Source organism: Paenibacillus sp. sgz302115 (assembly GCF_056120445.1).
In genome coordinates, this window is record NZ_JBVYOK010000007.1 from 1 (window position 1) to 57,671 (window position 57,671).

At 52.8% G+C, this 57,671-nt stretch carries 49 protein-coding genes and 1 riboswitch (1 of these 50 running past the window's edge); of the genes, 14 read left to right on the forward strand and 35 right to left on the reverse strand.

What is annotated here, in order from left to right; all coding sequences use genetic code 11:
* Positions 1-246 precede the first annotated feature (246 nt).
* The 6 genes from AC0LWN_RS15115 (at position 247) to AC0LWN_RS15140 (ending at position 5,639) form a co-directional block, all read left to right on the forward strand.
* Positions 247-1,272 (forward strand): RluA family pseudouridine synthase, encoded by a 1,026-nt coding sequence (locus AC0LWN_RS15115; protein WP_474666639.1) that lies wholly within the window; start codon positions 247-249, stop codon positions 1,270-1,272.
* 128 nt (positions 1,273-1,400) lie between these two features.
* Entirely contained in the window at positions 1,401-1,814 is a 414-nt protein-coding gene (locus AC0LWN_RS15120) for a GNAT family N-acetyltransferase (RefSeq protein WP_474666641.1), read from the forward strand.
* A 382-nt stretch (positions 1,815-2,196) separates the two neighbouring features.
* The gene (locus tag AC0LWN_RS15125; protein WP_474666643.1) at positions 2,197-2,712 is read left to right on the forward strand and encodes a hypothetical protein; all 516 of its coding nucleotides are present in this window, start codon (positions 2,197-2,199) and stop codon (positions 2,710-2,712) included.
* Between the two features lie 23 nt (positions 2,713-2,735).
* Complete coding sequence (locus AC0LWN_RS15130; protein WP_474666645.1) at positions 2,736-3,134, forward strand: hypothetical protein; 399 nt, start codon at positions 2,736-2,738, stop codon at positions 3,132-3,134.
* A gap of 58 nt (positions 3,135-3,192) precedes the next feature.
* Positions 3,193-3,762: a dihydroxyacetone kinase transcriptional activator DhaS gene (gene dhaS / locus AC0LWN_RS15135; protein ID WP_474666647.1), complete on the forward strand. Its 570-nt coding sequence runs from the start codon at positions 3,193-3,195 to the stop codon at positions 3,760-3,762.
* A gap of 296 nt (positions 3,763-4,058) precedes the next feature.
* Entirely contained in the window at positions 4,059-5,639 is a 1,581-nt protein-coding gene (locus AC0LWN_RS15140; RefSeq protein ID WP_474666649.1) for an oleate hydratase, read from the forward strand.
* 91 nt (positions 5,640-5,730) lie between these two features.
* Here the strand turns inward: AC0LWN_RS15140 and AC0LWN_RS15145 are convergent, their stop codons facing one another.
* Together AC0LWN_RS15145 and AC0LWN_RS15150 are read right to left on the reverse strand one after the other, a co-directional pair.
* Positions 5,731-6,453 carry a DsbA family oxidoreductase gene (locus AC0LWN_RS15145; RefSeq protein ID WP_474666651.1) on the reverse strand — a complete coding sequence of 241 codons (723 nt, stop codon included), beginning with the start codon at positions 6,451-6,453 and terminating at the stop codon, positions 5,731-5,733.
* A 386-nt stretch (positions 6,454-6,839) separates the two neighbouring features.
* Positions 6,840-8,126, reverse strand: coding sequence for a glycosyltransferase family 4 protein (locus tag AC0LWN_RS15150; RefSeq protein WP_474666653.1), 1,287 nt, complete (start codon positions 8,124-8,126; stop codon positions 6,840-6,842).
* Positions 8,127-8,414: 288 nt separating this feature from the next.
* Here AC0LWN_RS15150 and AC0LWN_RS15155 point away from each other — a divergent pair, with 288 nt between their 5' ends.
* Positions 8,415-9,347, forward strand: a complete 933-nt coding sequence (locus tag AC0LWN_RS15155) for a glycosyltransferase family 2 protein (protein ID WP_474666655.1) — start codon at positions 8,415-8,417, stop codon at positions 9,345-9,347.
* A gap of 98 nt (positions 9,348-9,445) precedes the next feature.
* Here the strand turns inward: AC0LWN_RS15155 and AC0LWN_RS15160 are convergent, their stop codons facing one another.
* Both AC0LWN_RS15160 and AC0LWN_RS15165 read right to left on the reverse strand, forming a co-directional pair.
* Positions 9,446-11,539 (reverse strand): YhgE/Pip family protein, encoded by a 2,094-nt coding sequence (locus tag AC0LWN_RS15160; RefSeq protein ID WP_474666657.1) that lies wholly within the window; start codon positions 11,537-11,539, stop codon positions 9,446-9,448.
* Positions 11,540-11,806: 267 nt separating this feature from the next.
* Entirely contained in the window at positions 11,807-12,379 is a 573-nt protein-coding gene (locus AC0LWN_RS15165; protein WP_474666659.1) for a TetR/AcrR family transcriptional regulator, read from the reverse strand.
* 239 nt (positions 12,380-12,618) lie between these two features.
* Between AC0LWN_RS15165 and AC0LWN_RS15170 the strand changes: the two genes are divergently transcribed.
* Positions 12,619-13,728 (forward strand): FAD:protein FMN transferase, encoded by a 1,110-nt coding sequence (locus tag AC0LWN_RS15170; protein ID WP_474666661.1) that lies wholly within the window; start codon positions 12,619-12,621, stop codon positions 13,726-13,728.
* A gap of 73 nt (positions 13,729-13,801) precedes the next feature.
* On the opposite strand, the gene AC0LWN_RS15175 is transcribed toward AC0LWN_RS15170, so the two are convergent.
* The 6 genes from AC0LWN_RS15175 to AC0LWN_RS15200 form a co-directional block, all read right to left on the reverse strand.
* Positions 13,802-14,503 carry an HAD family hydrolase gene (locus AC0LWN_RS15175; RefSeq protein ID WP_474666663.1) on the reverse strand — a complete coding sequence of 234 codons (702 nt, stop codon included), beginning with the start codon at positions 14,501-14,503 and terminating at the stop codon, positions 13,802-13,804.
* Positions 14,504-14,527: 24 nt separating this feature from the next.
* Entirely contained in the window at positions 14,528-14,995 is a 468-nt protein-coding gene (locus AC0LWN_RS15180; protein WP_474666665.1) for a GNAT family N-acetyltransferase, read from the reverse strand.
* Positions 14,996-15,108: 113 nt separating this feature from the next.
* Positions 15,109-15,615 (reverse strand): metallophosphoesterase family protein, encoded by a 507-nt coding sequence (locus AC0LWN_RS15185; protein WP_474666668.1) that lies wholly within the window; start codon positions 15,613-15,615, stop codon positions 15,109-15,111.
* Positions 15,616-16,140: 525 nt separating this feature from the next.
* Positions 16,141-17,427, reverse strand: coding sequence for an ATP-binding protein (locus AC0LWN_RS15190; protein ID WP_474666670.1), 1,287 nt, complete (start codon positions 17,425-17,427; stop codon positions 16,141-16,143).
* A 2-nt stretch (positions 17,428-17,429) separates the two neighbouring features.
* Positions 17,430-18,875 carry an RtcB family protein gene (locus AC0LWN_RS15195; RefSeq protein WP_474666672.1) on the reverse strand — a complete coding sequence of 482 codons (1,446 nt, stop codon included), beginning with the start codon at positions 18,873-18,875 and terminating at the stop codon, positions 17,430-17,432.
* 358 nt (positions 18,876-19,233) lie between these two features.
* On the reverse strand, positions 19,234-19,494 hold the full coding sequence (locus tag AC0LWN_RS15200) for a YqkE family protein (protein WP_458964454.1): 261 nt from the start codon (positions 19,492-19,494) through the stop codon (positions 19,234-19,236).
* A gap of 369 nt (positions 19,495-19,863) precedes the next feature.
* Here AC0LWN_RS15200 and AC0LWN_RS15205 point away from each other — a divergent pair, with 369 nt between their 5' ends.
* Entirely contained in the window at positions 19,864-20,220 is a 357-nt protein-coding gene (locus tag AC0LWN_RS15205; RefSeq protein WP_474666675.1) for a winged helix-turn-helix transcriptional regulator, read from the forward strand.
* A gap of 34 nt (positions 20,221-20,254) precedes the next feature.
* On the opposite strand, the gene AC0LWN_RS15210 is transcribed toward AC0LWN_RS15205, so the two are convergent.
* Together AC0LWN_RS15210 and AC0LWN_RS15215 are read right to left on the reverse strand one after the other, a co-directional pair.
* Positions 20,255-20,758 carry a GNAT family N-acetyltransferase gene (locus AC0LWN_RS15210; RefSeq protein ID WP_474666677.1) on the reverse strand — a complete coding sequence of 168 codons (504 nt, stop codon included), beginning with the start codon at positions 20,756-20,758 and terminating at the stop codon, positions 20,255-20,257.
* A 162-nt stretch (positions 20,759-20,920) separates the two neighbouring features.
* On the reverse strand, positions 20,921-26,164 hold the full coding sequence (locus AC0LWN_RS15215) for an S-layer homology domain-containing protein (RefSeq protein WP_474666679.1): 5,244 nt from the start codon (positions 26,162-26,164) through the stop codon (positions 20,921-20,923).
* 395 nt (positions 26,165-26,559) lie between these two features.
* Here AC0LWN_RS15215 and AC0LWN_RS15220 point away from each other — a divergent pair, with 395 nt between their 5' ends.
* Entirely contained in the window at positions 26,560-27,654 is a 1,095-nt protein-coding gene (locus AC0LWN_RS15220; protein ID WP_474666681.1) for a M24 family metallopeptidase, read from the forward strand.
* A gap of 147 nt (positions 27,655-27,801) precedes the next feature.
* Here AC0LWN_RS15220 and AC0LWN_RS15225 read toward each other — a convergent pair whose 3' ends face one another.
* The gene (locus AC0LWN_RS15225; RefSeq protein WP_474666683.1) at positions 27,802-28,506 is read right to left on the reverse strand and encodes a queuosine precursor transporter; all 705 of its coding nucleotides are present in this window, start codon (positions 28,504-28,506) and stop codon (positions 27,802-27,804) included.
* Between the two features lie 10 nt (positions 28,507-28,516).
* Positions 28,517-28,562, reverse strand: a riboswitch (PreQ1 riboswitch).
* A 329-nt stretch (positions 28,563-28,891) separates the two neighbouring features.
* Between AC0LWN_RS15225 and AC0LWN_RS15230 the strand changes: the two genes are divergently transcribed.
* Positions 28,892-30,580, forward strand: coding sequence for a methyl-accepting chemotaxis protein (locus AC0LWN_RS15230; protein ID WP_474666685.1), 1,689 nt, complete (start codon positions 28,892-28,894; stop codon positions 30,578-30,580).
* A gap of 165 nt (positions 30,581-30,745) precedes the next feature.
* On the opposite strand, the gene AC0LWN_RS15235 is transcribed toward AC0LWN_RS15230, so the two are convergent.
* From AC0LWN_RS15235 to cobD, 12 genes are all read right to left on the reverse strand, one after another.
* On the reverse strand, positions 30,746-31,072 hold the full coding sequence (locus tag AC0LWN_RS15235; protein WP_458964461.1) for a YnfA family protein: 327 nt from the start codon (positions 31,070-31,072) through the stop codon (positions 30,746-30,748).
* Positions 31,073-31,074: 2 nt separating this feature from the next.
* A complete protein-coding gene (locus tag AC0LWN_RS15240) occupies positions 31,075-32,682 on the reverse strand; it encodes a cobyric acid synthase (protein WP_474666688.1) in 1,608 nt (535 codons plus the stop codon).
* Positions 32,683-33,024: 342 nt separating this feature from the next.
* Positions 33,025-33,831 (reverse strand): adenosylcobinamide-GDP ribazoletransferase, encoded by an 807-nt coding sequence (gene cobS, locus AC0LWN_RS15245; RefSeq protein WP_474666690.1) that lies wholly within the window; start codon positions 33,829-33,831, stop codon positions 33,025-33,027.
* The gene (gene cobU / locus AC0LWN_RS15250) at positions 33,828-34,376 is read right to left on the reverse strand and encodes a bifunctional adenosylcobinamide kinase/adenosylcobinamide-phosphate guanylyltransferase (protein ID WP_474666692.1); all 549 of its coding nucleotides are present in this window, start codon (positions 34,374-34,376) and stop codon (positions 33,828-33,830) included. Before cobU ends, cobS begins: the two co-directional genes overlap by 4 nt.
* Positions 34,373-35,434 carry a nicotinate-nucleotide--dimethylbenzimidazole phosphoribosyltransferase gene (cobT, locus tag AC0LWN_RS15255; protein WP_474666694.1) on the reverse strand — a complete coding sequence of 354 codons (1,062 nt, stop codon included), beginning with the start codon at positions 35,432-35,434 and terminating at the stop codon, positions 34,373-34,375. The genes cobU and cobT overlap by 4 nt, the downstream gene beginning before the upstream one ends.
* A 168-nt stretch (positions 35,435-35,602) precedes the next feature.
* Positions 35,603-36,784, reverse strand: coding sequence for an aminotransferase class I/II-fold pyridoxal phosphate-dependent enzyme (locus AC0LWN_RS15260; RefSeq protein WP_474667112.1), 1,182 nt, complete (start codon positions 36,782-36,784; stop codon positions 35,603-35,605).
* A gap of 16 nt (positions 36,785-36,800) precedes the next feature.
* Entirely contained in the window at positions 36,801-37,751 is a 951-nt protein-coding gene (locus AC0LWN_RS15265) for a D-alanine--D-alanine ligase (protein WP_474666696.1), read from the reverse strand.
* Between the two features lie 15 nt (positions 37,752-37,766).
* Complete coding sequence (locus AC0LWN_RS15270; RefSeq protein WP_474666698.1) at positions 37,767-39,221, reverse strand: aminotransferase-like domain-containing protein; 1,455 nt, start codon at positions 39,219-39,221, stop codon at positions 37,767-37,769.
* 201 nt (positions 39,222-39,422) lie between these two features.
* On the reverse strand, positions 39,423-40,166 hold the full coding sequence (locus tag AC0LWN_RS15275) for a histidine phosphatase family protein (RefSeq protein ID WP_474666700.1): 744 nt from the start codon (positions 40,164-40,166) through the stop codon (positions 39,423-39,425).
* 9 nt (positions 40,167-40,175) lie between these two features.
* Positions 40,176-41,141 (reverse strand): adenosylcobinamide-phosphate synthase CbiB, encoded by a 966-nt coding sequence (cbiB, locus tag AC0LWN_RS15280; RefSeq protein WP_474666702.1) that lies wholly within the window; start codon positions 41,139-41,141, stop codon positions 40,176-40,178.
* 37 nt (positions 41,142-41,178) lie between these two features.
* The gene (locus tag AC0LWN_RS15285; RefSeq protein ID WP_474666704.1) at positions 41,179-42,153 is read right to left on the reverse strand and encodes an adenosylcobinamide amidohydrolase; all 975 of its coding nucleotides are present in this window, start codon (positions 42,151-42,153) and stop codon (positions 41,179-41,181) included.
* A 332-nt stretch (positions 42,154-42,485) separates the two neighbouring features.
* The gene (cobD, locus tag AC0LWN_RS15290) at positions 42,486-43,580 is read right to left on the reverse strand and encodes a threonine-phosphate decarboxylase CobD (RefSeq protein ID WP_474666706.1); all 1,095 of its coding nucleotides are present in this window, start codon (positions 43,578-43,580) and stop codon (positions 42,486-42,488) included.
* Positions 43,581-43,808: 228 nt separating this feature from the next.
* Between cobD and lplA the strand changes: the two genes are divergently transcribed.
* On the forward strand, positions 43,809-44,810 hold the full coding sequence (gene lplA / locus AC0LWN_RS15295; protein WP_474666708.1) for a lipoate--protein ligase: 1,002 nt from the start codon (positions 43,809-43,811) through the stop codon (positions 44,808-44,810).
* A gap of 83 nt (positions 44,811-44,893) precedes the next feature.
* Here lplA and AC0LWN_RS15300 read toward each other — a convergent pair whose 3' ends face one another.
* From AC0LWN_RS15300 to AC0LWN_RS15325, 6 genes are all read right to left on the reverse strand, one after another.
* The gene (locus AC0LWN_RS15300) at positions 44,894-45,778 is read right to left on the reverse strand and encodes an AraC family transcriptional regulator (protein ID WP_474666711.1); all 885 of its coding nucleotides are present in this window, start codon (positions 45,776-45,778) and stop codon (positions 44,894-44,896) included.
* Positions 45,779-45,882: 104 nt separating this feature from the next.
* A complete protein-coding gene (locus AC0LWN_RS15305) occupies positions 45,883-47,025 on the reverse strand; it encodes an ABC transporter permease (RefSeq protein WP_474666713.1) in 1,143 nt (380 codons plus the stop codon).
* Entirely contained in the window at positions 47,022-47,792 is a 771-nt protein-coding gene (locus tag AC0LWN_RS15310) for an ABC transporter ATP-binding protein (RefSeq protein WP_474666715.1), read from the reverse strand. Before AC0LWN_RS15310 ends, AC0LWN_RS15305 begins: the two co-directional genes overlap by 4 nt.
* 20 nt (positions 47,793-47,812) lie before the next feature.
* On the reverse strand, positions 47,813-48,388 hold the full coding sequence (locus tag AC0LWN_RS15315) for a TetR/AcrR family transcriptional regulator (protein WP_474666717.1): 576 nt from the start codon (positions 48,386-48,388) through the stop codon (positions 47,813-47,815).
* Between the two features lie 125 nt (positions 48,389-48,513).
* On the reverse strand, positions 48,514-48,996 hold the full coding sequence (locus AC0LWN_RS15320) for a hypothetical protein (RefSeq protein WP_474666719.1): 483 nt from the start codon (positions 48,994-48,996) through the stop codon (positions 48,514-48,516).
* 211 nt (positions 48,997-49,207) lie between these two features.
* Positions 49,208-49,921 (reverse strand): metal-dependent hydrolase, encoded by a 714-nt coding sequence (locus tag AC0LWN_RS15325; RefSeq protein ID WP_474666721.1) that lies wholly within the window; start codon positions 49,919-49,921, stop codon positions 49,208-49,210.
* A gap of 245 nt (positions 49,922-50,166) precedes the next feature.
* Between AC0LWN_RS15325 and AC0LWN_RS15330 the strand changes: the two genes are divergently transcribed.
* Both AC0LWN_RS15330 and AC0LWN_RS15335 read left to right on the forward strand, forming a co-directional pair.
* The gene (locus AC0LWN_RS15330) at positions 50,167-51,078 is read left to right on the forward strand and encodes a DMT family transporter (RefSeq protein WP_474666723.1); all 912 of its coding nucleotides are present in this window, start codon (positions 50,167-50,169) and stop codon (positions 51,076-51,078) included.
* Between the two features lie 56 nt (positions 51,079-51,134).
* Positions 51,135-51,947 carry a Cof-type HAD-IIB family hydrolase gene (locus tag AC0LWN_RS15335; RefSeq protein ID WP_474666725.1) on the forward strand — a complete coding sequence of 271 codons (813 nt, stop codon included), beginning with the start codon at positions 51,135-51,137 and terminating at the stop codon, positions 51,945-51,947.
* Positions 51,948-52,287: 340 nt separating this feature from the next.
* On the opposite strand, the gene hydF (AC0LWN_RS15340) is transcribed toward AC0LWN_RS15335, so the two are convergent.
* The 4 genes from hydF (AC0LWN_RS15340) to hydG form a co-directional block, all read right to left on the reverse strand.
* Entirely contained in the window at positions 52,288-53,556 is a 1,269-nt protein-coding gene (gene hydF, locus AC0LWN_RS15340; protein WP_474666727.1) for a [FeFe] hydrogenase H-cluster maturation GTPase HydF, read from the reverse strand.
* Between the two features lie 42 nt (positions 53,557-53,598).
* Entirely contained in the window at positions 53,599-55,011 is a 1,413-nt protein-coding gene (locus AC0LWN_RS15345) for an aspartate ammonia-lyase (protein WP_474666729.1), read from the reverse strand.
* Positions 55,012-55,228: 217 nt separating this feature from the next.
* The gene (hydF, locus tag AC0LWN_RS15350) at positions 55,229-56,419 is read right to left on the reverse strand and encodes a [FeFe] hydrogenase H-cluster maturation GTPase HydF (RefSeq protein ID WP_474666731.1); all 1,191 of its coding nucleotides are present in this window, start codon (positions 56,417-56,419) and stop codon (positions 55,229-55,231) included.
* A gap of 26 nt (positions 56,420-56,445) precedes the next feature.
* Positions 56,446-57,671, reverse strand: the 3' portion of a protein-coding gene (hydG, locus tag AC0LWN_RS15355; protein WP_474666733.1) for a [FeFe] hydrogenase H-cluster radical SAM maturase HydG. The gene runs 199 nt beyond the window's last position; the window shows 1,226 of its 1,425 coding nt (coding positions 200-1,425); its start codon lies off the right edge, out of view; its stop codon occupies positions 56,446-56,448.

A 57,671-nucleotide genomic window follows, 5' to 3' on the forward strand; every position in this document is an offset into this window, starting at 1 on the left:
TATTTCCCGCTATTCCCTTGATCCTTTTCGTTTAACATGAGACACCGCACTTTCCTACAAAATTACCTATATTATACCAAATCAAATGAATGCGGTGTCGTATTGAAATATTGGGTTTCTCAACAGTCTGAGAAATTCCACCTCAGTTATAAGCGATTGCCCTACCCCCGTAATGGCTTCCGTGGTATTTCATCACCGCTCATGGTATATTGAGGAGTACATTATTAGAGGACGGAGAATGCTTCCATGAACACAAGACGAAATTCCAAAGACGGCTCCAAACGCGGCACAAAGCCCGGAATGAGCTCCAAGGCCCAGCCTAAACCAGGAACAAGAAAACCTAATCATAGATCAGCCGGCAAACCGGGAACATCCGCCAAGACTCCGGCACCCTCCAAAACCTATACGGTTGCTGAGCCCGCTGAGCTGCTGGCTTTTTTGCTGAAGACTCTCGCTAACCGGGGCCGCAATGCAGTCAAATCCATTCTCTCCCGGGGGCAGGTATCCGTGAACGGCAAAGTGGTGACCCAGCATAATTTTCCGCTCCAGCCGGGACAGACCGTAACCATTGACCAGGAGAAGCCGGTCCAGGCCAAAGAAATGATCGGATTGACCATCGTACATGAGGATGATGACCTGATCGTCATTCAGAAGGACGCCGGATTATTATCCATCGCAACAGGGGAAGACAATGAACTGACAGCCTACCGCCAGCTTATGGAGCATGTCCGCTTGAGTAATCCGAAGAGCCGCGTTTTTGTAGTGCATCGTTTGGACCGTGACACGTCCGGCGTGATGATGTTCGCCAAGAGTGAACAGATTCAGCAGAAGCTGCAAAATTCATGGAAAGACACTGTTAAGGAACGAACCTACGTGGCACTCGTGGAAGGCGCAGTCAAAAAATCCGAAGGCACGATCAGCTCCTGGCTGAAGGAAACCTCGACACTCAAAATGTACTCCAGCCCCCATGAAGGGGACGGACTGCATGCCGTAACTCATTATAAGCTGATCCAGGCCAACCGCCATTTTTCTCTGCTAGAGGTACAACTGGAAACCGGCCGCAAAAATCAAATCCGTGTGCACATGGCAGATATCGGACATCCGATTGCCGGAGACAAGAAATATGGTGCGGCTACAAAAGCGGTGGGCCGGCTCGGCCTGCATGCCCGTGTGCTCTCTTTCATTCATCCGACAACCGGAGAGCTGCTGAGCTTTGAGAGTGCCATTCCCAAGACCTTTCTGAAATACACCGCACCTGCACCGACCAACTGAGCCTTATTGATTATAGACCATCCCCCGAAAAGGAGGCCGATTCACGTGGAGCTTACTGCACAGCAATCGCCGAAATAACCGGCGGTGATCTTTATGAGAGCCGCCGCAAGGAGAAAGGGCGGAACATAATGACAGCAATTATTGAGCTTATCGAAAGACTTCCCACAGTGGAGGAGCACTCCATGCTATGGGAGGCCGTCGGCTGGGGCAAGGTGAATACGGAGATGACAGCGGCTTCGCTGAATGGCTCTGTATATGGACTGGTCCTCTGCCATGAGCAGAACGCCATCGGCATGGGCCGGATCGTCGGAGATGGAAGCATGTATTTCTACATTCAGGATGTTGCAGTCCTGCCGGAATATCAGGGCCAGGGGCTCGGAAATCGTATCATCGGGCAATTGCTCGAATATATCCAAGCCCATTGCTGGCCGGGTGCATTCGTCGGTCTGTTCGCCTCTCATGGCAACGATACCTTCTATGAGCGGTACGGCTTCCAGAATCATGCCCCGGGTATGACCGGCATGTTTAAGGTGATGGAATAAGCTGAGGCAAGAGGATAAATGTATTTCGTACAGTTAAAATCGCCTTTTTCCGCCGCACAAAGAAGATAATTGCATTTCATACAGCTATTATTTGGATTTTTCGCCGTATACGCCATTTCACACAAATATAACTGCACGAAGTACAACTAAAGGTCAGCTAGGCGGCGGGAAGGCCGAAATAAGTGTACAAAGTGCAGTTCGAGACCTCCTGTTGCAGCAGGCAACAGAACCGGGTGCGACAAAACTAAGGGTACCTTTCAGCCAACTGAATAGGTACCTTTTTTTGCGCAAAATAAGTGTAGGGGGCTGCGGCAGGCGGCAACATTTTCTCTCCATTTCGCGTCATGATACAATAAAGAGAAACTTAAGAAGGTGACTCTTGATGTTCCATCCTACTGTCTTTGACAACATTAAAATTGCTTTTGAGAACCAAATCTACGACTACGATAATCTGGATGGGATTCTTGTTGTGACGGACCGTTCCGATGTACTGGACCTTGCGCTGATGTCCCGTGAATTCAGCTTGTCCTTCAAGCTGGTTAACGGCAGAAATGTGACGTCCGAGGTAGTTCTGTTGTCATCGGTAAAAGAGCTGAGCGACGAAATACTGGAGACTCCGGGCAGCGATCCCGGCTGTAATCTCCTGCTGCGCTTTTATATGGAGATTGAAGATGCTGAGGTGCAGTGTCCGGCCATTGAGCGCATCCTCGCCGCAATCTGGGGACCAGAGCTGCTGCCGGTGCAATCGCTGAGCTTTCTGTATGGCCAGGAGACAGATACGTATAATAACTGCATTGAGCTGCGGTTCAAACGGCAAATCAACGAAGAGCAAATGGAAGATATTCCGAACCTTCTGAACTTTCTGCTGCAGAGCGCCGAGGAGCTGGAGGAAATATAACCTAAAGACGAGGTGAAGGGATCATGAGCTTCCTGCCATCAGCCAAAAGCAAGCGCTGGACAATCTGGTACCTCCTTTACGCATTGATTCTGTGGCTGCTGCTCGTGCTGGACCGGTTTGTTCTGCTTGATAATGAGTTCAGCCTTTCGGTTATGGTACGATTTGCTGCACTTGCCCTGGCGGTATCCGTCATTGTGAACAGCTTCGGCTGGTTCGGTGCAAAGCTCGTATGGCTGATTACCACGGCAGGCCTCCTTATCGGGCTGGCTCTCATGTTCACCTACACCTACCGGGACATGTCGGGCTGGGAGGATCTGGCGGGATTCCTCGCTTTTGCAATATTCACGGTGGGCGGCTTTGCGGCCGGGTTAATCGTGGAGGGCATCTATCTGCTGATCAGACAACAGCGCAAGCAAGGTTAGCTTACCCGCGACAGATCAGGTACACCATTCCCAGGATTACATGTTGAGGTGATTGCCTATGTCCAATTCCTTTCTGACCAAAAAAGCACTCGCTCATTCGTTAAAAACGCTGATGGAGCATGCCCCGCTGAACAAAATCTCCGTCAAGCATCTGGTGGATGATTGCGGGCTGAACCGTCAGACGTTCTATTATCACTTTCAGGATATTTTTGACCTGCTGGGCTGGATTTACCGGACCGAAGCCGTGGAGAGCGTTGCCCAGTACCGCAGCTACAGCACGTGGACGGATGGCTTTTACCGGATTTTCTGCTACATTGAGTCCAATAAAGCCTTTTGCTATAACACGCTGAACTCACTTGGGCGGACCCATCTTGATGCCTATCTTTACGAAGTTACCAATGAGCTGATTATGGGGGTTATTCAAGAGCTTGCGGCCGGCATGGAGGTTAGCTCCGAGGACAAGCGGTTCATCGCCAATTTTTATACACTGGCTTTCACCGGCCTTATCATCCAGTGGATGCGGGACGGGATGAAGGAGCAGCCCAAGCATATCATTGAGCAGCTCAATGTGCTGATTGAAGGGAATTTCGCGAAAGCGCTGCATAAATACGAGAAAAAGCTGTCGTGAAAACAGCAAGAAGGCCTGCAGATTTCTGCAGGTTTTTTTGAAATATAAGAAAGTATAAGTTTCACGCTATAAATTATCCTTATATTTCTCGCTGAAACGGATACCGTCCTTTTTAAGGACGGCGTAGCCGTTTCTACTTGGCGTTCAAAGAAAAAGCTTGTCAAAAAACCATACACATTGCCTCAAGTGACCAATTTCCTTACATTCCCGGACTTTTGATCATACCTTCTGTGCAAGCCTTGGATTACATTAGGGACAGCAACAGTTATCATTAACCCTATATGGAGGCGACAGTTGTGAAAAAAGAGTACGGTAACAGCCAGGTATATTTTGTCGGCGGCGGAATTGCATCCCTTGCGGGAGCAGCATACCTCGTCAGAGACTGTGACTTTCCCGGACAGAACATTCACATTATTGAAGAGATGAAAATTCTCGGCGGCAGCAACGACGGCGCAGGCAGCAGCGAGCACGGTTATGTGATCCGCGGCGGACGGATGCTGAACGACGAAACCTATGAGAATTTATGGGAGCTTCTCAGCACTATCCCTTCTATCGACCATCCGGGGAAATCCGTGCGGGAAGAGATTACAGAATTCGACAATGCCAATCCCACACACTCCAATGCCCGCCTGATCAACCGCAATGGCGAAGTCGAAGATGTGCTGTCGATGGGCTTCGATATGGCGGACCGTCTGGCGATGGGCAAGCTGATCATCACACCTGAAGAAGCAATGGGCAAAGAGCGGATCAACGACTGGTTCAGCCCGCATTTTTTCCAGACCAATTTCTGGTACATGTGGGCAACGACCTTTGCCTTCCAGCCTTGGCATAGTGCGGTTGAATTCAAAAGATACATGCTCCGCTTCATGCATGAATTCCCGCGAATCCAGACGCTTGAGGGCGTAACCCGCACGCCGTATAACCAATACGACTCGATTATCTTGCCATTGCATAAGTATCTGGAGCCGTTCGGCGTAGATTTCAGCTTGAAATGCACCGTCACCGATTTGGACTTCAAGGACGGAGACGGTATTACTGTCACGAAGATGCATGTACTGCGCGAAGGTGTCCCGGATGTCATTGAAATTGGTGAAGCGGACCGCGTTATCGTTACGAACGGCTCCATGACCGAAGGCTCCAGCCTCGGCTCCATGACAACCGCTCCGCGTCTGAACGGCAAAGGCAGCTCATGGAAGCTGTGGGAGAACATTGCCGCTAAAAAGCCAGGCCTCGGCAATCCTTCTTCCTTCGACGATCATGTGGATGAGTCCAAATGGGAATCGTTCACCGTTACTTTTCAGGATTCGACATTCTTTGAGCTGATGGAGAAATTCACACGCAACCGTGCCGGTACAGGCGCGCTTGTAACCTTTAAAGATTCAAGCTGGGTCATGTCCGTTGTGCTGGCCTTCCAGCCGCATTTCCGGAATCAGCCGGAGCATGTAAGGGTCTTCTGGGGCTACGGGCTGTATCCCGACAAGGTCGGCGATTTCGTGAAGAAGAGAATGTGCGACTGTACCGGTGAAGAAATCATGCAGGAGCTGATCGGACACCTTCATTTTGAAGAGCATAAGGAAGAGATTATGGCTACCGCCAACTGTATCCCTTGCATGATGCCGTACATCACCTCCCAGTTCATGCCAAGACTGAACAGCGATAGACCGCAGGTCGTTCCGGCGGGCTCCACCAATCTGGCTTTTATCAGCCAATACTGCGAAATCCCGGACGATGTCGTCTTCACTGAAGAATATTCCGTAAGAGCGGCCCGAATCGCCGTATATACGCTGTTTGGTATTGGCCTTCCAATTGAGCCGATCAAGCAATATCAATACGACGTGCGGACGCTGTTCTCCAGCTTTGTGACTTCGTTCCGTTAATATAGATAACTGTAAAAACAAAGCCGCTCTCGCTTGAACTACTCAAGGAGAGCGGCTTTGCTATATGCGGCAAGGCGCTAATTATGCTTGGTTAGATACTGCAGGACCCGTCATCGCAGCCCTCGGCATCTGCTGCCTTGGCCTTTGGCTGGCCGATGGTTTGAAGCACGGGCTCACTCTGCTCTTCAGCCCACACTGTATCCAGTACCTCAGAGAATACCGGACCAGGCTGTGCGCCGGACACAGCATATTTATTGTTGAAGACGAAGAACGGCACGCCGGTAATATTCAGACGCTCACCTTGGGCAATATCGGCTTTCACTTTATCCGCGTAGGCGTCTGTTTCCAGCATCGCCGCTACATCAGCCGCATCCAGCCCAACCTCAGCAGCCATAGAAGCCAGCTCTTTGTGGTCGGCCAAATTATGCCCATCGGTGAAATAGGCACGCAGCAGCCGTTCGGACATCTCGGGGCCTTTACCTTTGGCGGCTGCATAGTGACTCAGACGGTGGCTGTCAAAGGTGTTCGTATTCTGTACGCTGTCAAAGTTGAACTCCAGATCGACCCCTTTGGCTTGCTCCGTCAGCTGAGCATTCATCTGGACCGCTTTTTCACGGGTCATTCCGTACTTGGCTGCCAGCATATCATGGACATCCTGGGTTGCATGCGCCGGGGCATTCGGATCGAGCTGGAAGCTGCGGAATACCACCTCCACCTTGTCGCGGCCTTCGAACTGGCTCAGCGCGTTCTCCAGCCGTCTTTTGCCGATATAACAGAACGGACAAGCATTATCGGACCATACATCTATTCTCATGGATTAACCTCCTAAAATTAAGTAACTATTTATATCTCACTTACGATTATATAGTTAAAAACCGAAAATTACAAACACATTCTCTCCGGACATGCAAAGTGCCGCCAACCCTCATTTAAAAAGCGGAGGAAATTGGCGGCAAGCGGACGGTTAAGTGAGTAAGCTGTCTCATTCTGCTTGGAATTCAGAGACTGGAAGCGCTGAATAGCAGGTTACTGTCAAGCGCAGCCTTGTACAGCATCAGTTCTAAATCTGTGGCTCGGGACGGAGCCTTTGTGGTTCGGGGAGAGAGGGATTCGTCATATCCATCCTCCTGATGCTGCTCCGTCCGTTACAAACGGCTAGACTCCTCCGGTCAGGAGATGATTCTGTTCGTGGACGATCTGCTAGTGCGGTGTGCTCAGCTTCTTGGCGAAGCCGTCACCGACAAATGGCGTTGCCAAAGGCTCCAGCCCCAAGCTCTCCTGCAGCAGATTGTACAGCCTGGCACCGATAATTTCCTCCGAATAATTCGAGCGGACGATCTGCAAGGCGGCTTCTCCCATCTCTGCGCGTAAAGCCGGATTACCCAGCACCGTCTCCATTGAGGAGGCAAGAGCAGCCGGGTCCAGCCCTTCCGCGAGCAGACCGTTAACCCCATGCTTCACCAGCCCCCGTACTCCCATTACATTAAAAGCAACCGTCGGCAGGCCGCAGGCTCCTGCCTCCAGGATGACAAGCGGCAAGCCTTCATAACGTGAAGGCAGAACAAAAAACTCGGATACACTATAATAGCTGGCTAATACATCCTTGTTGCGGATGGTACCGAGCAGAATCACTCGTTCCTCCAGACCCTTTTCCGCGATTAGTGCCTTGAGACTCTGCTCATCCGGCCCGCCGCCGGCGATCAGAATCTTGAGCTTCGGAATATGCTTCAGCTGTTCGGCAGCCTGAACCAGCAAGGAATGGCCTTTCTGGTGCTCGAACAACCGCCCGACGGTGATGACATAACGGCTGTCCGGGTCAAGACCAAGTGCGGCCAGCGCCTCCTCCTTATCCCGCCGGTAGAACACCCCGGAATTCACAAAGTTGGGCAGCAGCCGGATTCGCTCCGCGATATGCGGGAAATGACCGACCATGCTATTCTGCTCATCCTCATTAAGCGTGGTAAGGAAAGCCGCCTTGTGCAGCGTATGCTTTTTAATCGGCAATATCCATTTATGAATGCTGCCTCCATGATACGCGGCAATAATGGGGATGTTCAGTTGCTTGGCGGTTGAAGCCAGGCGTTCAAAACGGCCGGAGGCATATTCCTGGGCATAGATCAGGCTGATGCCATCCCCGCGCAGAATCTCACCCAGGTTCTTTTGAATGGTGGATACATATTGGGAGATAAATTTACCGATGGGCGTACGGTGGGACAGCGGGATGAGACAATACGATTTGTATAGTCTCCCCACAGGAATAAATTTTATTGTACAATCTACAATTCCATGCTGGTAGGTACGGACCTCACTACCGACCCGGGTGAAATTATAAATGGTAGTGCGGATGCCTTTGGTATGTAAGAGACGCGCATAGTCAAATGAGAAATCATTATGATACGAGCTTACATATTCCTCTTCACTGAGACCCAGCCCTTTTACGAAGAAATCTTCAAAGTAATTGGTATGCATAAAGATCCCGACATGCATAACGTCTCCTCCTAAAAGTTTTTTAGCGTTTACTTCCTGTATCAGCTTCGTAAAAAACTGACCTCGGAAACATAGGCTTAAAGTTTTGTCCGAATAGTTCATATTACTTAAAATCAAATACAACTAATTTCCTAATCATTATAATTGCAAACGCTATAAAAAAAAGTAAACGAAAGTGGTATATACGGCCTACCTGAAGGGGGGGTAAACTTAGAGCAACAAGAACTTTCGGTGCATTATATTCTCGTTAAGCGGACGCTTGGGGCGTCCCGGAAGGAGTCAGCAGGCATGCATGATGTGTCTATCGTAATTCCCACCCGCAACCGGATCAAGGATCTTAAGCTGTGCATTGAGTCTATCGGCAGACAGACGGAGCTTGAGGACGTCTCGATTGAGCTGCTGATTGTTGACGATGGTGAAATTGAGAATAATGTGCTGGATTATTTCCGCAGGGTGCTGGCGCAGATGCCACAAGCAGAACTGCGGTATTACCGTAAAACCAAACCCGGTGTCTGGCTCTCCCGATATGAAGCGCTGGGACTTATTGACGGAGACATTCTGCTCACCTTTGACGATGATGCCGAGCTGGATGATCCGCTGTACATCCGCCGGATGCTCGACACCTATGCTGAGGACAAGTCTATTGTCGGTGTTGGCGGCATTGCCAGAGGCCTCTCCAGCAGCAGATCCGGCAAATGGCTTGGGATGCTGACCTTTCAAATGTCGGGTTCCCCCGGCAAGCTGTCAGCCAGCACACTGGCAGGCTCCTCCCTGCTCTGGGGCGAGACAGAGAACACGTTCGAAACAGATTTTTTTCACGGCTGCAACATGTCTTTCCGGGCTTCCGCGCTGAGGGATATGAAGCCTTATCCGTGGATGACCAGCTATGCTGTGGCTGACGATATCTATATGTGCCATTTGGCCAGCAAATATGGCAAGCTCGTCATCAATCCCGATATGAAGATTACCCACCATGAATCTCCAAGCTCGCGCGACAAGGCGGGCCGGGTGGCGCGGGCAACCGCGGTCAATCATTATTACCTGCTGAATTTGCGCAAAGCACCGGTGAAGAATTACGCCGCCCTGCTGTGGACGCTGACCTATCTAACGGGCAAAGCCACACTTAAACGCAATTTCAATGCGGTCTCGGGCTACATCAGCGGCATCCTCTTTGTGCTGAATCCCCGCAAGGACAAATACCGCGAATTTATGCTGGACTAACCTCGCCGTGTTGCTTTAAGACAAGCCAAAAACCCGCTCCCCGGAAGGGGAAGCGGGTTTTGCTTGTATAACTGGGCTCCTGCATATGAAGTATAAAATTATGCCGTTACCTCTTGGGTCACGTTAGCCGTGCGTTTGTTCTGGCGCAGGAAATACAGTGTAGTCAGTGCCAGGAAAACCACTGCATAGCTGAGCAAATAAACGATTTGCTCCCTCATTAAGGCGTAGTCGCCGCTGGCGACAATCGCTTTATAGCCGACGATGCTGTGCGTCATGGGAAGCCAAGGATTCACCTTCTGCATCCATTGCGGCAACAGCTCCAGCGGGAATGTGCCCGCACTTGAGGTCAGTTGGAAGATCATCAGCACAATCGCCAGGAAACGTCCCGGGTTATCCAGCCAGGTTACCAGCGCCTGGACAATCATCGTGAAGGTGAAGCTGACAATCAGAGTGAATACATAGAAAAGCGGTACACTCTGCACCTCAAGCTTAAGGCCATACAACAATATCAGATCGGCAAGAACTGATTGAAGGACACTCACCAGCACAAAAGTCAGTGTACGGCTGACAAATCTGCCCATCGGCGTCGCCCCCGGCACACTGGATTCACGCAAGGAGAACACTGTTGTAAATACGAGTGCGCCCATAAATAGTGCAAGCGACAGGAAATACGGCGCAATCCCACGCCCGTAATGATCCAGCTTATAATCGGTTTTCTCCGTCAGCTTCACCGGCTCGGCGAACATATTCACCGTGTCATCGCCCGACTTCACCTCAGAGGTTTTAGCTGCGGCATCGGTCAGCTTCTGCGCCAATTCGCCGCTGCCGCTGGTCAGCTTGTCCGCGCCGTCTTTCAATTCACCTGCGCCATCCGTGAGCTTGCCTGCCCCTTGCGACAGGCCGTCCACACCGCCGGACAGCTTGCTTAGCCCTTGCTCAAGCTTCTCGGCGCCTTTGTTCAGCGCCGTTGCGCCATCCGCCAGCTTGCTGCCGCCCGCAGTGGCATCGTTCAGCTTCTGGCCGAAGGCCGTCAGCCCTGCGGCCAGCTCCTCGCCGCCATCCGACAGCTTCGCGGCGCCTAGAGCCAATTGCTGCTGTCCCTGGTCCAGCTTCGTGCTGCCGGCCAGCAGCTGCTCCTGGCCTGCGTGCAACTGCTGGCTGCCTGCGGCAACCTGCTGGCTTGCCGCCAGCAACTGCTTGAACTGCTCATTCTCCTGCAGTCCGGGGGTTACCGCCATCATCTGCTCCAGCCCTTTGGCCACCTGCTCCGCTCCAGTGGCCAACTGACCGCTGGCCGCTTCGGAAGCCGTTAGTCCATCCTTGAGCTGGCTGCTGCCCGCCTTTGAGGACTGCAAGCCCTGCTTAAGCTGCGCAGCGCCGCTCTGCGACTTCACAGCGCCGTCCTGGAGCTGCTGCTCCGCCTTGGACAGCTTGCTTAAGCCGCCCGCCAGGTCTGTCGCCCCTTGCGCTAATGTGCCCGAACCCTGATTCAGGCTGCCCGCCCCACTGTGCAGCAGCTTCAGCCCGCTTTTCAGCTCGTTCGTACCGCTGGCAAGCTTGTTCAGGTTGCTTTTCAGCGTAGACAGGCCGTCGTTCAGCTTGCCTGCTCCGTCACTCAGCTTCGTTGCGCCGCTGCCCGCGTCGCCGAGGCCTTCGGAGATCGTATCCACCTGCTCGAACATGCTGCGGGTATATGCGGCCGTAATTTGTGCGGACAGCTTCGCTTTCAGCTTGTTCATCGCACTGTTACCGATCTGACCGGCTACAAAGTTGTAGTCGCTGTTCGGCTCGAATATAATTTCAGCCTGCACCGGGTGCTCCTCGGTCAGCGTTGTGGCATTTTTGGAGAAATTCGCCGGAACCGTAATCGTCATATAATAGCGGTTATGGGCCATGCCATCCTTGGCTTCCGCCGCATTAACAAAATCCCACTTGAAATCGCTGTTGTCCTTCAGCTCCTTCACGAAATCCTTGCCCACTTCCATAGCTTTACCTTCATATTTCGCACCTTGGTCCAGATTAACAACAGCAACAGGCAGCTTGCCGGTATTTCCGTAAGGGTCCCAGGAGCCTTCCACCAGAAAACCGCTGTACAGCATCGGCAACGCCGCCACGCCGAGTAAAGTGAGCAACAGCATCGGCTTGCTCACGAGCATTTTCAAATCCTGCAAAAATACATTAATCGCTCTCATTGCTCACACACCTTTCATATTGAGGTCTGGTCGTAACTGGGGGGAATGTTTGGACTTCCGGCCGCTGTTATGTTTGGATTTCCTGATTTGAACCGCTGGTCGCAGTAGAAATCCAAACATAAAGGCGGTCGCTATCGCTCCGTAAGTATCCAAACCTCCCCTCCGTCACTTCTGCCCTTTTTATAATTTGCAAATTTATGAAAATTTTTCACAGCCAATCATTATAGCTGGAAAAAAATAGCCTTCACAGGCTAGAAAGCTTGGATTCTATGCGAGAATACCATTTGAAATAAACAGGATCATATGCTCCTTAATCCGGCTCTTATCCAGCGGCTCATGCTCTTTGTTCCATTCCGTGGTCAGCGCCAGGTACAGGCGAAAAATCATAAACGCAGCGACGCTTGGATCGCAAGGCTTCACTTCTCCCCGGCTGATTGCCAGCTCGATCTGCTGCCGCAGGAAATCCAGCGCATATTCCTCCATCCGCTTGACCCCTTCCAGCGCCTGGACCGTACCGATATCCCGCACCTCCTGTGCCAGCTTGACGAACAGCTCATGATCGGAGCGGAATTCCAGGATGGAGTCCAGCAGATTAAAGAGCTTCTGGATAAAGCTGTTATCTTCCGCCGCCAAACGGCTCATGACCGAAGTCAGCTCATAGGAGGCCTTGTCCAGAATTTCGGCGAACAGCTCATCCTTGTTTTTGAAAAAGGTATAAATCGTGCCTTTGCCCACATTTGCGATCTTGGATACCTGATCCATCGTTGTGGCTTTATATCCGAACTGTACAAAGGACTGCGTCGCCGCCTGCAGAATTAACGATTTGCGGTCAATGGACATGCTTCTTTCTCCTTCCTGACAGTTAAAATTGACTATTTTTTATTTTTGGTCACTCGGTCATAAATCAATTTACCACGTCTCCGGGCATATGACAAACATTTTAATTAAATTTTTACTTATGTCGCGGAACTTATACAGGACTTATGCCAAAATGTCATGAATTAAGTATCCATTACCAGCTTGTCTGGGTTATGATAAGAAGGATGTGATCAAGAAACTAACTTTATGGATGGTGGAACATGTTTAAGAACAAAAAATCGGCGCTTACCCTGCTCACTCTCGTTCTTGCCAGCGCTCTTGCTGTCACAGCCTGCAGCAGCAATAAGAACAATAGCAGCAGTCCGGCTGAAACCGCCAACGGCGCAAAGGTATCGACGGATGGGGGAACCAAATCCCTGGAGCAGACCTTTTATATCTATGACACTGTAGTGAACATCAAGGTGTTCGGCGACAATGTAACGCAAAAAAATATGGATCACATCCAGCAATTGCTGGAGCGAATGGATAAAGAGTTCAGCCGCACCAAGCAAGACGGAGAACTGTATGCTGTAAATCAAGCTGCGGGCAAAGAGGCCGTGGCTGTCTCCGACGAAACCCTGGATATTGTAAAGCAATCGCTCAAATACGCCGAGGAAATGAACGGGCTGTTCGATCCGACAATCGGACCTCTTGTGGATCTCTGGAATATCGGCAGCGGGGGAGATCACGTTCCGCCTCAGGCAGAGATTGACAAAGCCAAAGCATTGACTAATTATAAGGACGTTATTGTGGATGATAAGGCGAAGACGGTCAAGCTGGCCAAAGAAGGCATGGTGCTGGATATGGGCGGGATCGGCAAGGGATATGCGGCTGACCGCATTGCCGATTATTTAAAGGAGCAGGGCCTGGACAGTGCAATGATTAACCTTGGGGGCAGCAGCATTATCGCGCTTGGCAACAAGCCTAACGGATCGCCATGGAACATCGGCCTGCAGGACCCTGACCAGAGCCGCGGAACCCAGCTTGGAACGATCAAGATTTCTGATGAGGTCATCGACGCTTCCGGCGTGTACGAACGTTTCTTCATGCAGGACGGTGTGCGTTATCATCACATTCTTGATCCGCGCACAGGTTTTCCTTCCCAGAACGGGCTGAAAAGCATTACGATTATGAGCCCTAACGCAACGGATGCGGATGCCCTGTCTACCGGAGTGTTCCTGATGGGCCTCGAAGACGGCATGAAATATCTTGAATCGCTGCCGGAGAAGGTCGATGCCTTCTTTATTACCGACGACAACAAGATTTATGCCACCTCAGGACTGCGGGACAGACTGCAGCTCACCGATCCTACGTATACTTTTGCTAACTAAATTAATACAACCTGCAGTGCAATAAAAGAACGGCGGAGCCTGGGCTCCGCCGTTCTTTTTGCCGCACATAAGATTAAATGATAGGAAGTTCACTGAATTCCCGGTAGTTCGTAAAAATATAGCTCGGCTGATGATCCGTTCCCGGCTGCCGGCCGCGGGGATTGTACCAGATTACCTTCCAGCCCGCCGCAAGCGCGCCAACCACATCATTGTCCCACGTATCCCCGACATAAAGCGATTGCTCCGCTGTTGTTCCGGTTACCTTATTCACATGGGCAAAGATTGCCGGGTCCGGCTTCGCCAGCCCGACGGCGTCCGAGATGAAGATCATCTCCTCAGGAATGAGCTTGTCTATGCCAAGTCCGCGCAGCTTGTTCATCTGATGCTCCTGCGGCCCGTTCGTAATGATGCCTACCTTGTGCCCAAGAGAGATAAACCGCTTAAGCTGCTCGGCCACGCCTTCTATCATTTCAATGCTGTATTGACGGCCAATGTACGACGCCTGGACTTTTGCCGCCTGCTCGCGGCTTAGCTTCAGCCCATATTCGGCAAAAGCCAGCTCCAGCCGCAGCACCCGCGTCTCCTCCAGCGCAAGCTCTCCCCGCAAATACTGCGGCCAGAGCAAATCACTATGATGCCTTACCTTATAGAACAGATCAGCATAATTCAGCGTGCTCTCGTCCGGCTGCAGCACCTCGCGCACAGCTTCCCGGAACGGCACCAAATGATCGTACAGCGTATCATCCAAATCCCAAAAAATCGCCAGCTTATTCACATTAACGCTCCTTACCAGGTTCTTTCAATTAGAAAAAAACAAATCGTAAGTATAAAATTCATCATCGCGGATATAGCCGTTCGCTTCATAGAGACGCTGTGCCTCGGTATTATGAGTCATTGTGGTCAAGGTCACGCCTTTGGAGCCTGTGCTTAGCGCAAAGTTCCGAACCCCCTCCAGAAGCAGAGAGCCCAGTCCGTGGCCGCGCTGCTCCGCAGCAACAAACAAATCATTCAAAATCCATAGCCGCTCGGCCGTCACTGACGAAAAGGATGGGTACAGCTGTGCAAAACCTTCGGCTCGCCTGGATGATCCCTCACCTGTTACCGTCATGAATAGGACCGATTCATTATTTTCCAGCCGCTCTTTCAGAAACCGCCTTGCTGTTTCCAGATCAGAGACCTGTCCATAATAGACACGGTATTCATCAAACAACGGAGCAACCAGCTCTACATCCCCGCAACCCGCCTGTTCCAAATAATAGCTTGCCATGAGTATTCCCGCTTCCCGGCCTTGGCCCTTTTACCATTATTTTAGAATAGCGTTCCTGCCGCAGACCATAGAGAGAATGACGTTTCATTTGGACAAAATCACCAGGTACTGCTCTAGTCTCTCGAATCATAGAACACATGACGGGCGCTGATCTTCCCCTCTTCAATATCCATCAGACCGAAGGAATACTGCTTCTCACGCCGCTTGTCCGTAGGAGAGCCCGGATTGAACAGCAGAATGCCGTTCTCCTTGCGCAGCAGCGGCTGATGGGAGTGGCCGAACAGAATGCAATCCACATCCTCGCCTTCAAAAGCAAGCAGCGCATTGCCGTCGGTTCCCTTGCGGGAGTACGGCGTATGCCCGTGAATCATCCCTATGCGCACGCCCTCCAGCGTAATAATCTTGCGCTCGCCAAGCCGCCGGATAATCTCCGCACCGTCATTGTTGCCGGCAATCCCCTCCACCGGAGCAAGCTCTGCCAGCAGGTCATAAATCTCCATCGACACCCAATCACCCAGATGCAAAATCATATCCACCTTGCTGAATTCCTCAATAAGCACGGATGGCAGCCCTTTGGCACTGCTGGAGAGGTGCGTATCCGATACTACTCCTACCTTCATCTGCTTCAGCTCCTAACCCGTATAATCATGAACACATATCGCATATTGCAAATACTTATTTTCAGCTAATTGTACGATCTACCGGGGGGAGAAGCAAGTAAAGCGCTCATGTCAGGCACATGGAAGACTCATAGAAGACTCATCGAAGACTCATGGCGGACTTGTATTCTGCACGATGCCCCGGCAAGCCATAGTGGAATTTCTCCAACTAATTTCGCTCACATGGCGTAATAAGAAGACCTTAGCTGGAATTTCTCCATCTAATCTCTATGTTTTAAGCCTCCAAGCCGCCTGGGGCGGCTATTAGTTGGAGCTTTTCCATTTTATTCTTATAACAGGGTATCTAATGCGGAATTAGTGGGAGTTTTTCCATATAATCTTGCAGAATACGCAGCTTTCGGGTCGCACAACCGGGCCACATGGATTGCCATAGCTGATCATCAAGCAGAAGCCTTATTTTTGTGAAAAAAGGAGAGCCGACCGGCCCCCCCTTGTAACTCCCGCTTAACTATTTAACTACAGCGATCAATAAAAGCCAATCGTCGATGAAGCCTCCTTCATCCATTCCCGCTTGCGCCCTTTGTCCAGTTCGCCGCGCATGCCGCGCACAAGCGCCTCGACATCGGTCCGGCCATTCTCATGCCATTCCAGCGCCGCGCTGACATACAGCTCACCGAGCTGGGTCAAGGAGAAGTCTGCGGTTAGCCGCGCCGCCGTGGCGACGCCCTCTTCACCGGCAAAAGCCGAGAAGCCCCGCAGCTTCAGGTACTCCAGCCGCAGTTCCTCGTCCGGCATCTTAATCTCATAGGCCCGATCGAAACGTCCGGCGCGGTTCATGAGGCCGGGGTCTATTTTCTCCGGATAGTTGGTTGTGCCGATCAGAAAAATCCCTTCCTTCGAGGTGGCCCCGTCCAGCGTATTCAGGAAAAAGGATCTGACCTCCTGCGGCATAGAGTCGATATCCTCAATCACCAGCACCATCGGCGCCAGCCTTGCAGCAGCCTCAAATACCTCGTTCACCGATTCGCTGCTTGTATATTCGGTAATCTGCCAATAGACTACAGGCCCAGGTACACTGCCGGCAATGGATTTGACCAGTGTGGTCTTGCCGTTGCCCGGATGCCCGTAGAGCAGAATCCCTCTTTTGTAAGGAATATCATAGGTAACATAGAAGCTGCGGTCCGAATCGAAAAATTGGTCGAGCGAGCGGAAAATCTCTTTTTTGATGCCCGCCTCCAGTACCACATCCTCGCGTCCGACAGAACGTGTAATCGGCTCATCCTCACGGTAGATCCCGTTGCGTCTGTCGGTAAAGACCGTCACCTTGTTGATATTCTGCTCCCGCTGCCGCTTGCGCACATTGCCCAGAAAGCCCTGAAGCTGCTCGTCGGAGGCGGCAAACACATAATCCTGGAAGTTGATGCCGTTCTCCTGAAATACAGGAACCCGCGCCAGCGCTACGCCCATCTCAGGATAGGCCAGCACGTTGTTGCGGATCGACAGGTGAATGTTGTATTCCGGCTGCTCCTTGTCATCCTCATACACAAACGTCCGGTCCTCCAAAAGGTCGAAAATGCGCGCCACATGCTCCACACCGGGATGTCCGCTCTGCACATCATTCAGCAGCAGCGTCCAATATTCACTGTTGGGATCATCACTGGCATACAGCTCATAGCGGACACCATAACGGGTGTACAAAGCTTCAAGAATTCCGTTCACCAGGCGCGCGTAGGCGTCGTAGCCTTTGATCATCCCGGTGGTGTTCTCGTCGTATTCGTAGATTACAGTCTGTTTCTTGTACTCCTTCTCCATAGTTACTTGGTCCCCTTTATCGCTGCGAGCGGCTTGCATTTGGCCACAACGGCAGCAAGCCCCGCCCCCGTAACGCTTTCTATTATCTCATCTACATTCTTATAGGCCTGAGGCGATTCGTCAATGATAGCTTCCAGAGAATGCTGGTTGACAACGATCTCATCCTCTTTGCCTACCTTAAGCGATTTGGAAAAATCATTGACGCTCACCAGCCGCTTCGTTGCCGAGCGTGAGCGGATGCGGCCCGCGCCATGACAGATGGAATAATAATTCTCTTCCCCGCCTGGCTGGCCAACCATAATGTACGAGGCTGTGCCCATTGAGCCTGGAATCAGCGCCGGATGTCCGGTAGCGGCATAAGGGCGCGGATTATCAGGATGTCCGGCGGGCAGCGCACGCGTTGCTCCTTTGCGGTGCACGAACTTGGCCCCGGAAGCAGTCTGCTCCATCCAGGCATAATTGTGCATCAGATCGTAAAGGGTACGCAGCTCGCATTTCGGTCCGAACACATCACGGAAGCCTTCGCGGACCGCATAGGCAATCAGATGGCGGTTCACCACCGCATAATTCAGCGCGGAGTACATCAGATTGACATAACGCTGCGCCTGCGGATGCGCAAGCGGTGCATAGATCAGGCGCGGATCGGCGCTGCCCAGGCCGAGCTGGCCCATCACCTTCGCAAAGGCCGGTGTGCAGAACTGGTTGACCATGCCTCCCCAGGCCCGGGAGCCGGAATGAATCATCACGGCAACCTGCCCGTCGTGCAGCCCCCAGGCTGCCGCCAGCTCCCGCTGCTCCTCGGCGACCTCAATCGCCTGAATCTCCACGAAGTGGTTGCCGCCGCCCAGCGTTCCGAGCTGCCGGTGCCCCCGGTGCCAGGCCATTTCCGGAAGATCATTCAGAATGTCCTCGTCAAAAGCAAGCTTGCTGATCTCGACATGCGACAGAGCGCTCGACTTCTTCGGCGTATAGCTGTCCGGCACGTATTTGTTCGGCAGTCCGTGCAGACCCTTGCGGACGATGTTCTCCAGCCGGATATCGCTGTAATGCCCGCGCTGCTGCTGCTCCATCGGCAAGTATTTCTCGATAGCCCGCACCAGCTTCCGGCGCAGCTTCACCTCTCGCAGATCGTCCTTGTGGAGCGTGGTCAAATGCACGCGCATGCCGCAGCCGATATCGCTGCCGACGATAGACGGGGACACATAGCCGTCAGCGGCATCCCACACCGCCGTAGTGCCGATGCAGGTTCCGACGCCAACATGCACATCCGGCGTATAGCTCATATATTCGATATTCGGGATTTGCAGGTTGTTGTTCGCCATCTCAAGTACTTTATAATCCAGCGAAGCAAACAACTGCTCACTGGCGTACACCTTCAGATCGCCGCCCGGCAGGGCAAGCTCATGTTTATAGCGGGCCTCATAATCGCCCGTGTGCTGCATATTCATAATTGTCGTTCAATTCCCTTCAAATTGTAAATTCTAAATGTGTGGAGCGAATAAAATTCACACGCAAAAAAGCCGCAGATCATGATCTGATCCACGGCTCCTGACATTGCTAAGCGTGTTCTAAAAACCAGCCTAAGGCCAGTATTCATCATGCGGGCATACCCGTACTGTTAAGCTTCAACAGAACAGGCTGGTGCACATCATGTTTCCCGGACGAGGCCGATCAGATCAGATCTTCCATATGCGGTTGTAAGCTGTAAATTTCCAATCATGACCCATCGGCCTCCCTTCTAATTTCGATAAATCCAATAATAAACGGCGTTCCTGCTTTATGTCAACCCTTTTATTGGAAAAGCAATTATTTAAATTTGTGCCAGTCCTGGCTGCTGTTCTCCAGCAAATGGGCAAAATCATTGTCCAGACGTTTCTGCTCCGCCTTGCGCTGATCCTCTGCCGCCTTTCTCGCGGCCTCTTTTTTGTCGTTCTCTTCAGCCTTCAGCGCATCTGACTGCGCCTTCAGCTTATCCAGCACATCGCTGCTCAGCAGATCCTTCAGGGTTGCCGGAGCATCCGCAGCCGCCGGGCGCGGCGCAGGAGTTGTTTTTTTCTTTTTAGCCACTGTCAATCATCCTTTCGGGAGAGTGTATCTATATAAACTGAATGATAAAATCCCCAAATCGGCTCCAATCGTAACTCCAGAGAATGTTTGGACTTCCGGCCGCTGTTGTATTCAGATGTTTTTTATTATACCGCTTAAGCGGATAACATCTGAATACAAAGGCGGACGCTATCGCTCCTACTAGTTCCAAACTTCTCCTCCGTCACTGTTCCCCTTTTGTTAATTTTCAAGTTCAATTTATATAGTTCCTTTTTTATATTTCGGGCATTAGTCCCGCCCATTTGATGAAATCAAATTCATTTTATATATTTCAAATTTGTTTTAGTCGCAGGTCTTTTCGTTTATAATGATCTGTAAGAGGTGAGCCTTATGAAATCTACAGATCTGTGTCCACGATTACAAAAAAGCATGGATATCATCGGCCGGCGCTGGACGGGCTTAATCATCTATCAGCTTCTCCAGGGACCGCAGCGGTTCAGTGTCATCGAAGCCGCGCTCCCGGTCAGTGGCAGACTTCTCTCCGAGCGGCTCAAGGAACTTGAACAGGAGGGCATTGTCCACCGCGAGGTTTTTCCTGAGACACCTGTAAGAATACAATATTCCCTGACAGATAAAGGCCGCGCGCTGGAATCGGTCATCCGCGACCTGCAGATGTGGTCGGAATCATGGATTACGGAGGCAGACTGCCGGCCTGAGCCGTCTCCCCATAATAAGCACGGCCAGTGATCTGTCACTTCTCAGGCGGCATTTCCCTCACAGATTAAAGCTTCCGGCCAACAATCACCAGATCACGCATAACCCCATCCATTTCGGCAACGCCCGGCAAGAGGCCCCATTCTTCAAAACCAAACTTCCGCAGCAGCGACAGACTTGGCTCATTATGGCCAAATACAAAGCCAACGAGATTCTGCAGGCCAAGGCGCGGGCATTCCTCAAGCGCTTTGGTCAGCAGCAGCCTCCCTGCCCCTGTGCCGCGGAATTTTTCATTTACATAGACACTGATCTCGGCGGTGCCGTTATAGGCCGGTCGGCCGTAAAAGGACTGAAAGCTGAACCAGGCGGCGATTTCGCCATCCTTTTTGAGTACCCACAGTGGCCGGTGGTGGCTGTTATGCTCATGGAACCACTTCTCTCTGTCCGCGACGCTCACCGGCTCCAGATCAGCAGTCACCATCCGTCCGGCAACCGTCGAGTTATAAATATCCACTATAGCCGCCAAATCCCCGGCTGTCGCATCTTCGATGCTGTAGTCTTGCCACACCATGCTGTATTCCCCCCGCTTATTGCCTTTTCAAAATATATGATTATGTTACAACATATCAGGGGATTAAGAAAAGCTTCTTACAATCACGACACAAAAAGGCTGGTCCGCCCGGGAATGATAATCCACGGGCAGGCCAGCTTTTTAAGGTTAATAAGACAGTTTCTACTTCAGTTGATATAGTCTGTAGATCAGAGCGGCTGCTTCTGCTTTGGTTGCCGTTTGTGCCGGACGGAAGGTACCGTCGTCAAAACCTCCGAAGAGCTTGGTGCTCTTGGTTAAAGCAACGCCTGCTGCTGCCCACTTGGCAATTTTACCTCCATCGGTGAAGGCTGCATTCACATTCCCTGGATCAGCAACTGCCTTCGCTCCATTGTAGAGCGTAAGGGCACGTGCCAGCATCGTCGCGATTTCCTGACGGGTAATTGTAGCCCCAGGGTCGAAAGCCGAAGCGGATTTGCCTGTGATAATTCCTGCTGCATAAGCAGCGGCAATTTCATTGTAGCCGGAGCTTCCAGCCGCGATATCTTTGAATGGCAGGGTCAGTCCCGTGCCATCCAGACCATAGGCTCTGGAAATCCAGGCAGCAAACTGCGCACGTGTTACCTTGTCCGAAGGATTAAACTTCCCGGTCTGGTCTACAATCCCCTTGGTCAACAGGTAATTGATTTCCTTCACAGCCCAATGGTTCTGCGCTACATCCGTAAAAGTACCTGTTCCGAGCATTACGGTATAACGGCTGAAATGGCCTCGCGGCGCACTCACGGTTTGGGTAACCGGATCATATTTGCCGCCAACCGCTTCCCAGGTCAGGCTTGTCTCATTGAGCACATAAACTGTGAGATTCTCAAGATTTGCTGCTGTGTATTTCGATGTATCAATTGCGGAGACATCGAAGGTCACGTTGATCGGCTTCTCGAAGCTTTTAACTGCCTTATCTCCTACCGTTGCGCTGAATTCCATCACCGGCAGGGTAGCCAGCGGCTCTGCCTGGCTTGGCTTGCCGATCACGGCGTTCTCCACAACTTCCGCTGCAAGAGTAATCTTCTGTCCTGCTTCCACAGTGCCGAACGTGTCCGGCTCAATGGTAAATGCCGTTTTACCCATCTGGAGCTTGAGTCCGTCGACACCATTGTTTTGGATCATTGTCAGAATCTCCGAAGGAAGTGAAGTGTTCAGCTTGTTCACACCTTCACCGACCGGAGGAATCTCTACAGTCAAGGAAACTTTGAGTTCACTGGCCAGACCTGATCCGAGCTTGGCTGTCAGCTCCTCTGATACAGCAGCTAGAGCCTTCTTGGAGGCTTCAATCTGTTTGCTGACCAAATCTTCTGTCAATTGCGATGAGACGGAGTTCCCCGCTACAGTCACATTTTCCTTGGCGATTGTTACTTCGCCCGCTTTGTTCAGAGCCGCCTGGCTGGAAGATACCACGCCACTCTTGATTTGCTGGATATCCGCCGCAGCGACACCCTGTGCGTTGTTCAACACTGCCGCTGCATTCTGTATCAGCGTCTGTGCAAAGGCAACAGCCTTCTCACCTGTGTCCAGATGATTCAGCACATAAGGAGCACTGCCTACAAGCTCATTGATGGAGCTGACAATCTTCTGCTTCTCTGCCGGATCTTGAATGGTTGCGAGCAATTGGGCAGCGCTGTCCAAGGCTTGAGACAGGCTCTTGCTGTTCTTCTCGGCTTCTTGAGGCGTTGTTACGGATTTGAGCGAATTAGCAATGCTGCTCAGTGCGCTTTGAGCTGCGGCTGCCCGTTCTGCCGGTGTTCCGGCTGTATTCTTCACCAAATCCTGAAGCTTAGTGTTCTGTTCATTTACGCTTGCATTCGGCGCCGGGGTTGGTGTTGGAGTTGTAACTGTACCGCCGCCTGTGCCGCCATTGCTTCCGCCCGGATTCGTTCCGTTTCCGGGATTCGCTCCATTTCCAGGTGTGCTTCCGCCATTATCCAAATCTTCACCCGGAGGAGTGGTTCCCGGATCTACTACTGTGCCCTCTTTCGTTTCCAGTACGAATTTTTTGTTCAGGCTATAACTCTGTCCATTGATAGTAATGTTTGCTTTAATTACATAACTTCCGTCCTTCAACGTTACGGAGGCATTCAATGGATAGCTTAATGAGCTTCCTTCATACAGCTTGTTTCCCGCTTCATCTTCAATGATGTAGGAACCGGCCTCCGGATTAATAGTGGTATGACCGCTGGATGAACCATAGCTGGTAACCAGGATTCTTGGTTTGGACAGTTGGCCAATCGCATTGCCTGCTGTATCAACCAATCCAACCTTCAGCCAGTTATAGGAGCTGCTGCGGACCAATTTTCCATTCTGGAGTCCAACGATGTCCAGTCCGGCAATTGCGCCGGGACTCAGCTCGGTGAACTTTCCTGCTTTGAGCGTATTTCCTGATAAGCGGATGTTATATTGGTATTCCAGGCTGCCGATCATCTGGTCCAAATTCACAATAACTTCGCCAGGCGTCAACTGAACCTGTGTTGCATCATAAGCATAACCTCTAATCTTTGATTGATCTGCTGTAATGTAATCCACAGTGTAGATGCTTCCTGATTCCGGTGCAACCACCGTAGCCAGATCGCTAGCGGAATCATTATAGATCCAAGTATTATCCCCTGCGGTGATCACTACATTATCACGATAAATAAAAGTGTCTCCATTCGTATGGGCCAATACGCTGTAGGTTCCCTCAGTGGCATAAAAGTAGTTCTGGTCACTTTTGTTACTGTCAATTACGTAAGGAACATAATCCACACCGGACAAGCCTTTACGGATAAGGGATAATTCCTCCATATACTCCGTAAGATTAACTTTACTTACCTCTTGGAGAGCATCTCTTGCATCAAGCACCAATGAATATTCCTTGCCCGGCGCTGTTTGCACGGAACCGTACATGTAGTATCCGTATTTGGATTCAACTCCCATATTGCTGCGGTTATAGCGCATAAAGTCTACACCGACAACCGAAGGTGCTTCTACAATAAGAAAAGCCTGCTGATCGTCAATGTTGATATACTGGGATTGATGAATAGTAGTTCCGTCGTTTTTCTTGATTCTGGCCTGTACGTAGGCATAATCCAGCGGCACCCCGCCGGCATATGCTCCTTCTGGCTTATCCAGTCCACGGACTCGTATTACGGACTGCGATTTTGGATCAATAACGGCTACTGATACTGTTTTGGACAAGTAGTCGGATTTTTCGAAGAAAAACTCTCCGAGATAGGAGCTTTCGCTGGCCGGGAGCGTGAATTGCCCCTCCGCATCGGTCACTCCCACTTCTTTGCCATAGCGTGTAATTTTCACGCCCGGCAGAGCTTTGCCTACAGCCCCTGTTGTATGTTCACGTACGGTGAAGGTAATCTTTCCGGCCTGATCAACTGTTAGATAAGGTTTGTTCAACAAGTCTACCAGCTTACCGGCTTTATCGCGGATTTCCACTTCCAGCTCTTGCTTCGGTAGAACCCGCAACTCGGCTTCAGCAAGAACTTCACCCTTAACATATCCGCCATTCTGATAGACGTAAGGGACGAATTGGACTTTATAGTCTCCTGACTTCACAGGTTTCCATTCCCGTTTGTTAACGCGCTGGAGGAGGCCCTCATTTTCTTCAGTTGTCGAATAAATCGAGTTTTCTTCAACGATGGCACCGGCTGCATCCAGAATCTGAATTCTGTAGTTGTTGTTCAAATCAAGAACATTCTGATTCTCGTCAGACATAACCACCCGCATCTCCAGATTCTCACCCAGAACGATCTGGTTGCGGATTTCATCCTGAGCATAATAATTCGAGCCCAGCACTTTCAGAATAATCTGCGAATTGTAGCTGCTTCCGGCCTTAAGGGAATATTCATTGTCTGTTGGGGTGAAGAAGGATTTCAGGACAACCTGATTCGTATAGTTGCTGTTGCCTGCATTTCCGGCTGTTGTTACCGCAGTCAGACGGTGAATTTCTTCCCCTTTGTGAACGTACAGGATAGAATCTGCTGACGGCACAGATACGCTGGCCTGGTTGTAGTTCAGTTTGTTATTTAAAAAGGATACCTTTACCTGCCCTTGACCTTGTCCGCGATCCGGCACCTGGAGCTTCAGTGCACTAAAGTTCTCAGACTTGGCTACATATTCTATGTTATTAACCGATTCATCCGGCTTTACTTGATGATGCAAAACAACCCTGCTGCTAGTCCCAGGAATGGCTGCAACGGCTGCGATATCATATTCCAGGCCTTTCTTAACGTATATAACATTTGCAGCTATGTCCTGGAAGATATTTGAGCTGCTGTGCTGTTTATAGTGATTATTTGTTGTAATAGAAATGGATTTCACCTCTAAAGGTGCTCCATCCCAAGAGTACTGAAGGTTCAGGCGGCTGTAGTCACTGCCATTCTGGATAATAGCAAGATGACTTCCGTCTACAGCGGAGTAAAGCGCCGATTGGCTCGTATGGAACATATACGTTTCATTGTTCACGGCTTTAATAAGTGTTTTGTAATCGCCCGAAACTCCTGCTGTTTTTAGCACCAGCACATCTAGTCCGGAACCCCCCAATCTTTGAACAACGCCGTTTGGCCAGCTAGTGTTATCATAGCTCTGGCGTATCAGATTGCCTTCCTTATCAAGGTAACGGATAGCTGCTGTATATGTCCCTGCCTGCTGCTTGTCGGTGATATACAAAGGCGTGACCTCATAGTTATCCGTTCCTGACTTAACAGAAATGATCAGGACAGAGTTAACCAATGGGGAATCTGCTTTGCCAACCAGTTCGATCTGACCAGATGCATTGGTGACAAAGCCATTATAATATTTAGCATACGCCCGTACTTCAATTCTCTCGTTTGCCAGCGGTACCCCATTGCTTAAAAACGAGACTCTAATGCTCTTATCATCACTGCGAACTTCCCCCGCAGCGGCTTCCACGTATGTATCCGAATCTTTGGTCATATGCTCTACGACCACTTGAATTTTAGTTGAAGCAGGAACTTTAATGCTCTGGGGATCTGTAACGACCTTCCCCGACTGCCCCTGGTACTCTGCCTGCAGAGTGTATTCTTCCCCTGCTTTCAGCCCCTCAAAAGCGATGCCGTTATAATAGACCGAGTACACTGAATCTGCCGCAGACAGACGTTCTACCTGGTATTTCGACTTCGTCTGACTGGCTACTTCATTCCCATCCTTAAGAAGTGAGAACTTCACCGTATTAAGTGTCTTATAATCTCCATAGGTAACATCCAGCACACTGTTCACGGAGATCTTTTGATTACCGTCCAGCGTCTTCTCGGAGGACACCACCCCCGCTTTCAAGGATGCCGCCGATACCTCCAGCACACCCATAAAGGACAACATGAAAACCAATAATAGCGAAACTGTACTTCTCAACCTTTTTGAATACATAGCTGTCTCCTTTTCCTCATGATAGTATAATTCTACCCATGACTTTTCCCCCAGCAGAATTGTCAAATTTAGATAGACATAGTGGAATCCTACCCAAGGACCTAGTTGATGTCAATCAATTCCTGTAATAAAATCTCTTATTTTATCGTAAAAAAAGATATTTTGTTACAATTCGCCAGTACCTCCAAAATAAAGGTAGGACTTAAGTTGCGAGACTTCATAAACATGCAAAAAAATGCATGTTTCTCTCTAAATTGAACGCAGGTTAGATTCAGCAAAATCAGATGTCCAGGGGCAGCCAGCAACTTCTCCCGCCTGTACGTGCACCCTGCAGGGTTATGATCTATAATGAGAACGTTGCTTTGTAACGTGAATCCGAAAGGGGAACTACTGAAATGAATGAAGCTCTATCCACCTTGGAGCAAGGAATGGCGGGCGGGGGCCTGGATGCGCTGCTCGTTACCGATCCGAAGCATGTGTATTATTTGACCGGGTTCGCCAGCAATCCGCATGAGCGTTTTCTGGGACTGCTGCTGATCCGCGGCGAGGAACCGGTATTGATTGTTCCGGCGCTGGACGCTGAAGCGGCGCATGCCGCCTCAGAGGTAACGAAGATTATGACGCACAGCGATACGGACAATCCTTATGAGCTGCTTAAAGCTTGTTTTGGCGGTACGAAGCCGGGAACGATTGGCATTGAGAAGGAGCATTTCTCCATGAGTCGCTACGAGCAGCTGGCTGCGGCTGTTCCAGCAGACCGCTTCAATGATATCGGCCATCTGCTGCGGGCTATGCGCGCCAAGAAAACACCGGATGAAGTTAGCCGGATGAAGCATGCCGCCGAGCTGGTGGAAGAGGTTCTCCGCCGCGGGCTTACGCATGTCAAAGATGGGGTCAGTGAAATCGAGCTGGTCGCCGAGCTGGAATATCAGATGAAAAAGGTCGGAGCCGCCGGCCCTTCCTTCGACACCATGGTGCTCTCAGGTCCGAAGACCGCCCTGCCACACGGTGTGCCGGGCGACCGCATCATCCAGCCGGGAGATTTCCTGATGTTCGATCTTGGCGTATATGCCGCAGGTTATGCCTCCGACATTACCCGCACCTTCGCCGTAGAAGAAACGGACTCCAAGCTGGCTGAAATTTACCATACGGTACTTGCTGCCAATGAAGCCGGCATTGCCGCTTCCCGGACGGGAGCAACGTTCGGCTCTGTAGACCGCGCAGCGCGGGAAGTTATTGAAGCAGCCGGCTACGGCGCTTATTTCATGCACCGGGTTGGACACGGCCTTGGCATGGACACGCATGAGTACCCTTCTCTTCACGGGTTGAATGAGGACATTATCGAGAGCGGCAATGTATTTACCATCGAGCCGGGAATTTATGTGCCGAATCTCGGCGGAGTACGTATCGAAGATGACGTATTCATCACGGCTGAAGGCCCGCAGACGCTGACAAGCTTTCCGAAAGAGCTGACGGTGCTGCATTTATAGGCGCGGCTAAGCAACAGACAGTTTACATAAGCTGCCTTTGCCTTTATCACTGCATATCTGTACAACAAAAAAAGCAGCAGCCTTCCCCTGCCGGGGCGGACTGCTGCTTTTTCTGTTATTTTACATAGGCATAACGCTGTGAATATCCTAAGCTTGATGAACCTTCTGTTCATCCTCCGCAAACCGGAAGGAGCGGGCAATGTACAGAATCGGCGTTGCGGCCCCGGTCAAGAGGAATTTTACTATATAGGTGGTCAGCAGAATCTCCGTCCATACCCGCAAATCGTAGGTCCCGGCAAACGCAATGGTGCAGAAGATCAGCGTATCCACAAAAGAGCTGACCATCGTGCTGCCATTGGAGCGAATCCACATCTGGCGCGGACTTCCATAATAGCCCCGAATCCATGAGTACAGGCGTACGTCGAGGAACTGGCTGACAAAATAAGCGGTAAGGCTGCCCAGCGCAAGCCGCGGCATCAGACCGAAAATGGTCTGCAGCGAGGATTGGGCGATATCCGTCTCCTGCGGCTCGAACTTCAGCACCATCTGCATGATCACTGTAGTCATCAGCAGGGTGAAAAAGCCAAACCATACTGCATTCCGCGCCTCCGCACGCCCGTATTTCTCATTCAGCAAATCGCTGGTCATATACAGTGTGACGTACATCGTATTGCCCAGTGTCATAACGATATCAAACGGCATGGCAATAGTTTTGGCTACCTGAATGTTAGCAATAACCGTTGCAACGCCGACCCAGGCGTACAGGCCTTTTTTACCGAACAGCCGGTAGCAGAGCAAATAAAATCCAAAATTGACCACAACAAATAAAATACCCCAAAGCAAATTGAACATGTATTTCACAAGCCCCCTAGTTTTGTTTACGCGGGATGGTTACGAACCGCGGCATTCAGGCTGTTTGAACCAAAACATTACTACTCTACCACAAGAGAAGCTAACATGCTATGAAAATTTCAATTTTCAAGAATATCTGACATGATCTCTTTTTTTCGCAAAACAGGTAAAGTATTCGTCAATTATTCATTTTTTTCTGAAAATTCTGCGCTATTAATTAAATTTTCACTATTCAACCGGGGGTTAATTCTATAGAATAGTTATCAGTCACATTCCCGGAACAATAGCTTGATATATGACCTACACCCTTGGAGTATATTGCTGCTTGCCTGGCATATAAGCACTGGCATGGGAGGATGCATTCAATGATAAAGGAGAGAATGATATGGTTCAATTCAAGAAATCAATCAGCCGTAAATTTACGCTTTTGCTGTTCGTCGTTCTGCTACTGTCGTCTGCTTTACTGAGTGTCAGCTTTTATTTCATATCCATCAATACGATCAACAGCTACGTAATGCCGCAGATCAACAAGATTCTGACCGCCGCAGCCCAAGATACCTATAAAAATATGAATGCGACGCATGCCCAGCAGACCCTCAATAAAAACGAACAATCAAGAACAACGCTCGAATTCTATTTTCAGGATAAAAGAAAACAGCATGATCTGGAGTCGGTCTTCCTCATTGATCTGAAGGAAGGCAAAGCTACCGTGCTTACCGCAGACCACGGAGCGCAGCTGAAGGCCGATGAGAGCATTGAGGTACAGCCTGCCATGGTGCAAGCCTCCAAGGGTAAGGCCGGTTTAAGCGAAATTTATAGTGACAGTCATGGCGTACATAAGACCGCGTATGTTGGAGTTCCCGGCACAACGATGGTCATCGGAGTTAGTTCGGATGTCGGTTTTGTCGAAGATAAAATGCAAAGCATTCTCTGGACCAGTACCGGAATCACATTGCTTGTGCTGGTAGTTGGCTTGAGCTCAGCCTTTTTGATGAGCCGCAGAATCACTCGTCCGCTTACACAGCTCGCAGCTTACAGCAACAAGCTGGCCGAAGGCGATTTCACCCAGCAGCTTGAGATCAAGGGCAGCGACGAAGTCGGACAGCTCGCAGAGAGCTTCCGGACCATGAGCCAGCGGCTTAAGGAAATGATCAGCCATGTTCTGGATACCTCCAGTGTCGTGGTTGCAGACTCCAATGATTTGAAGGAACGTACCGATATTCTGAACGAGATGGCCGAGCAGTCCAGCTTATCCGTTGTGGAAATCGGCAAAGGCAGCTCCGCCATCGCGAGCAGTGCGAAGGATAATTCCCGGGCGATGGACGAGATCAACATCGGCATCCAGCACATCGCTTCGGCGGCGGGAGAGGTTACCGAGCAGATCAGTGAAGCTTCCCAAGAGGCCACCGGCGGCAATGACATCGCGCAAAGTGCTGTAGATCAAATGCGCCAGGTTCAGCAGGCTTCAATGAAGTCAGTGGAGCAGTTCCGCATCATGAATGAACGCTCCCTGCAAATCGGTGAGGTTGTTCAGGGAATCACCGAAATTACCAAACAGATACAAATGCTCTCGCTTAACGCCTCCATCGAAGCGGCACGCGCCGGCGAGCATGGCCGCGGCTTCGCTGTAGTTGCCGGAGAGGTCCGCAAGCTGTCCGAGCAATCCAAGGAATCCAATGAGCAAATCCGTGAATTCCTGCTCAGCCTGCAGGAGGACATGAACCGCTCGGTTGAGGAGATGAACCACGTTAACTCGGAGGTTGCTTCGGGAGTCGATAAAGCGGCGGAAGCCGGAAATGCTTTTAGTCATCTGCTCGTTCTTATTCAGAGCATCAACCACAGCGTTCAGTCCGTGTCCGCTGCTACCCAGCAAATCTCGGCCGGAACCGAAGAGGTCAGCGCCTCAGTGGAAGAAACTGCCCAGATTACTGCGAAGTCGCAGGAGAATGCAGATACACTTACCGGCAACTCCTCACGCCAGCGTCAGGAACTGGAAGTCCATGCACAGACTGTAGAGCATCTGTATGAGCAGGCTGTAAAGCTGCAGAAGGCTGTGCAGCAGTTCAAGATTTAACCGGCGTGACTAAGCTACTCATGCAAAAACGGGTGCCGTTCCTGATGAAGGACGGCACCCGTTTTATGTAGTTGCATCAGTCAAGCCGCTGCGCAGCACCCTGAGGATACAATTGCGGCGGAAAACTGCAGCAGCAGCGGAACCAAAGGGATCTGCCGCTGCTGCTCAGTGTCTTGGCGCCCACAGAATAACCGACACGCCGATTACACAAATGCCGGCCCCAAGCCAGTCGTAGAGATCCGGCGTTTTTTTATCCACAAGCCAGCCCCACAGCACAGCCAGCACAATGAACACACCGCCATAGGCGGCATACACTCTGCCGAAGGAAGGAAATTTCTGCAGGGTAGGAATGATGCCATAGGCAACTAGAATCAGGGCTCCTACCACCCCGTACCAGAGTGGCCGCGATTCCCGCAGCCACAGCCAGACCAGATAGCCGCCGCCGATTTCGGCCAGACCGGCAACAATGAACAGCAGAATTGCTATGACCATGCTCAGCCCCCTTTTCGCGTTAACCCCATGATCCCATAAATGGCTTTCATGTCAAGGTTCGCACTCACCGCATCCGCCAGCCGGTCAAACTCCTGTTCACGAAGGGCTTCTGACGAGAAGGTGTTTGTGAGGGGCGCAAGTCCTTTGGATACCCTCAGGCCGTCAAGCCAGGCTCTGCGCAGTTCATCATTATGGAACAATCCGTGCAGATAAGTTCCCCAGATCCGGCCGTCCGGCGTTCCCCAGCCTTCGGGCGTCATTTCCCCCTCCGGTCCGTACAGCATAAAGAGGCTTCTAACGGCTGTGGAATTATGGTTTGTGGTCGTTCCCATATGGATCTCATACCCGTCAACAGAGATTCCTGCCGCCTGTCCGGCAGCCGGTTCCGCCAATTGCAGCGGATGCTCCTGAGCCAGCTTGCCGCTGGCACGCACCGTGGTTTTCTCCTGCAGAAAAGATGTGGACAGCGGCAAATACCCAAGCCCCTCTCTCTCTCCAGGTTCAACGCTCTCTACGGCAAACGGATCAAGCAGCTTCCGGCCCAGCATCTGGTATCCGCCGCAGATTCCGGCGAGCTGCACAGTTCCCTGCTCCAGCGCGGCGGCAATCACCTCAGGGAAGCCCTGCTCCCTCAGGTAATCCAGATCGGCCGCCGTATTCTTGGTCCCCGGCAGGATGATGGCGTCCGGTGTGCCCAGCTCGTCAGATGTGGTCACATAACGCACAGCAGTGTCCGGCTCGTCCGCCAGCGGATCAAAGTCGGTGAAGTTGGAAATTCTCGGATAGCGGATAACCGCGATATCCAGTTCTTTGCCGTGCTCTGCGCGCAGCCGCCCCGAGGTTCCTTCCAGAACTACGGAATCCTCGGCTTCAATCCGCAAGCGCGGCAGAAAAGGCAGAACCCCAAGCACCGGTATGCCTGTGCGCTGCTGCAGCCAGTCCAATCCGGGCTGCAGCAGCGACAGGTCGCCGCGGAATTTATTGATAATGAAGCCTTTGACCCGGGCCCGCTCATGCGGCTCCAGCAGCTCAAGTGTACCCACCAGGAAAGCAAACACACCGCCTCTGTCAATATCGGCGACCAGCAGCACCGGTGCGTCCGCCCAGCCCGCCAGATTCATATTGACGATATCCCGGGCCTTGAGATTGATCTCAGCCGGACTGCCTGCCCCCTCCATCAGCACGGCATCATAAGTCTCCCGCAGCCGCCCGAGCGCTTCCATCACCGTCTCTTTGGCTTCCGGGAGGAATTTCTCCCGGTATTCCCGCGCGCTAAGCGCCATGTGCGGTACGCCGTGGACCACGATTTGCGCACTCATCTCGCCCGAGGGCTTCAGCAGTATCGGATTCATGTCCGTGGTGGCAGTAATGCCAAATGCTTCAGCCTGCATGCCCTGGGCGCGGCCAATCTCCTTGCCGTCCTCGGTGACATAGGAATTCAGCGCCATGTTCTGCGATTTGAAGGGGGCCGTGCGATAGCCGTCTCGGGTCATGATCCGCCCAATCGCTGCGGTCACCAGGCTCTTGCCGACATCCGAGGCCGTTCCCTGAATCATCAGCACAGGCGCAGGCTGCGGCTTCGTCTCTCTTGTTGCGGCTTGTTCTTCCATGCCAAGCCTCCTCGCTTTCTTCCTATCTACCAGGTAACTGAGGTGGAATTTCTCCACTTCATCCCGCTGAGTGACCTCCCCCGGGATGGTTAGCGGGAAAAACTCCACTTATTTCCTTCTAAAATCACTGAATGGGGGAAAATGGAGAGAATCAAGTCTACTTTTTCCACCTAATCACCAAAAAATCAGTGAAATTCGCAAATTAGGTTTTCTTTTTCCACTTCATTCAATTTCGCAGTTCATTTCGTAAGCGATTGCCCTGCTTTTCTTCCTGCTGCCGGAGTACTGGCGAAGCAGCTGTTATTTGGAGGAGCCGGGGTTAACCCGGCTCCGGTTGGCGCGCTACAGGTTATGCTGAAGCAGCACCAGCAGCAGCAGGAGCAGCGCCTCCAGCAGCTCGTTCAGCGCGCCGTACACATCGCCGGTGAGCCCGCCGAGCCGGCTGCTGATCCGCCGCGCCGCAAGCGTGCCGCAGGCCAGCGCGGCGACCGGCGCCAGGATGGCCGCAGCCAGCAGCAGCGGCCAGGCGCTTCTCGCGCCAAGCGCCAGCGGCGCGGCAGCCGCGGCCAGCGTGAGCAGCGCCGCCAGCAGCAGCGTGCGCCGCTCCTGCCGGGCAGGCAGCCCGCCGAAGCTGGCGGCCAGCCCTTCATTGCCGCGGGCGAGCGGGAAGCGGGCCATGGCCCGCACCATGTACCAGCGGCTCCAGACCGGCGGCAGCAGAAGCAGCGGTAGCTCCGCATAAGAGCCACCTTCGATAAGCTCCGCCAGCAGCGAGGCCTTCAGCAGCAGGAGCAGCACGCAGGCCAGCACTCCCATGGCCCCTACGCGGCTGTCCTTCATGATCTCCAGCATCCGCTCGCGCGTGCGGTAGCTGAGCAGCGCGTCGGCGCTGTCCATCCAGCCGTCGAGATGCAGGCCGCCGGTCAGCCCCACCCACAGGATGAGCGTGATCACGGCGGCAGGCCAGGTCGGCAACAGCCAGGCTACGATACCTGCTCCGAGTGCCGCGCTCAGCCCGATGGCTGCGCCAACGAGCGGGTAATACACCACGCTGCGCTGCAGCAGCTCAGGCGAGAAATCCGCGTCTCCCTTGACCGGGAACCGCGATAGAAACTGAAAGGCGGCGGCAGCATCTCCCCGCACGCTCATAACAGGTACTCCCTGCTCTTCAGCTCAATCGGGATGCCGGCGGTAACCAGAAAGACCTGCCCGCTAATCCGGGCCAGCAGGGCGTTCATCCGTCCGGCCAGGTCCCGGTACAGCCGGCCAAGCGCATATTCCGGCACAATGCCGTCGCCTACCTCGTTCGTTACCAGCACCAGAGTACCCTGAAAGGACGATACGCTCTGCTCCAGACGGGCAATTTCCCGCTCCACCCGTTCTTGTCTGTCCTTCTGGTCCTCCACAGCCAGCAGCACATTGGAGAGCCACAGCGTCAGGCAATCCACAAGCACGGCTTTGCCCCCGGAGAGCCGGTCCAGCAGTGCAGGCAGATCATGCGGCTCCTCCAGCGTCTCCCAAGCACCGCCGCCCTCTTCGCGAAGCTTGCGGTGCAGGGCAATCCGTGCCTTCATCTCTTCATCAAAGGCTTGTGCGGTAGCTACATACACCGCCTGATCTGCCAGGGAAAGTGTCAGCCGCTCGGCGAAGCCGCTTTTTCCACTGCGTGCGCCCCCTGTTACAAGGATGCTCATTTCCCCTCAGCCCCGGAGACGCCGGCACTTTCGAAGGTCGCCATTTCTGTCATGACGCGGCTGACCGCTTCAATCAAGTGGAGACAAAGCGCGCCTCCCGTACCTTCGCCCAGCCGCAGTCCAAGATCAAGCAGCGCCTCCAGCCCAAGCTTGTCCAGCATCAGCTTGTGGCCCTGCTCATCCGACACATGGGAGGCGATCATGTAATTCACCGCTTCCGGCGCAAGCGCCTTCGCCAGCTGCGCAGCCGCGCCGGAGATGAAGCCGTCGAGAATGACCGGAACCCGGGCCTCAGCCGCTCCAAGAATAAGCCCCGCCAGTCCGGCAATTTCCAGGCCTCCCACCTTGGACAGCACATCAATCGGATCTGCCGGATCGGGAGTGTTCACCCGCAGCGCGCGCTCCACCACTTCAATTTTGTGCCGCAGCCGTTCATTGTTGATTCCGGTTCCGCGTCCGACAGCAGCCTCCGGCGAGATGCCCTCCAGTGCGCACAGAACCGCCGCGCTCGCCGTAGTATTGCCTATCCCCATTTCACCGGTGATAAAAATCTCCGTCCCGCTCTTCACCGCTTCCCGGGCTACATCCACCCCGACCAGGATCGCCTGAACAGCCTCTTCCCGGCTCATTGCCGGACCCACTGCCATATTGTCCGTCCCGAACCGCACTTTGCGGTTGATCAAATCCGGGTGCTCAAGCTCCGCATTGATGCCGATATCCACGAATTGCACGCTTGCCCCGCCTTGGCGGGCCAGCACGTTGACCGCCGCTCCGCCGCTCAGGAAATTGTAAGCCATCTGCACCGTAACCTCCTGCGGAAAGGCGCTGACTCCCTCGCAGCAGACGCCGTGATCGGCAGCCATTACAACAACGGTGCGCTTCCCGTAGCTGGGCTGCTCGGTCCCCGAGATGCCCGCGAGCCGGACGGCCAGCGCTTCGAGCCGCCCGAGGCTTCCCGGCGGCTTGGTCAGACTGTTCAGGCGGAGCACCGCCCGCGCTGCGGCTTGTTCATCCGGCGGAGTAATCCGCCCAGTTATTTCTTTTATAGCTGAAAACATATTATAGCCTCCTGTTTGTTCTTACTGTTCTTCTCAAATAAAGCTACAGCGAAAATACAGCGAAGGCCCCCTTCCCTGAAGAAGAGGGCCCTCCGCTGCGGCTGCTTTTTCGTCACATCTCCCTATTTCTTCCTTAAGGATTATAGGGGATTGAGAATGATCTTACAATTACATTTTTACCTTCATGAAGCTTTCCATCCGCTCCAGCGCTTCCGTCAGCTTCGCAGTGGAAGCCGCGTAGGAGCAACGGATATGGCCTTCCCCGCCCGTTCCGAACACATGACCCGGCACAGCGGCAACTCCCGCTTCCCGAAGCAGGCCAAATGCAAATTCCTCCGAATTCATTCCGGTATGCCCGATGGAGGGAAAGGCGTAAAACGCCCCCTGCGGCTCATGGCAATGCAGCCCGATGGATCTGAGCCCTTCAACGAACAGCGATCGGCGCTGTCTGAAGCATTCCTTCATCTTGTCCTTGTCTGGCAGCGCATGACGCAGCGATTCGATCGCGGCAATCTGGCCCAGCACAGGCGCGCACATGGCGGTATATTGATGGATTTTCAGCATCGCGGCCAGCAGCTCATGGTTACCACAAGCATAGCCGACCCGCCAGCCGGTCATGGCGAAGGCTTTGGAGAAGCCGCTGATCACAATCGTCCGCTCCTTCATTCCGGGCAGCGAGGCGATACTGACATGTCTGCTGTCATAGGTCAGCTCGGCATAGATTTCATCTGACAGTACAATCAGATTGCTCTCTTTTACAATTTCGGCAATCGGAAGCCAGTCCTCGTAAGACATTACAGCCCCCGTAGGATTATTCGGGAAGTTCACCATCAGCAGCTTGGAGCGCGGGGTGATCGCTTTGCGCAGCGCTTCAGCGGTCAGCTTGAAGCCCTGCTCCGCGCTTGCTTCGACCTCCACCAGCGTGCCTCCGTTGATATAGGCGATAGGAGAATAGGCAATGTAGCTTGGAGCCGGGATGATAATTTCATCCCCCGGAGCGGTGAACGCGCGCAGCGCAAGATCCAGCGCTTCACTGCTGCCCACCGTTACCATCACCTCATTCATGGGATCATACGATAGTCCGAAGCTTTCTTGCTGGTAACGGGCAATCTCCTCCCGCAGCTCCGGCAGTCCGGCATTGGGAGTGTACATCGTCTCCCCCCGGTTCAAGGCACGGATACAAGCTGCTCTCACATGTTCGGGTGTGGTGAAATCCGGTTCGCCTACACCGAGTGATATAATATCGTTGTTACCGGCAGTGAGATCAAAAAAAGCGCGGATGCCCGAAGGCGCAATCTCCCGTACACGCGGAGCAATCTGCTCACTTGCCAGAGAGCTCCTGTTCATCATCAGGGATGTATGCTGCTTATCCATAACTGACCACTCCTTGCTTTTCTTGTTCCACCGTCCCCCGCCGTTCCGCAAGCGAGCCGGAGATAATTTCATCCAGCAGCCCGCTGAAGGTATATCCGGCCGCAAGCGCGCTTCTCGGCAGCAGGCTCGTTTCCGTCATTCCCGGCAATGTGTTCACTTCCAGCACATAAGGAACGTCGTCCTTAACCAGCATATCCACCCGCGCGTACACCGTGCATCTCAGCGCCTGGTAGCAGGCCAGCGCCGCCGCGCGTACCCGTTCTTCAAGCTCTGCAGGCAGCCGGATTACCCGTTCCTCCGCTCCGCCCAGCTCATATTTGGCACTGTAATCGAACCAGTCGGCCCCCAGCGAACGGATGCCGATGATGGGCAGCAGCTTTCCCCCGAGAATCGGGCAGGTAATTTCCTCGCCAACGGTATAACCTTCAATCAGCACCGAACGGTCCACGGCAAAAGCCTTCTCCACCGCACTCCGCAGCTCCGCACTGCTGTTCACCTTGGTCATCCCGATGCTGGAGCCGCCCGAATTCGGTTTAACCATCACCGGATACCCGAGACGGTCCACTGCTTCCAGCGATAAATCCTCCATGCGGTCCAGACACAGCCAGGCCGGGGTGTGAATGCCTTTGCTGGCGAGAACGGTTTTGGTCAGATGTTTATCCATGCACAGGCTGCTTGCGAGCACACCGCTTCCGGAATAGGGAATGCCCAGCGTTTCCAGCGTTCCCTGCACCGTTCCGTCCTCGCCATAGGCGCCGTGGAGGGCTAGCAGCGCGAAGTCCAGGCCTTTTACACCCTCAATCAGCTCTTCCCTTGAATGGATGACCACCGGCACACCCTCATATTTGCTGCGGTCCAGGTGCTTCAGCATTTCTCTGCCTGTATTCAGCGACACCTCATATTCAGAGGATACTCCACCCATAATCACGCCTACTTTTATCATCCTCAAAACCCCTCTTCATCCCAGTAATTGCCGTGCTGTTCTGCCGATAATCTCAATGCCCTTGCGGATATTCCCGTCAGCCACCCTGGAGAAGCCCAGCCGCAGCGTATTTTGTCCTTGCCCGTTCGTATAAAAGATATCCCCCGCTGTAAAAATAACCCCCTGCTTCCGGCACGCCGCCAGCAGCTCTCTCGTGCTGAAGCCCTCTTCAAACGTTACAAAAAGATGCAGTCCGCCGTCACCGGTGATGGATGCGTACGGAATATATTCCTTGCAGCAGGCCAGGGTCAGCTCGTATTTGCGTTTATATTCCATTCTGGCCCGCTTCAGATATTTCTCCAGATTGCCGCCCAGCAGGTATTGATACAAAATGGATTGATCCAGCGTCGAGGTGTGAATGCAGCGCGCCCGCTTGACGCTCTCCAGATAATAGATCAGCTCCTGATCCGCCAGCACCCAGCCTACCCGCAGCCCGGGGAACAGCACCTTGGAGAAGCTCCCCAGATAAATCACACTGTTACCCCCACCCGCCGCCGCAATCAGAGGGGCAACATGCGAACCGGAATACCGCAGCTCCTCATTGAAGCCGTCCTCGATCACGGGCACTTTGTACTCCGCCATCAGCTTCATCAGCCGCTGTCTTTTCTCGGGGGACATAACGATACCCGTAGGGTTGTGGTAGGAAGGAACAAAATACGCGCAATCATATTCACGCTGCTCCAGCGCCTTTTTCAGCTCCCCCAAATGGATGCCATCCCGCTCCATCGCCACACCCGTTATTTCAAAATCGTGCAGCTTCATATTCTTAATTGCCGTATGATGCGTCGGATTCTCGCAGAGCACCGCCCCAGCCTTGCGGCCAAGCGCAGACAGCACCACATCAAAACCTTCTGTGAACCCGTTCGTAATCAGAAAATCCTTGCCGCGCGTGTCCACGCCCTTATGCTCCATATATTGCCGCAAATAGTCTATTAAAGGCTTATACCCCTTGGCATAGCCATAGTTCAGCAAAACATTGCCTTCCACCGACATACGTTCCAGAAAGGCCCGCTTCACATTGTCCAGATCAAACAGACTTTCATCGGGCGCAATGCTGGTAAAAGAAATCGTGCCCTTCTCCGCGCGAATCCCGCGCTTCATAATATCCAGTTCCTCGGCCAGCTTCGCCGTACTGCTTAACCGTTCTTTCCAGTCCAGAGTCCAGCCGGAGGCTTCCGGCTCCATCTGGGTGGCGGCGGGTGACACATAGCTTCCCTGACCCCGCACCGCATAGGCAAAACCGTCATCCTCAAGCCCCGTATAGGCGGAGATGATCGAATTGCGGCTTACGTTCAGCAGGAGGCTAAGCTCGCGTGTGGACGGCAGCTTTTGATTCCCCTGGAGGGCGCCTTTGATGATCAGCTGCTTCATATAATCTTTGACCTGAATATATACCGGCCGACCGGCAATCAGCTTGAAATCCTTGAACATGCTTCAATCGCCCCCATAGCTATCATGTCACAGTCTTCTCCGTAAAAAAAGAACCACAGCCCCGGGATTTTCTTCCGGAGGTGGTTCTTTGGCAGGTTAGCTTGTCTGAGTTGGCAAGCCGCCCGCCATTCCTGTTTAGCCATCCAGCGGCGTTATCAGGTCAAGCGTCAGCCAGCACCAGCGGCGAAAAGCGGCCTGCGGCTAACTGCCTGCACGCCGCTTTAGTATAATCGGCATCACCTGTCCCGGCGGTGGAGCTGCTGCCGTACGGAAGGTGGCGCCAGCCTGGGACCGGGCAATCAACTGGCGGATCACTCCCCCGTGAGTGACAACTAGCACACGTTGCCTGAGCGGCTCCCTCGAAGAATTCTTGAAGGGCGTTATGTCCGCTTCAGCCTCACGGTATAAATCGTCCAGGAAATGCTCCAGCCTGGCTGCAAAAGCCTCCCAAGGCTCTCCATCCGGCGGTGTATACGCCGCCGGATCATCAATCCAGCTTCTGTAGTCCGGATTATCCTTCAACTGCTCATAGGTGCAGCCTTCCCACTCTCCAAAGCCGGTCTCACGCAGACGGGAATCATAGATGGCACTTTGCTCCAGTGATGGGGCAATGAGGGCCAAAGTTTCCCGGCATCTGCGCAAATCGCTGCAATACACCCGCCAGAAATCCCCCGCCAGTTCCGGCTGCTGCCGGAGTCCGGCCAGCACCTGCCGTTCCTCCGGCAGCAGCGGCAAATCCGTGCTGCCCAGATAGCGGCGCTCTCTGTTCCACTGCGTATGCCCGTGGCGGACAAGCACCAGCTCCAGCTCAAGTTCAAGTTCACCTTTGCGCTCAATTTCCGGTTCATGCCCCGGGTACAGTTCATACAGTTCATCCTCAGGTTTCAATTCAACCTCAGGGCCTGGTTCATGCCCAAATTCGGGTTCGGCTCGGTCATTGGCCATTTTCTTCGCTCAGCCTCCAATTCCGTGCCATAGCAAGGCTGCCGCCGCACACAGGCAGACAAATATGGCGGAAGAGCGCAGCATCAGCCGTGAGGCAAGGATAATATCCTCTGGCTCCATAGCCCGCAGGGGATCGCCCATGTAGGCGCGGAACGAAGCCACGCCGTGGTACACATTCTCGCCGCCCAGGCGGATGCCGAGTGCTCCGGCTACCGCTGACTCGGGGTAGCCGCTGTTCGGGCTGGGATGCAGGCGGGCATCGCGCCGCACCATGCGCCAGCAGCTCCGCCAATCCAGCTTCAGCAGCCAGGCGCAGAAGACCAACAGCAGCGCTGTAATCCGCGCCGGTATGTAATTTGCCACATCATCGAGCCGGGCGGATGCCCAGCCGAGATCGCGGTATTTGTCGTTTTTATAGCCGACCATAGAATCGAGCGTGTTCACTGCACGGTAAGCCATTGCCAGCGGCGCTCCGCCCAGCAGAGCAAAGAACAGCGGAGATATAATCGCATCGACGATATTCTCCGCTACGGTCTCCACCGTGCCGCGGACGATTTCCGGGCTGTCCAGCTTTGTGGTGTCGCGGCCGACGATCATGCCGACCGCCTTGCGCGCTGCCGGGATATCTCCCTTGCTTAGCTCCGCGTAGACGGCCATCCCGGCATCCTTGAGTCCCTTGGAGGCAATGGTGGTCGAGATCAGCCAGATCTCGGCCGCCCAGGCCAGCCAGGGCGAGACCCGGGACAGCAGCCAAACCAGCGCTGCTGTCAGCACCCAGGCTCCGCCTGCTACGAGCAGCGGGAGCAGCACCCCCGCGCGCTTCAGAGCGCGCGGCTGTGAACAGAAACCGCGGATCGACCGCTCAATGGCGGAGATTGCCTTTCCCATGAGCACCACCGGATGCGGCAGCCGCTGGGGATCGCCGATAATCCGGTCCAACACATAGGCTGCAATCAATATAATCGTGAGTGTCACCGGGCTTCACCCGGCAGCGGCTCGCAGCATAAACCGCTCATTGGCTGCCCTTCCTTGCCGGCTGCGGGGATGCAGCCTGGGCCTGCTCCGGTGCGGAGACCGGACTGTGTGGCTTCACTGACTGGGATGATGCAGCCTGAGCCGGGTCCAGCGAGAAACCCACCGGCTCCGGCATGGCGACCGGACTGTGCGGCTTCGCTGGCTGAGCTGATGCAGCCTGAGCCGGGTCCAGCGCGGAGCCCGCTGGCTCCGGTGCGGAGACCGGACTGTGCGGCTTCACTGGCCCGGCTGCCTTTACTGAAGCGAGGCTGGCCGTTACAGCGGCGTACACCAGCCGGCCAATGGCTCCGCCGAGGTCGGTGGCGGTTCCGGCGTAGACATGCTCCGCCCCGTAGCGGCGGCTTCCGCTTACCGCCAGCACGACCGCATCGGTCGTTGTGCCGGTGGCAATCAGGCCATTCTCGGGATCGGTGACCCCGAGATCGGCCAGGGCGGCAGCCTTCGCTTCGGCTGCCGTCATTACGGCATTGACCATCGCAGACGGAGTCAGGCGGCCGTCAATGCCCAGCATGATGTTGATCGTGCCGGGGCGGTACGCCGCCAGCACGTTGCGCTTTACCCCGGCGCGCGCGGCATTGCCGGAAGCTGCGGTCACGCAGCAGAAAATCCCCGCCGAGCCGGTATCCTCTTCCGCGACGGCGGCATGCTCTAGCGGCACAGCCGTCATCAGGCCCGCGCAGCCCTCCAGCGGGTATCCCCACTCCTCCAATTTATTCTCCATATCGCGTACCGGATTGCTGCACTCGTAATCACGGCTGACGAACTGGTTCACAGCCCGCTTCAGGCGCACCATCCCTCCACCATACACCGCACTCGAAAGCCCATCCGCTTCAGCCGGGAATTCCAGCAGCAGATGCTCCTTTTTCCATTCGAGCGCAAGTCCAGGCCAAACAGCAGAATGATACGCCGTCACACCGCCGCCAAGTTTAAAAGGAAGTTGTACTTCACCCATATTGATCCCGCTCCTCTCACAGCATTTATTAACAATAACTTCCTCTCCCACTATAATAAGTGGAATTTCTCCCGCTAATCAGTGCCTGCCCTCTCTCCCGAAAGCAATAGTTGGAAAAAGTAAACCTAATCCGGCCCTAATCGGCCGATATACGGTATTTCACCTGAATTAGTTGGAGAAATTCCCACTACTCCCCGCATTAACAGGGATTTCAGCAAATTAGTTATACAAATTCCACTTAACGGTTGAGCGGTAGCCCCAAACTTCCCCTCCCGTTACGTTCTCCCGTGCTCCGGCTCACTCTGCTGCCACTCCAAGCCCCTTCAAGCCCCTCACACTCCCGCCCGCAGCGTCTCCTCCATCTGGCGGAGGAGGCGGGCATTGTCCTCGCGGCCTTTGACGGCAACGCGGATGTGCCCCGGCCCCAGGCCGGGATACATGGCGCAGCTGCGCACCAGGATGCCGCTGCGCCCCAGCTTCTCCTGCAGGGCCGCAGCGCTCCAAGGCGCGGGCAGGCCCAGCAGCAGGAAGTTCGCTTCGCCCGGCGGCACCTCGCAGCCGAGCCGCAGCAGGCCCTGCCGCAGCGCTTCGCGCTCTGCGGCAATCAGCCAGCGCGTGCGCTCCTCATATTCGCGCCCGCTGCGCAGACAAGCTTCCCCGGCCAGCAGAGCCAGGCCGTTCACGCTCCAGGACACCTGCTTGCCGGTCATAGCCGCGGCAAGCTCCGGGGCTGCGATCGTATAGCCCAGCCGCAGCCCCGGAATGGCAAAGAACTTCGTCATCGAGCGGATCAGCACCGTATGCCGGTAAACCCCAAGCTCTGGCAGCAGCGATTGCCGCCGCTCCTCGGGGATGAAGTCGATGAACGCTTCATCCACTGCCAGAACCGTCCCGCAGCGCTCCGCCTGCTGCGCCAGCAGCCGCAGGTCGTCCAGCGCATACTGGACGCCGTTCGGATTGTTCGGCTGTCCAAGGAACAGCAGGTCCACCTGCTCCAGCAGCCCGGCGATGCTGTCCACGCTTGCCCGGTACTCCTGCTCCCGCGTTCCCTGAACGGACAGCACCTCGGCACCGAACTGCTCTGATAGCTGCCGGTATTCGGAGAAGCAAGGCTCGACAACGCCCACCCTGCGTGGCGCTGCAGCCAGCAGCAGCAGCGCCATGGACTCGGCGGCCCCGTTGCCCACAGTAATCCAGTCCACATGAATCCCCAGGCTCTCTGCCAGCAGAGATTTTAACCTGCGGTGACCGGGATCGGGATACGCCGTTATGGCAGTTAATGAATCCCGCAGCAGCTCCAGCACGCCAGGCGGCGGTCCGAGCGGGTTGATATTGGCGCTGAAATCAAGAAAAGCCCCGCCGCTGCCATCCCCGTACAATTCCGCCGCTGTCAGCAAATCGCCGCCGTGGCCGTATTTTTCAAGCATGCCTACACTCCCTCTAATCTTTCTCCTTTTATACTCTTTATGGCTCATTGACCCCATTATTGCCTCATTGCCGGAAATACGTCAATCCTCAAGGCCCCGGCAAGCAAGGCCATTTCACCTCTTTCAGGCAGAGGTCTCCCCCGGAAACCGTCGTTTCTTTTGTACAAACCCAGCTTTTGGTTTAAAATAGAACCCGTATTCAATCATGCCTAAGCGGAGGAATTCACTATGCTTTTTATTGATAACACAGGAATCACAGACGCATCGGTCAATCTGGCGATTGAGGAATTTGCCCTGAAGAATCTGCCTATGGACGAAAGCTATCTGCTTTTTTATATCAACAGCCCGTCCATTATCATCGGGAAACACCAGAACACCATTGAGGAAATCAACCAGGAATATGTGAAGGACCATAATATTCAGGTGGTGCGGCGGTTGTCCGGCGGCGGGGCCGTGTATCACGATCTGGGCAATCTCAACTTCAGCTTTATTACCAAGGACGACGGACAGTCTTTTCATAACTTTTTGAAATTCACCCAGCCTGTCATCGACTATTTGCAGGCAATGGGTGTGAATGCCGAGCTGAGCGGACGTAATGATCTGCAGGTCGGTGAGCAAAAAATCTCCGGCAATGCCCAGTTCTCCACACGCGGACGCATGTTCAGCCACGGCACACTGATGTTCAACCTCAATCTGGATGATGTGCAGGCTTCGCTGAACGTGAACCCGGAGAAATTCAAATCAAAGAGCACCAAATCCGTGCGCAGCCGTGTAGCCAACATCAAGGAGCTGCTCGGTACCGATATGACGATTGAAGAGTTCCGCGAAGGGCTGCTGCGTTCCATCTTTGGCATGGAGCCTTCAGAGGTTCCGCAGTACAAGCTGACTCAGGAGGACTGGGTGCGGATCAACGAAATCTCGGAGGAGCATTACCGGAATTGGGATTGGAACTATGGCCTGTCGCCGAAAAGCAATGTGAAGCACACCCGCAAATTCCCGGCAGGGCTTGTCGATATCCGCATGGACATTGAAGATTCTCTCATTCAGGAGATCAAAATCTACGGCGACTTCTTCGGCGTCGGCGATGTAGCAGATGTAGAGAACGCGCTGCGCGGCAAGCGTTATGATGAAGCCGAGGTCAGAGCGGCTCTGTCCGGGCTTGATCTGAAGCATTATTTTGGCCGCATCGAGCCGGAGGATTTCATCGGTCTGATCTTCCTGGAGGAATAGCATCCCCCTCGGCATAAGTTACCCGGAGCAAAAGGCTTACCGGCTGCAACCACGCAGCGGTAAGCCTTAATGCTTTTAACCTGTTACAGACGTTTTCTCTGAACGGGAATCCATACTTCGCAGATAGAATCAGCTTGGCTCTCATCCACCCAATAATATTTTTCAATGCACGGACCCTCAACCTGCTCAAAGTTCGCTGAAGGAAACCACTCCGCATAGATGCGTCTCCATACATTTATAATTTCTAGCCCAAGCTCAGCATCATCGGGAATTTGCTCCCTGCTGTCGAACACCGCATAGGTTTGAGCGGGAATATGAAGAACGGTTAAGTCCTGCGGAATTTCATTTGCCTCCTTTACCTCGAAGCCCATCAAATACCGTTTCGTTCCATCTTCGCTGAAATCGTAATGATAGCCGAACAGAAGGGAGCCGTGAGGCTTTCCTACAGCTTCATTGATGTGATCATGCGTGCTATCCTTCCAGATTTTCTCCACAAATTCGGGTATTTCCGCAGAAGCATCCTTTCGAATAATAAAATCCTTGCCCACCACTACCGAAGCACTTTCCTCCACAATGCGATAATTCATTTCCGTTACCCCTTTAATCTGAATTTGAAAGGAGATTCGCGGAAACGACTTGAGCTTCACATCCTTTTTCTTCGCAGCAGACGGTGTCATGCCATGCAACCGCTGAAAGGCTTTGGCGAACGCCTCAGGATTCTCATAGCCATACTTCAGCGCCACATCAATGACTTTACTGTCCGTACTTGCCAATTCTTCGGCAGCGAGCGTAAGCCGGCGGTTGCGAATATATTCGGTTACAGTAAAGCCGGTCAAGGCATGAAACATCCGCTGAAAATGGTATTTAGAGGACAAGGCAGCTTTGGCAATATCCTCAATTTCAAGTCTCGTCTGCAGCCGCTCTTCTATATAGTCGATAGCCTGGCGCAGCAATACCAGTGTCTCCATATTCTCATCTCCTTTCTCCTTCAAGGTACAGGAAATCAGGCGGTTGTTCCTGTCTTGGGATGCTCCGTTTTGTCCGGAAACTGCCCTCTTCTTCGGGAATACACTTATGCTCTCGAAAGCTTACGCTTCTGGTACAGCAGCAAACCTGTTACAAAATAGATCACTGTGAGCAGAGCAATCATCAAGCCGTCGAACCACACATCGCCCAAGCCTGCTCCATAGTTCAGGATGCTGTTAAATGCATTTGCAGTATGCGTAAGCGGCAATAGATCTGCAAGCCCGAAGGAATGCCCGCCTATTGTAAGCAGATTCAGCTTCGGAAGCGGAAACATGCTGCCCGAGAAAAACATTAGAATAAAGAATGGAAAACAGCCAACAGTCAGCACATCAAACACTGTGTTTAGGAAGCTTGCCACCACCAGGCTGATAGCAACCATCGAGAAGCTGGATAGAAGCCCTATGACAAGCACAGCGCCAAATCCTCCCGCCGGTTTGTAGCCCAGTCCAAGCGCCGTCCAGTAGGAAAGAACAATTGCTGCTGCGGCTACAATCGCTTGCGTAATACATATGCCGCCAAGGAAATTGAACGCGCCCAGACGGCTAAGCTTCAAGCGGATCAGTGTCTTTTTATCATTTTCCTTCACAATTGACGCAGTTGCTGTAAAAAGAATCATTAACACAGCCAAAGAAATCAAACCCGGAACATATCCTTCAAATTCATTGAGCGGCTGTTTTTTCTCAAGAAAGGTTTCGTTTATCTTTGTGGGCAGCTTTATTTGGGCTATCTCCAAGCCTTGCTGGTTCACACCATCTGCCGCCAGCACCGCCGCAACCGGATATCTCAAATTTCCCATGCTGCCATAAAAGTCTACAAGAGCGGGGTTCTCATTGTTATCAGCAGATTTGCGGGCTAATTGGTCCGAATAATCTTCTGGGATAATGATTCCTAGATCTATGGCTTTTTCTTTTATTTTTGCCTCTAATTGATTCTGGCTGCTGAAATCAGCTATCACAAAAATATTGGCGTTATCCTGCCCCTTCATATGCTCCAGATTTTGGATTAATTCGATGGATGACCGGCCAGCATCATAATTGATAACGCCCAATTTATAGGTGGTTGGCTCCCCTCCATAAAACAGGTTCATCAGGAATAAAAAGAACGGGGAGAACAGCAGCACCAGCGCAAGAACCTTCCAATCCCTTATGTTTTCCTTAAATGACTTTGTAACAGAAGCAGCCAGCTTCATTCACGCAGCCCCCTTCCCGTCAGAGCAATAAACACATCCTCAAGCGTCCGCTTTCTGACCGTCGTAACCTCTACATCTCCTGCCCCGTATTGATCCTTGAGCTTCTCAGGCGTGTCTACCAAAAGCACCTTCCCGTGGTCAATGATTGCCACCCTGTCTGATAGTCTATCGGCTTCATCCATGTCATGGGTGGTAAGGATAACCGTTGTTTCTTGAGCCAGCCCTCTGATGAAGTCACGGACAAGAAGCCTGCTCTGAGGATCAAGCCCTGCCTGCGGTTCGTCCAAAATAATCAGCTTCGGGTCATGAACAAGCGCCAGCGCGATGTTGAGCCTCCTTTGCATGCCGCCTGACAGCGTTTTGGCAAGGCTGTTTCTTTTATCCCAGAGTCCAAGCTTTTGCAGAAGGCTTTCCGCCTTATTAGCAGCCGCTCTTGAGGTCAATCCATAGGACACCCCGGCAAATTTCAACTGCTCCAGACAGGTCAGCAGCTCCCAGATGACAATATCCTGCGGACACAGCCCAATAATCCCTTTGATCCGCTCATAGCCCGAAGACATGGAGATGCCATTGACCGTAATTTCACCTGAATCGACTTTCAGAAGACCGCACAGCATTTTTATAGTAGTAGACTTACCGGCACCATTGGGCCCGAGCAGCCCGAACACCTCTCCCTTACGCACCGAAAAGCTTACATCATCTACCGCGCGCAGTTCACCATAGCTTTTGCTTAATCCTTCTACAGACAGAATAATCTCATGCTCCATTCATTGATTACTCCTTTCCGTCATTTCAGCCAGACCTGCCCAAAACGCTCCGCCAGAAGCTCGATCTCTTCTTCAGGATGAATCATCGCATAAGAAACAACCCCATCCAGCGCTCCCATCAAGGATATCCCATAGGCTTCAGGGTCCTTCATTTCAGCCTCGCCAGATTCGACTGCTTTTTGGAACATTCCCACAAAGAAAGATGTGCTTTGTTTGACGTATTCTCTGTAATACTCCATAAGGGCCGGAGCCTGCAATGCTTTGGACATGGATAAGAAAAGAAAGCTCAGCTCCCTTGGCCTGCTTGCCCAAAAGCTCAGATAATCGCTAATGTATTGTCTTAATCCGTCCATAGCACTGCTATTCATGCTCGCCTTTTCCGCCATTTCTATTAGCGGCTCCGACAGCTTCTGATTCGCCTCCATCAACAGCACCTCCTTATTGGGAAAATGATGATAAAAGCCGCCCTTGCTGACACCGGCTCTCTTGGCAATTGCATCTACAGATGCGCCATCATAGCCCTTTTCGAGAAACTCCTCTACTGCTGCCAGGAGCAAAGACTCTACTCTATGCTCTTTCAACTGCTTTTTTGTCATTGGTTATTCTCCATTCCGACCGTCGGTATGTTTATTTTAACAAGCTCTATTGTGGGTGTCTATGAAGTAAATAACATTACAGGACAATCGCTTACAGATTTTTTTGAACCCCTGTACTCAAAGTTTCAGGAAATAATGGCTTCGGAAGCGTCAGCCCTATTTACCAGGTAACGAAGGTGGAATTTCCCGACTTCACCTCTCCACGCTCCAACAACGGCATTTTTGCTGTTATTTCTTGGCATACCACCCAATCTTGCCCCAACAACGGCATTTTTGCCGTTATTTCCTGGTGTACCACCCAATCTTGCTCCAACAACGGCATTTTTGCCGTTATTTCCGGGCGCACCACCCAATCTTGCTCCAACAACGGCGTTTCTGCTGTTATTTCTGGGCGCACCACCTAATCTTGTTCCAACAACGGCATTTCTGCCGTTATTTCCGTGCGCACCACCTAATCTTGCCCCAACAACGGCATTTTTGCCGTTATTTCTTGGCGTACCACCCAATCTTGCTCCAACAACGGCATTTCTGCCGTTATTTCCGGGCGTACACCCTAATCTTGCTCCAACAACGGCATTTCTGCCGTTATTACCGGGCGCACCACCCAATCTTACTTCAACAACGGCATTTTTGCTGTTATTTCCGCGCGAAGCACCTGCTCACGGTTCTCCTTGTTTCACCTGTTTTTAGTTCATTTCGTAAGCGATTACCCTTATAACATCCTACAGTGGCAGGCTCCGCATAAAAGCAAAAGGCTCCCCGCTGCTAAGCAGCGGAAAGCCTTCGGTGTCGGGTGTTGCATTCGGGTCCATGCCCTTCTCAAGCGGTGAGTACAAATACATACACAACGAGTGCGAGTGTCAGCACAATGCAGACATTCTCCACCGCGCTGCCCTTCTTCGTCCCGGTGCTCATCAGCTTCAGCCGCAGCTTGAAGGGGAGCGGAGGCAGCGGGGTAATTCCGCGCTGGGTCAGGGCATCGGCCAGCAGATGCAGCGCGTAGGACATGCCCCCGGCAATCCACAGGCTGCCGCCGTCATCCATGCCAAGCGAGGCAAAATAGAGCAAGGCGCTCCAGCCGGCCACGCCGTACAGCGTATGCGTAAGTCCCCGGTGCGGCACAACCGAGGAGACTACTAGCACGCAAGCGGCAATGTAGTTCCAGGGATCATAGGCATCCGCGAACGCGAACAGCGCCAGGGCCAGCAGCAGCATTACCAGATGCCGCAGCCTGCGGCCCGGCAGGAAGGACACGCTGCCGACCAGCAGCGCCAGCGCAATATTCCAGGGCGGTGCGGCCACTCCGGCAAAATAAAGATAAACAGCCGTCCCAATGAGCGCCACCTGCAGTATCCGCAGCAGGAATTCCGGCACGGCCTTGCGCACCAGCAGCGAATTCGGCTCGTCGATATCAGGCAGCAGGGCGCTGAGTCCCGCTACGGCGACCGCCGGAATCGTAATGTCATAGCCGAGCAGGCTCATGGCGGATAGGGTTATCCCGGTGCTGATGATTAAATGGGATTTGCCCATCATGGTGTACCCGCTCCTTTCTAAGATGTAGAGACTATCCTGCGTAAAAATAAGAACAGGTGTACGGTTATCGAAGTATACCAAGGGCTGGCTTTTTTGTCCAGCCTTTGGTTGTAATTCGATTGCTTAATCCCTTGGCAGGCGGCCTGTAGAGCAGTTTCGTCTTGTCCTCCTCACTGTTTTAAGTTACAATTTTGACAACTTCAGTTGGCCTGTATTCTGGCCTGATTCAAGAAAGGATGACCTAGGTGAACCGCTCCCGAATCGCCGATTTCAGTCTGCTGCTGGTGGCGATGATGTGGGGCTGTACGTTTCTGATTGTGCAAAGCGCGGTCAAGGTGCTGCCGCCGCTCGCCTTCAACGGCATCCGGTTCACGGGTGCCGCCGTGCTGCTGGCGCTGATCACCACCGTTTTTTACCGCCGGGAATGGAAGCTGATGAGCTGGCGCATGGTAATCCATGCCCTGCTGCTGGGTCTTTTTCTGTTTCTGGGCTATGGCTTCCAGACAATGGGACTGCTCTACACCAGCACATCCAACACCGGATTTATTACCGGACTGTCGGTTGTGCTTGTCCCCTTCCTGTCGCTGGCACTGCTTAAGACCGCCATCTCCCGGTATACCTGGTTCAGCGCGGGCCTCGCGGTGGCAGGCCTCTACCTGCTCACCTTCACCGGCTCCGCGCTGTCCTTGAACCAAGGCGATGCGCTGGTGCTGCTCTGCGCTGTCGCTTTTGCACTGCAGGTCGCATATACCGGCGTATACGCTCCGCGTTATCCTGCGCTGCCGCTCGCCACGCTGCAGCTTGCCTTTGTCGGGCTGCTCAGCGTAGCCGCCTCGCTGCTCGTGGACGGCCCCGCCCCGCTTGCGCACAGCGGGGCGCTGATCCTGAAGCCGGATGTACTGTGGGCGCTGCTGGTCTCCATCGGCCCTACGAGCGCTTTTGCCTTCTGGATTCAGACCGCCTGCCAGAAATACACCACACCAGCCCGGGTGGCGATTATTTACGCCACCGAGCCGGTGTTTGCCGCCCTGACCGGGCTGATGTTTGGCGGGGAAACGCTCGGCATCACTGCAGCGCTGGGCTGTCTGTGCATTCTTGCAGCGATGCTTATTGCCGAGCTAAGCCCCGAGCCTGCCCAGGCAGCTCAAGAGAATTAAGCCTGGCTTCAAGCCAGGCGCCCCAAGCTGTTATAGAGAAAAAGGAGAGAACCCAAATGTACAAATTGATTGCAATTGATATTGATGACACGCTAATTAATGATGAGAAGGAAGTAACCCCCGCGACGCAAACTGCACTGGAGCAGGCTGTGGCCGCAGGTGTTGTGGTTACACTTGCCACCGGACGCGCTTATGCTTCGGCCCAGGCCATTGCCCGCCAGACCGGACTGAATGTGCCGATTATTACCTACCAGGGCGCACTTGTGAAGAATCTGATGGATGAAAAAGTGCTGTACGAGCGCTATGTGCCGCAGGACGCCGTACGTAAGCTGTTCAACTATTGTGTGGAGCATAATCTGCACCTGCAAACCTACATTGATGACAAGCTCTACGCGCGCGAAGAGAACCAAAAGCTGATCGACTACTCCACCCTCAACGGAACCCGGTACTACATCGAGCCGGATTGGGAGAAGCTTGTACCGCAAAAAACACCAAAAATGCTGATCATCGACGATCCCGCATTCCTGGACGAGCTGGCGCCAATTCTGCGTGAGCTGCTGGGCGATTCCGTGCACATTACCAAATCCAAGCCGCATTTCCTGGAGATCATGCACCGTGAAGGCACCAAAGGCCTCGCTCTCGAATTCCTTGCCGCGCATTTCGGCTGCGATATGTCCGAAACCATCGCTGTCGGCGACTCCTGGAACGACCACGAAATGCTGGAAGCCGCCGGCCTTGGCGTTGCTATGGCTAATGCCATTCCGGCGCTGAAGGAAATCGCCGACTTCGTCACCCTCAGCAACAACGAAGACGGCGTGAAATATGCCATTGATAAATTCATCCTTAAAACTGCCGGTCAAGAAGCGTAAGCAGGCAGCAGAAATCCCCCGGGTCTTGAGCGAAGTGGAATTTCTCCCGCTAATCTGCTCAAATCCGTGGTAAATTGAGGTTTAGTTGGAATTTGTCCATCTAATTCGGACTAATTCATGATTTACCGCCTGATTCGAGCGAATTAGGGTTACATTTTCCCACTAATAGCCCATCGGGGACTGGAATCTTCTAATTAGCTCTACTTTTTCCACTTCACATTGTTATTCAAGAGAGGCCGCACAGGCCTCTTTTTTACTGCCTCCTAAGCCTCCCCGCATAATGAAAAAGCCCACCCAAGAAGATATGCTTCTTGCTCGTGGACTTTGTCCTAATTGCAGCTCACTCCTGCGGCATGCTTTCCTCCCAGGCCATGCGGGCCAGCGGAAACGGAGAAATCGCTCTCTCCAAAATGCCTTGGACATAGGCAATCGCAACGCCATAATTGACTATGGGAACTCCAGCCTGAGCGGCTTGCTCCACCCGCCAGAGCATCTGTCTGCGGTTCATCATGCAGCCGCCGCAATGAACAATAAGCGAGTAGTCCTTCACATGGTCAGGAAACTTCATTCCGTTCGCAAAATCGAACTGGAGCTGTTTTCCCGTGGCCTGACGAATCCAGCGCGGAATTTTCACCTTGCCGATATCATCCGGCTGCTGGTGATGTGTGCATGCTTCGGCAATCAGCACCCGGTCACCGTCCTGCAGCCGGTCGATCGCACGCGCGCCTCTCACCATCTCTTCAAGATTGCCTTTGTGCCGGGCAAACAGTATGGAAAAGGAGGTGAGCGGAATGTCTTTTGGCGTATCTCCCGCAACCTTCAGAAATACCTGCGAATCCGTAATCACAAGCCGCGGCTTCTTGCCAAGGCTCTCCAAGGTTTCCTTCAGCTCAAATTCCTTGGTAACCACCGCAATGGCGTCGCTCTCCAGCAGGTCGCGGATCGTCTGCTGCTGCGGAAGAATCAGCCTGCCTTTGGGGGCGGCTTTGTCAATCGGCACCACCAGTACTACCAAATCGCCTGGAGCGACAAGATCCCCGATAATACGGAATTTATCATCATGATCTGGTACAGCAGCAATCAGCGCCTTCATGAGGCCGCTAATCCCCTGCCGCTCCACTGCAGATACAGGGATCACCTTACAGCCCAATTCCTCCTCAGTCTTGTTAACAAAAGCTGCAAGGTCTTCAGCAGGGGATGATTTCTTGTCCACTAACAAATCTATTTTATTTAAAACAACAATAGCTGGAATACCTTTGCTTCGGACGGTCTCGGCAATTTGCCGGTCAAATGAGGTTACACCGCAGGCAGCATCAACGACAATCAGGGCCATGTCAGACTTGTTAAGAACCTCAAGCGTCTTCTGCTTCCGCAGTTCCCCCAGCTCCCCTGCCTCATCCAAGCCAGCCGTATCAATAAATACAACCGGCCCGAGGGGAAGCAGCTCCATAGCTTTATATACGGGATCGGTTGTTGTTCCTTTAACCGGTGACACGACTGCGGCATCCTGTTTTGTTATCGTGTTGATCAGGCTTGATTTCCCGGCATTGCTCCTGCCGAATATGGCGATGTGCAAGCGGCTGGAGCGGGGGGTATCATTCACACTCATGCTGCTCTCTCCTTCACTTGACCGGTTAACGTGTTTTTCCGCTTATTTTCCAGGCACGCCCGGTTTGGTCACTTGATAGGGATTCAGAATTTGGTCAATCTCAGTCTCCGGGAGAAGCCGGGTCTCCATCAGCACCTGCCGTACAGATTTGCCCTCTTGCCCTGCTTGCTTGGCTACCTCTGCACTTTTCTCGTAACCGATGTGGCTTATTAGTGCTGCGGCCAGAGCGGAGGAATGCACCACCCGTTCATGGCAGCGTTCCTCATTAATACGGATGCCGCGGACACAGCGCTCTTCGAACAGCCCTACGGCATTCGTCAGAATCTCCAAGGATTCCAGGAGCGCATCAGCGATCAGCGGCATAAACGCATTAAGCTCCAATTGGCCGCCCGCAGCCGCCATCGTTACAGCGGTATCATTGGCAATGACACGCATCGCAGCAAGCCCTGCCATCTCCGCCATCACCGGATTTACTTTACCCGGCATAATCGAGGAGCCCGCCTGCACAGCCGGCAATTCAAGCTCCCCCAAGCCTCCGGCTGGACCGCTTGCCAGAAGCCGCAGATCTCCCGATATTTTCAAAAGATTAATGGCGGCAGCCTTGAGCAGTCCGGACACTTCAGCGAAAACATCCATATTCTGCGTGGGGTCCATCGGATACTCGCTCCGCGCCAGACCATAGCCGGTCAAATCCTGCAAAATATCGGTGATGTAAAACGTATATTTTACCGGGGCATTGAGTCCTGTTCCAATCGCTGTACCCCCAATGTTAATTTCTCTAAGCCGTTCCTCTACTTTGTACAGCCGCCACCGGTCCCGGGCGATCGCTTTAGCGTAGGCTCCGAAGCCTTGCCCTGCCATCATCGGCAAAGCATCCATAAGCTCCGTACGGCCCAGCTTGAGCACGTCTGCGAAGGCATGTTCTTTTTCCTGCAGCGCTTCCTGCAAGGAAGCAAATGCCTGACTTAGCAGCCGCACCAAACCGATAGCAGCGATTCTTAGTGCCGTTGGATAGACATCATTGGTGGATTGGCAGCAGTTGACGTGATCCAGAGGATGTACCCGTGAATAATCCCCGCGTTCTCCACCCATTAGCTCAATCGCACGGCTCGCGATAACTTCGTTCACATTCATATTTGTTGATGTGCCGGCGCCGCCCTGCAGAGCATCTACCGTAAATTGCTCTTTATAATCACCTGCCAGAAGCTCATCACAGGCCTGCACAATCGCCCGGGCAATGGCCGCCGGATAGGTATTCAGCTTCAAATGAGCCAGCGCTGCTGATTTCTTCACCGTTATCATGCTATGGAGCAAATGAGGGTTAACCGTTCTGCCGCTTACAGAAAAATTGTCCATCGCCCGCGCCGTATGAATACCATAGTAAGCAGCCGCTGGTATCTCCTTTTCGCCCAAAGCATCCCGTTCAATACGGGGAGATTTCCGCGATTGTTCCATTGGATAGCCGTCCTTTTGCCAGACTAAGGGAAGGGTTTTGGTCGTACTGCGGGGAATGTTTGGACTTCCGGCCGCTGTTGTATTCAGATGTTTTTTGATTATATCGCTTAGCGGATAACATCTGAATACAAAGGCGGACGCTACCGCTCCTCCAGTTCCAAACTTCCCCTCCGTACTTCTACCCTTTTTTTGAATTTTCAAGTCCTGCTTATAACGCTCAGGCCCTCACCTGCAGCACTTCCAGCACACGCGGCAGAATCCCGTGGAAGTAGGCAAAAGCGATGCCATAGTTGGTAATCGGCACTCCTTGCACTCCAGAGCTTTGCAGCCGCATCATCAGTTGCTTGCGATTAAAGATACAGCCTCCACAATGAACGATCAGCTTATACCCGGAGATGTCCTCAGGGAAATCGGGCCCCACACTTGTCGTGATATCCAGAACGCCGCCAGCCATTTCCTGAAGCTTGGCCTTGACCAGCACACGGTCGATCTCACCATTATGCGGGTGATGGATACAGGCCTCTGACAGAAGGACCTTGTCTCCAGGCTTCAGGGTGGATATCATCCCGGCACCGGCTACAAAGGTTTCCAAATCGCCCTTGAAACGCGCCATCAGAATCGCAAAGGTGGTTAAGGGCACACTCGCCGGAATAATCTCGTTCACTTTGTCAAATACCTGTGAATCTGTAATCACAAGATTAGGTATTTTATTCAGGCGCGAGAGCAGCTCCGGCAGTTCTTCTTCAGTGACAGACACCGCCATAGCGTGATGATCCAGCAAATCGCGGAGAATTTGCTGTTGCGAAGCAACCAGCCGGTATTTAGGGGCAGGGATCATCTCAGGCATCACCATGACTACCAGGTCCCCGGGGTTGACCAAATCCCCTACGATGCTGTTGCGTTCAAATTCGGCCGGAGCATAGGCGCTCATGGCGTGGCGCAGACTTCCAAGGTTGGAGTTCCGCTTGACGCTGAGCTTCACGAAGGGGATGTTCAGTTGTGTCTTAAGAGTGTCAATATCTACATAATGATCGTCGGTTTTGGCAATAACCCCGATGACCGGAATATTCCGGTTAGCCAGCTCGCGAACCCATTCCTTTTCCAGCTTGTAGTCGCCTGGCTCATCGGAGAAAATCATCATCCCAAGATCGGTTAAATCCATAACCTCTCTCGTCTTTTGCACCCGGAAGAGGTCCGGATCATCAATTCCGGCCGTATCTACGATAATGGCGGTTCCGATATTTTTGACCTCCAAATATTGAAAGACTGGTTCGGTTGTCGTTCCCGGCTCATCGCTGACCAGCAAGGTCTTTTTCGCTGTGAGCGCGTTAATCAGACTGGATTTCCCGGCATTCCTTCTGCCAAACACAGCGATATGCATTTTGTTGGATTGTGGTGTAAATTGCATAACGTTTCTCTCCTTAAGATACGATTTTAGAAACGTAAATCCCGTTCGCCATTTTCAATGCGCTGGAGCCGAATAATCGTCGCTTTTCTCGCGGCTTCCTTCGGAATATCATCAAGGCCCCTGCGGATGATCTCTTCCCCTAAGATACGGGTCTCCTCGTCTGCATAATCAAGCAAGTACTCCTTAAACGTTAAAAGAGAGTTCGGCTGGCACACATTATGAATCTGCCCGGACTTGGCAAGTCTCATAAAGCGGTCGCCTGTACGTCCTTCCCGGTAGCAAGCGGTACAATAGCTGGGAACGTATCCATCCCGGCATAGTCCGCGGATAATCTCCTCCGGCGAACGATGATCGCTTACTTCGAATTGCGGCTTCTCTTTTGGCTCGCCTGCGGTTCCCTGCTTGGTCTCCATGTAGCCGCCGACTCCCGTACTGGAGCCCGCACTCACCTGGGAAATTCCCAGCTTGATCACCTCGTCACGGAATGACGGCTCTTCGCGAGTGGAAAGAATCATCCCGGTATAGGGAACAGCCAAGCGAAGAACGGCAACAAGCTTCTTGAAATCCTCATCCTTGACCAAATGCGGATAGGTTTCCAAATTCACACCCGCCGCCTCACGCAGCCTGGGAACAGATACAGTGTGGGGACCGACACCGAACCTCTCCTCCAGGTGCTCCGCATGCATCAGCATAGCGACTGTATCGTACTTGTAGTCATACAGGCCATAGAGAACGCCAATGCCCACATCATCAATCCCGCCCATTTGAGCGCGGTCCATGGCTGTGGTATGCCAGTCGTAATCTCTCTTGGGTCCCTCGTGATGCAGAGCAGCATAGGTGGGTCTGTGATACGTCTCCTGGAATAAAATATAGGTTCCTATCTCCGCATCCCTAAGCTTCGTGTAATCCTCAATTGTGGTAGCTGCAATGTTAATATTCACGCGGCGGATGCTGCCGTTATCGACCTTCACGGAATAAATCGTCTTGATCGACTCGACCACATAGTCAATGTCACAGGCCAACGGGTCTTCTCCTGCTTCAACGACAAGCCGTTTATGGCCTAATTCCTGCAGTACGCAGACTTCATCCGCTAATTCATCCATACTTAGCTTCCGCCGCTGAAAATCCTTGTTGCTGTGCTTGTATCCGCAGTACTCGCAATTATTGACGCAATAGTTGCTTATATATAATGGAGCGAATAATACAATACGGTTGCCGTAAATTTTCTCTTTAATGACCTTCGCAGAGCGGT

What these genes read in the sequence shown, in the direction of transcription:
- AC0LWN_RS15115 (WP_474666639.1), top strand. Translation starts at nt 247, where the DNA reads ATGAACACAAGACGAAATTCCAAAGACGGCTCCAAACGCGGCACAAAG.
- AC0LWN_RS15120 (WP_474666641.1), top strand. Translation starts at nt 1,401, where the DNA reads ATGACAGCAATTATTGAGCTTATCGAAAGACTTCCCACAGTGGAGGAG.
- AC0LWN_RS15125 (WP_474666643.1), top strand. Translation starts at nt 2,197, where the DNA reads ATGTTCCATCCTACTGTCTTTGACAACATTAAAATTGCTTTTGAGAAC.
- AC0LWN_RS15130 (WP_474666645.1), top strand. Translation starts at nt 2,736, where the DNA reads ATGAGCTTCCTGCCATCAGCCAAAAGCAAGCGCTGGACAATCTGGTAC.
- dhaS (WP_474666647.1), top strand. Translation starts at nt 3,193, where the DNA reads ATGTCCAATTCCTTTCTGACCAAAAAAGCACTCGCTCATTCGTTAAAA.
- AC0LWN_RS15145 (WP_474666651.1), bottom strand. Translation starts at nt 6,453, where the DNA reads ATGAGAATAGATGTATGGTCCGATAATGCTTGTCCGTTCTGTTATATC.
- AC0LWN_RS15150 (WP_474666653.1), bottom strand. Translation starts at nt 8,126, where the DNA reads ATGCATGTCGGGATCTTTATGCATACCAATTACTTTGAAGATTTCTTC.
- AC0LWN_RS15155 (WP_474666655.1), top strand. Translation starts at nt 8,415, where the DNA reads ATGCATGATGTGTCTATCGTAATTCCCACCCGCAACCGGATCAAGGAT.
- AC0LWN_RS15160 (WP_474666657.1), bottom strand. Translation starts at nt 11,539, where the DNA reads ATGAGAGCGATTAATGTATTTTTGCAGGATTTGAAAATGCTCGTGAGC.
- AC0LWN_RS15165 (WP_474666659.1), bottom strand. Translation starts at nt 12,379, where the DNA reads ATGTCCATTGACCGCAAATCGTTAATTCTGCAGGCGGCGACGCAGTCC.
- AC0LWN_RS15170 (WP_474666661.1), top strand. Translation starts at nt 12,619, where the DNA reads ATGTTTAAGAACAAAAAATCGGCGCTTACCCTGCTCACTCTCGTTCTT.
- AC0LWN_RS15180 (WP_474666665.1), bottom strand. Translation starts at nt 14,995, where the DNA reads ATGGCAAGCTATTATTTGGAACAGGCGGGTTGCGGGGATGTAGAGCTG.
- AC0LWN_RS15185 (WP_474666668.1), bottom strand. Translation starts at nt 15,615, where the DNA reads ATGAAGGTAGGAGTAGTATCGGATACGCACCTCTCCAGCAGTGCCAAA.
- AC0LWN_RS15190 (WP_474666670.1), bottom strand. Translation starts at nt 17,427, where the DNA reads ATGGAGAAGGAGTACAAGAAACAGACTGTAATCTACGAATACGACGAG.
- AC0LWN_RS15195 (WP_474666672.1), bottom strand. Translation starts at nt 18,875, where the DNA reads ATGAATATGCAGCACACGGGCGATTATGAGGCCCGCTATAAACATGAG.
- AC0LWN_RS15205 (WP_474666675.1), top strand. Translation starts at nt 19,864, where the DNA reads ATGAAATCTACAGATCTGTGTCCACGATTACAAAAAAGCATGGATATC.
- AC0LWN_RS15210 (WP_474666677.1), bottom strand. Translation starts at nt 20,758, where the DNA reads ATGGTGTGGCAAGACTACAGCATCGAAGATGCGACAGCCGGGGATTTG.
- AC0LWN_RS15215 (WP_474666679.1), bottom strand. Translation starts at nt 26,164, where the DNA reads ATGTATTCAAAAAGGTTGAGAAGTACAGTTTCGCTATTATTGGTTTTC.
- AC0LWN_RS15220 (WP_474666681.1), top strand. Translation starts at nt 26,560, where the DNA reads ATGAATGAAGCTCTATCCACCTTGGAGCAAGGAATGGCGGGCGGGGGC.
- AC0LWN_RS15225 (WP_474666683.1), bottom strand. Translation starts at nt 28,506, where the DNA reads ATGTTCAATTTGCTTTGGGGTATTTTATTTGTTGTGGTCAATTTTGGA.
- AC0LWN_RS15230 (WP_474666685.1), top strand. Translation starts at nt 28,892, where the DNA reads ATGGTTCAATTCAAGAAATCAATCAGCCGTAAATTTACGCTTTTGCTG.
- AC0LWN_RS15235 (WP_458964461.1), bottom strand. Translation starts at nt 31,072, where the DNA reads ATGGTCATAGCAATTCTGCTGTTCATTGTTGCCGGTCTGGCCGAAATC.
- AC0LWN_RS15240 (WP_474666688.1), bottom strand. Translation starts at nt 32,682, where the DNA reads ATGGAAGAACAAGCCGCAACAAGAGAGACGAAGCCGCAGCCTGCGCCT.
- cobS (WP_474666690.1), bottom strand. Translation starts at nt 33,831, where the DNA reads ATGAGCGTGCGGGGAGATGCTGCCGCCGCCTTTCAGTTTCTATCGCGG.
- cobU (WP_474666692.1), bottom strand. Translation starts at nt 34,376, where the DNA reads ATGAGCATCCTTGTAACAGGGGGCGCACGCAGTGGAAAAAGCGGCTTC.
- cobT (WP_474666694.1), bottom strand. Translation starts at nt 35,434, where the DNA reads ATGTTTTCAGCTATAAAAGAAATAACTGGGCGGATTACTCCGCCGGAT.
- AC0LWN_RS15260 (WP_474667112.1), bottom strand. Translation starts at nt 36,784, where the DNA reads ATGATGAACAGGAGCTCTCTGGCAAGTGAGCAGATTGCTCCGCGTGTA.
- AC0LWN_RS15265 (WP_474666696.1), bottom strand. Translation starts at nt 37,751, where the DNA reads ATGATAAAAGTAGGCGTGATTATGGGTGGAGTATCCTCTGAATATGAG.
- AC0LWN_RS15270 (WP_474666698.1), bottom strand. Translation starts at nt 39,221, where the DNA reads ATGTTCAAGGATTTCAAGCTGATTGCCGGTCGGCCGGTATATATTCAG.
- AC0LWN_RS15275 (WP_474666700.1), bottom strand. Translation starts at nt 40,166, where the DNA reads ATGGCCAATGACCGAGCCGAACCCGAATTTGGGCATGAACCAGGCCCT.
- AC0LWN_RS15285 (WP_474666704.1), bottom strand. Translation starts at nt 42,153, where the DNA reads ATGGGTGAAGTACAACTTCCTTTTAAACTTGGCGGCGGTGTGACGGCG.
- cobD (WP_474666706.1), bottom strand. Translation starts at nt 43,580, where the DNA reads ATGCTTGAAAAATACGGCCACGGCGGCGATTTGCTGACAGCGGCGGAA.
- lplA (WP_474666708.1), top strand. Translation starts at nt 43,809, where the DNA reads ATGCTTTTTATTGATAACACAGGAATCACAGACGCATCGGTCAATCTG.
- AC0LWN_RS15300 (WP_474666711.1), bottom strand. Translation starts at nt 45,778, where the DNA reads ATGGAGACACTGGTATTGCTGCGCCAGGCTATCGACTATATAGAAGAG.
- AC0LWN_RS15305 (WP_474666713.1), bottom strand. Translation starts at nt 47,025, where the DNA reads ATGAAGCTGGCTGCTTCTGTTACAAAGTCATTTAAGGAAAACATAAGG.
- AC0LWN_RS15310 (WP_474666715.1), bottom strand. Translation starts at nt 47,792, where the DNA reads ATGGAGCATGAGATTATTCTGTCTGTAGAAGGATTAAGCAAAAGCTAT.
- AC0LWN_RS15315 (WP_474666717.1), bottom strand. Translation starts at nt 48,388, where the DNA reads ATGACAAAAAAGCAGTTGAAAGAGCATAGAGTAGAGTCTTTGCTCCTG.
- AC0LWN_RS15325 (WP_474666721.1), bottom strand. Translation starts at nt 49,921, where the DNA reads ATGATGGGCAAATCCCATTTAATCATCAGCACCGGGATAACCCTATCC.
- AC0LWN_RS15335 (WP_474666725.1), top strand. Translation starts at nt 51,135, where the DNA reads ATGTACAAATTGATTGCAATTGATATTGATGACACGCTAATTAATGAT.
- hydF (WP_474666727.1), bottom strand. Translation starts at nt 53,556, where the DNA reads ATGAGTGTGAATGATACCCCCCGCTCCAGCCGCTTGCACATCGCCATA.
- AC0LWN_RS15345 (WP_474666729.1), bottom strand. Translation starts at nt 55,011, where the DNA reads ATGGAACAATCGCGGAAATCTCCCCGTATTGAACGGGATGCTTTGGGC.
- hydF (WP_474666731.1), bottom strand. Translation starts at nt 56,419, where the DNA reads ATGCAATTTACACCACAATCCAACAAAATGCATATCGCTGTGTTTGGC.